The sequence below is a fragment of the Spiroplasma endosymbiont of Phycita roborella genome, from assembly GCF_964031195.1.
Lineage (GTDB): Bacteria > Bacillota_I > Bacilli_A > Mycoplasmatales > VBWQ01 > Spiroplasma_E > Spiroplasma_E ixodetis_A.
Genome location: NZ_CAXIQJ010000005.1, coordinates 115,344 through 173,014 on the forward strand (window position 1 = coordinate 115,344; position 57,671 = coordinate 173,014).

72 protein-coding genes (2 of these 72 cut by a window edge) are annotated in these 57,671 nt (G+C 23.7%); 44 read left to right on the forward strand and 28 right to left on the reverse strand.

The window, feature by feature from the left end:
- Both AAHM95_RS06490 and AAHM95_RS06495 read left to right on the forward strand, forming a co-directional pair.
- On the forward strand, positions 1-1,267 hold the 3' portion of the coding sequence (locus AAHM95_RS06490) for a hypothetical protein (protein WP_342273756.1). The gene continues 440 nt to the left of window position 1, outside the view; 1,267 of the gene's 1,707 nt are visible here — the last part of the coding sequence; its start codon lies beyond the left edge, outside the window; the stop codon is at positions 1,265-1,267.
- A 150-nt stretch (positions 1,268-1,417) separates the two neighbouring features.
- The gene (locus tag AAHM95_RS06495; RefSeq protein ID WP_342273979.1) at positions 1,418-1,630 is read left to right on the forward strand and encodes a hypothetical protein; all 213 of its coding nucleotides are present in this window, start codon (positions 1,418-1,420) and stop codon (positions 1,628-1,630) included.
- Positions 1,631-1,718: 88 nt separating this feature from the next.
- Here the strand turns inward: AAHM95_RS06495 and AAHM95_RS06500 are convergent, their stop codons facing one another.
- The 16 genes from AAHM95_RS06500 to AAHM95_RS06575 all read right to left on the reverse strand — a co-directional run bounded on the left by AAHM95_RS06500 (position 1,719) and on the right by AAHM95_RS06575 (position 14,061).
- Entirely contained in the window at positions 1,719-3,737 is a 2,019-nt protein-coding gene (locus tag AAHM95_RS06500; protein WP_342273754.1) for a hypothetical protein, read from the reverse strand.
- Entirely contained in the window at positions 3,688-4,929 is a 1,242-nt protein-coding gene (locus tag AAHM95_RS06505) for a hypothetical protein (protein WP_342273753.1), read from the reverse strand. Before AAHM95_RS06505 ends, AAHM95_RS06500 begins: the two co-directional genes overlap by 50 nt.
- Positions 4,930-5,072: 143 nt before the next feature.
- Positions 5,073-7,355, reverse strand: coding sequence for a hypothetical protein (locus AAHM95_RS06510; RefSeq protein WP_342273752.1), 2,283 nt, complete (start codon positions 7,353-7,355; stop codon positions 5,073-5,075).
- 3 nt (positions 7,356-7,358) lie between these two features.
- Positions 7,359-9,056, reverse strand: coding sequence for a hypothetical protein (locus AAHM95_RS06515; protein ID WP_342274439.1), 1,698 nt, complete (start codon positions 9,054-9,056; stop codon positions 7,359-7,361).
- 14 nt (positions 9,057-9,070) lie between these two features.
- Complete coding sequence (locus AAHM95_RS06520) at positions 9,071-10,252, reverse strand: hypothetical protein (protein ID WP_342274440.1); 1,182 nt, start codon at positions 10,250-10,252, stop codon at positions 9,071-9,073.
- 18 nt (positions 10,253-10,270) lie between these two features.
- Entirely contained in the window at positions 10,271-10,645 is a 375-nt protein-coding gene (locus tag AAHM95_RS06525) for a hypothetical protein (RefSeq protein ID WP_338961095.1), read from the reverse strand.
- A gap of 17 nt (positions 10,646-10,662) precedes the next feature.
- On the reverse strand, positions 10,663-10,848 hold the full coding sequence (locus tag AAHM95_RS06530) for a hypothetical protein (protein WP_281748210.1): 186 nt from the start codon (positions 10,846-10,848) through the stop codon (positions 10,663-10,665).
- A 1-nt stretch (position 10,849) separates the two neighbouring features.
- Entirely contained in the window at positions 10,850-11,038 is a 189-nt protein-coding gene (locus tag AAHM95_RS06535) for a hypothetical protein (RefSeq protein WP_174481134.1), read from the reverse strand.
- 34 nt (positions 11,039-11,072) lie between these two features.
- The gene (locus AAHM95_RS06540) at positions 11,073-11,231 is read right to left on the reverse strand and encodes a hypothetical protein (RefSeq protein ID WP_281747961.1); all 159 of its coding nucleotides are present in this window, start codon (positions 11,229-11,231) and stop codon (positions 11,073-11,075) included.
- A gap of 16 nt (positions 11,232-11,247) precedes the next feature.
- On the reverse strand, positions 11,248-12,075 hold the full coding sequence (locus tag AAHM95_RS06545) for a hypothetical protein (protein WP_342273794.1): 828 nt from the start codon (positions 12,073-12,075) through the stop codon (positions 11,248-11,250).
- An 11-nt stretch (positions 12,076-12,086) separates the two neighbouring features.
- Positions 12,087-12,323, reverse strand: a complete 237-nt coding sequence (locus tag AAHM95_RS06550; RefSeq protein ID WP_339041654.1) for a hypothetical protein — start codon at positions 12,321-12,323, stop codon at positions 12,087-12,089.
- Positions 12,324-12,326: 3 nt separating this feature from the next.
- Positions 12,327-12,485, reverse strand: a complete 159-nt coding sequence (locus tag AAHM95_RS06555) for a hypothetical protein (protein ID WP_342273785.1) — start codon at positions 12,483-12,485, stop codon at positions 12,327-12,329.
- A 4-nt stretch (positions 12,486-12,489) separates the two neighbouring features.
- Complete coding sequence (locus AAHM95_RS06560; protein WP_342273784.1) at positions 12,490-12,783, reverse strand: hypothetical protein; 294 nt, start codon at positions 12,781-12,783, stop codon at positions 12,490-12,492.
- 2 nt (positions 12,784-12,785) lie between these two features.
- Positions 12,786-13,250 (reverse strand): hypothetical protein, encoded by a 465-nt coding sequence (locus tag AAHM95_RS06565; RefSeq protein ID WP_342273783.1) that lies wholly within the window; start codon positions 13,248-13,250, stop codon positions 12,786-12,788.
- Between the two features lie 2 nt (positions 13,251-13,252).
- Entirely contained in the window at positions 13,253-13,408 is a 156-nt protein-coding gene (locus AAHM95_RS06570; protein ID WP_342273782.1) for a hypothetical protein, read from the reverse strand.
- A gap of 134 nt (positions 13,409-13,542) precedes the next feature.
- Positions 13,543-14,061 carry a hypothetical protein gene (locus AAHM95_RS06575; RefSeq protein WP_342273781.1) on the reverse strand — a complete coding sequence of 173 codons (519 nt, stop codon included), beginning with the start codon at positions 14,059-14,061 and terminating at the stop codon, positions 13,543-13,545.
- A 736-nt stretch (positions 14,062-14,797) separates the two neighbouring features.
- Here AAHM95_RS06575 and AAHM95_RS06580 point away from each other — a divergent pair.
- The 16 genes from AAHM95_RS06580 (at position 14,798) to AAHM95_RS06655 (ending at position 23,316) form a co-directional block, all read left to right on the forward strand.
- Positions 14,798-15,085 (forward strand): hypothetical protein, encoded by a 288-nt coding sequence (locus tag AAHM95_RS06580; RefSeq protein ID WP_342274441.1) that lies wholly within the window; start codon positions 14,798-14,800, stop codon positions 15,083-15,085.
- Positions 15,086-15,134: 49 nt separating this feature from the next.
- Complete coding sequence (locus AAHM95_RS06585; protein WP_342274335.1) at positions 15,135-15,329, forward strand: hypothetical protein; 195 nt, start codon at positions 15,135-15,137, stop codon at positions 15,327-15,329.
- Positions 15,330-15,433: 104 nt separating this feature from the next.
- Positions 15,434-16,291: a hypothetical protein gene (locus tag AAHM95_RS06590; protein ID WP_342274334.1), complete on the forward strand. Its 858-nt coding sequence runs from the start codon at positions 15,434-15,436 to the stop codon at positions 16,289-16,291.
- Position 16,292: 1 nt separating this feature from the next.
- Positions 16,293-16,712, forward strand: coding sequence for a hypothetical protein (locus AAHM95_RS06595; protein ID WP_342274333.1), 420 nt, complete (start codon positions 16,293-16,295; stop codon positions 16,710-16,712).
- 16 nt (positions 16,713-16,728) lie between these two features.
- Complete coding sequence (locus AAHM95_RS06600; RefSeq protein WP_342274332.1) at positions 16,729-16,857, forward strand: hypothetical protein; 129 nt, start codon at positions 16,729-16,731, stop codon at positions 16,855-16,857.
- Positions 16,857-17,126, forward strand: coding sequence for a hypothetical protein (locus AAHM95_RS06605; protein WP_342274331.1), 270 nt, complete (start codon positions 16,857-16,859; stop codon positions 17,124-17,126). The genes AAHM95_RS06600 and AAHM95_RS06605 overlap by 1 nt, the downstream gene beginning before the upstream one ends.
- The gene (locus AAHM95_RS06610; protein WP_286640898.1) at positions 17,126-17,359 is read left to right on the forward strand and encodes a hypothetical protein; all 234 of its coding nucleotides are present in this window, start codon (positions 17,126-17,128) and stop codon (positions 17,357-17,359) included. The genes AAHM95_RS06605 and AAHM95_RS06610 overlap by 1 nt, the downstream gene beginning before the upstream one ends.
- A 1-nt stretch (position 17,360) precedes the next feature.
- Complete coding sequence (locus tag AAHM95_RS06615; protein WP_342274442.1) at positions 17,361-17,567, forward strand: hypothetical protein; 207 nt, start codon at positions 17,361-17,363, stop codon at positions 17,565-17,567.
- Between the two features lie 22 nt (positions 17,568-17,589).
- Positions 17,590-17,844: a hypothetical protein gene (locus AAHM95_RS06620; protein WP_342274330.1), complete on the forward strand. Its 255-nt coding sequence runs from the start codon at positions 17,590-17,592 to the stop codon at positions 17,842-17,844.
- Between the two features lie 11 nt (positions 17,845-17,855).
- Positions 17,856-18,182, forward strand: coding sequence for a hypothetical protein (locus tag AAHM95_RS06625; RefSeq protein ID WP_338960277.1), 327 nt, complete (start codon positions 17,856-17,858; stop codon positions 18,180-18,182).
- A gap of 403 nt (positions 18,183-18,585) precedes the next feature.
- Complete coding sequence (locus tag AAHM95_RS06630; RefSeq protein ID WP_342274329.1) at positions 18,586-19,644, forward strand: hypothetical protein; 1,059 nt, start codon at positions 18,586-18,588, stop codon at positions 19,642-19,644.
- Positions 19,645-19,655: 11 nt separating this feature from the next.
- Positions 19,656-20,582 carry a hypothetical protein gene (locus AAHM95_RS06635; protein WP_342274443.1) on the forward strand — a complete coding sequence of 309 codons (927 nt, stop codon included), beginning with the start codon at positions 19,656-19,658 and terminating at the stop codon, positions 20,580-20,582.
- Positions 20,583-20,656: 74 nt separating this feature from the next.
- Complete coding sequence (locus AAHM95_RS06640; RefSeq protein ID WP_342274444.1) at positions 20,657-20,962, forward strand: hypothetical protein; 306 nt, start codon at positions 20,657-20,659, stop codon at positions 20,960-20,962.
- A 253-nt stretch (positions 20,963-21,215) separates the two neighbouring features.
- On the forward strand, positions 21,216-22,085 hold the full coding sequence (thyA, locus tag AAHM95_RS06645; protein WP_342274445.1) for a thymidylate synthase: 870 nt from the start codon (positions 21,216-21,218) through the stop codon (positions 22,083-22,085).
- Positions 22,085-22,576: a dihydrofolate reductase gene (locus tag AAHM95_RS06650; RefSeq protein WP_338975326.1), complete on the forward strand. Its 492-nt coding sequence runs from the start codon at positions 22,085-22,087 to the stop codon at positions 22,574-22,576. Before thyA ends, AAHM95_RS06650 begins: the two co-directional genes overlap by 1 nt.
- Before the next feature lie 2 nt (positions 22,577-22,578).
- Positions 22,579-23,316, forward strand: a complete 738-nt coding sequence (locus AAHM95_RS06655) for a lysophospholipid acyltransferase family protein (protein WP_338975327.1) — start codon at positions 22,579-22,581, stop codon at positions 23,314-23,316.
- A gap of 44 nt (positions 23,317-23,360) precedes the next feature.
- On the opposite strand, the gene AAHM95_RS06660 is transcribed toward AAHM95_RS06655, so the two are convergent.
- A complete protein-coding gene (locus AAHM95_RS06660) occupies positions 23,361-24,437 on the reverse strand; it encodes a TSUP family transporter (RefSeq protein WP_339042603.1) in 1,077 nt (358 codons plus the stop codon).
- A gap of 112 nt (positions 24,438-24,549) precedes the next feature.
- The gene (locus AAHM95_RS09675) at positions 24,550-24,987 is read right to left on the reverse strand and encodes an ankyrin repeat domain-containing protein (protein ID WP_425289633.1); all 438 of its coding nucleotides are present in this window, start codon (positions 24,985-24,987) and stop codon (positions 24,550-24,552) included.
- 304 nt (positions 24,988-25,291) lie between these two features.
- Between AAHM95_RS09675 and AAHM95_RS06665 the strand changes: the two genes are divergently transcribed.
- Both AAHM95_RS06665 and AAHM95_RS06670 read left to right on the forward strand, forming a co-directional pair.
- Positions 25,292-26,409 (forward strand): IS3 family transposase gene (locus AAHM95_RS06665; RefSeq protein WP_342274446.1). Its coding sequence is split into 2 segments (ribosomal slippage): positions 25,292-25,562 and positions 25,562-26,409, totalling 1,119 coding nucleotides; the frame shifts between segments, so codons are not numbered across the junction.
- 17 nt (positions 26,410-26,426) lie between these two features.
- Entirely contained in the window at positions 26,427-27,644 is a 1,218-nt protein-coding gene (locus AAHM95_RS06670) for an IS256 family transposase (protein WP_342274558.1), read from the forward strand.
- Here AAHM95_RS06670 and AAHM95_RS06675 read toward each other — a convergent pair.
- Genes AAHM95_RS06675 through AAHM95_RS06685 form a run of 3 tightly spaced genes read right to left on the reverse strand, consistent with a single transcriptional unit; the run spans position 27,641 to position 28,555 of the window.
- Positions 27,641-27,877 (reverse strand): hypothetical protein, encoded by a 237-nt coding sequence (locus AAHM95_RS06675; protein ID WP_342274447.1) that lies wholly within the window; start codon positions 27,875-27,877, stop codon positions 27,641-27,643. The genes AAHM95_RS06670 and AAHM95_RS06675 overlap by 4 nt on opposite strands.
- Positions 27,867-28,343, reverse strand: a complete 477-nt coding sequence (locus tag AAHM95_RS06680; RefSeq protein WP_342274448.1) for a hypothetical protein — start codon at positions 28,341-28,343, stop codon at positions 27,867-27,869. Before AAHM95_RS06680 ends, AAHM95_RS06675 begins: the two co-directional genes overlap by 11 nt.
- An 8-nt stretch (positions 28,344-28,351) precedes the next feature.
- Positions 28,352-28,555: a hypothetical protein gene (locus tag AAHM95_RS06685; RefSeq protein ID WP_281748672.1), complete on the reverse strand. Its 204-nt coding sequence runs from the start codon at positions 28,553-28,555 to the stop codon at positions 28,352-28,354.
- Between the two features lie 1,035 nt (positions 28,556-29,590).
- Here AAHM95_RS06685 and AAHM95_RS06690 point away from each other — a divergent pair.
- The 3 genes from AAHM95_RS06690 (at position 29,591) to AAHM95_RS06700 (ending at position 33,136) form a co-directional block, all read left to right on the forward strand.
- Complete coding sequence (locus AAHM95_RS06690; protein WP_342274449.1) at positions 29,591-30,589, forward strand: SGNH/GDSL hydrolase family protein; 999 nt, start codon at positions 29,591-29,593, stop codon at positions 30,587-30,589.
- 215 nt (positions 30,590-30,804) lie between these two features.
- On the forward strand, positions 30,805-31,716 hold the full coding sequence (gene holA / locus AAHM95_RS06695) for a DNA polymerase III subunit delta (protein WP_338975289.1): 912 nt from the start codon (positions 30,805-30,807) through the stop codon (positions 31,714-31,716).
- Positions 31,717-31,759: 43 nt separating this feature from the next.
- Positions 31,760-33,136, forward strand: a complete 1,377-nt coding sequence (locus AAHM95_RS06700) for a hypothetical protein (RefSeq protein ID WP_342274450.1) — start codon at positions 31,760-31,762, stop codon at positions 33,134-33,136.
- Positions 33,137-33,195: 59 nt separating this feature from the next.
- Here AAHM95_RS06700 and AAHM95_RS06705 read toward each other — a convergent pair whose 3' ends face one another.
- On the reverse strand, positions 33,196-33,780 hold the full coding sequence (locus tag AAHM95_RS06705; RefSeq protein WP_342274451.1) for an ABC transporter permease: 585 nt from the start codon (positions 33,778-33,780) through the stop codon (positions 33,196-33,198).
- On the opposite strand from AAHM95_RS06705, the gene AAHM95_RS06710 reads away from it, so the two are divergent.
- The 3 genes from AAHM95_RS06710 to ilvA all read left to right on the forward strand — a co-directional run bounded on the left by AAHM95_RS06710 (position 33,761) and on the right by ilvA (position 36,922).
- Positions 33,761-33,925 carry a hypothetical protein gene (locus AAHM95_RS06710; protein ID WP_342274452.1) on the forward strand — a complete coding sequence of 55 codons (165 nt, stop codon included), beginning with the start codon at positions 33,761-33,763 and terminating at the stop codon, positions 33,923-33,925. The two genes, AAHM95_RS06705 and AAHM95_RS06710, sit on opposite strands and share 20 nt — an antisense overlap.
- Positions 33,926-34,260: 335 nt before the next feature.
- Complete coding sequence (locus tag AAHM95_RS06715) at positions 34,261-35,538, forward strand: IS3 family transposase (protein WP_342274453.1); 1,278 nt, start codon at positions 34,261-34,263, stop codon at positions 35,536-35,538.
- A gap of 133 nt (positions 35,539-35,671) precedes the next feature.
- Positions 35,672-36,922 carry a threonine ammonia-lyase gene (ilvA, locus tag AAHM95_RS06720; RefSeq protein ID WP_342274454.1) on the forward strand — a complete coding sequence of 417 codons (1,251 nt, stop codon included), beginning with the start codon at positions 35,672-35,674 and terminating at the stop codon, positions 36,920-36,922.
- A 106-nt stretch (positions 36,923-37,028) separates the two neighbouring features.
- Here the strand turns inward: ilvA and rpsT are convergent, their stop codons facing one another.
- Positions 37,029-37,289 carry a 30S ribosomal protein S20 gene (gene rpsT, locus AAHM95_RS06725; RefSeq protein ID WP_342274455.1) on the reverse strand — a complete coding sequence of 87 codons (261 nt, stop codon included), beginning with the start codon at positions 37,287-37,289 and terminating at the stop codon, positions 37,029-37,031.
- A 212-nt stretch (positions 37,290-37,501) separates the two neighbouring features.
- Here rpsT and AAHM95_RS06730 point away from each other — a divergent pair, with 212 nt between their 5' ends.
- The 7 genes from AAHM95_RS06730 (at position 37,502) to AAHM95_RS06760 (ending at position 43,592) form a co-directional block, all read left to right on the forward strand.
- Entirely contained in the window at positions 37,502-37,783 is a 282-nt protein-coding gene (locus tag AAHM95_RS06730) for a hypothetical protein (RefSeq protein WP_174480491.1), read from the forward strand.
- 22 nt (positions 37,784-37,805) lie between these two features.
- Positions 37,806-38,414: a hypothetical protein gene (locus AAHM95_RS06735; protein WP_281747823.1), complete on the forward strand. Its 609-nt coding sequence runs from the start codon at positions 37,806-37,808 to the stop codon at positions 38,412-38,414.
- A 36-nt stretch (positions 38,415-38,450) separates the two neighbouring features.
- On the forward strand, positions 38,451-40,205 hold the full coding sequence (locus AAHM95_RS06740; protein WP_342274456.1) for a DUF2779 domain-containing protein: 1,755 nt from the start codon (positions 38,451-38,453) through the stop codon (positions 40,203-40,205).
- Positions 40,192-41,139, forward strand: coding sequence for a methionyl-tRNA formyltransferase (fmt, locus tag AAHM95_RS06745; RefSeq protein WP_338977334.1), 948 nt, complete (start codon positions 40,192-40,194; stop codon positions 41,137-41,139). The genes AAHM95_RS06740 and fmt overlap by 14 nt, the downstream gene beginning before the upstream one ends.
- Before the next feature lie 45 nt (positions 41,140-41,184).
- Positions 41,185-41,766 (forward strand): ECF transporter S component family protein, encoded by a 582-nt coding sequence (locus tag AAHM95_RS06750; RefSeq protein WP_338960836.1) that lies wholly within the window; start codon positions 41,185-41,187, stop codon positions 41,764-41,766.
- Positions 41,767-41,900: 134 nt separating this feature from the next.
- Positions 41,901-42,209 carry a hypothetical protein gene (locus AAHM95_RS06755; RefSeq protein ID WP_342274457.1) on the forward strand — a complete coding sequence of 103 codons (309 nt, stop codon included), beginning with the start codon at positions 41,901-41,903 and terminating at the stop codon, positions 42,207-42,209.
- A 265-nt stretch (positions 42,210-42,474) separates the two neighbouring features.
- Positions 42,475-43,592, forward strand: a protein-coding gene (locus AAHM95_RS06760) for an IS3 family transposase (RefSeq protein WP_342274458.1) whose coding sequence is annotated in 2 segments (ribosomal slippage) — positions 42,475-42,745 and positions 42,745-43,592 — 1,119 coding nt in all. Because the reading frame shifts where the segments join, the coding sequence is not laid out codon by codon here.
- Here AAHM95_RS06760 and AAHM95_RS06765 read toward each other — a convergent pair.
- On the reverse strand, positions 43,548-43,718 hold the full coding sequence (locus tag AAHM95_RS06765; RefSeq protein WP_342274459.1) for a hypothetical protein: 171 nt from the start codon (positions 43,716-43,718) through the stop codon (positions 43,548-43,550). The two genes, AAHM95_RS06760 and AAHM95_RS06765, sit on opposite strands and share 45 nt — an antisense overlap.
- Before the next feature lie 95 nt (positions 43,719-43,813).
- Positions 43,814-44,431, reverse strand: a complete 618-nt coding sequence (locus AAHM95_RS06770; protein ID WP_338975368.1) for a BspA family leucine-rich repeat surface protein — start codon at positions 44,429-44,431, stop codon at positions 43,814-43,816.
- Between the two features lie 224 nt (positions 44,432-44,655).
- Between AAHM95_RS06770 and lepA the strand changes: the two genes are divergently transcribed.
- Positions 44,656-46,464 carry a translation elongation factor 4 gene (gene lepA / locus AAHM95_RS06775; protein ID WP_425289634.1) on the forward strand — a complete coding sequence of 603 codons (1,809 nt, stop codon included), beginning with the start codon at positions 44,656-44,658 and terminating at the stop codon, positions 46,462-46,464.
- Positions 46,465-46,618: 154 nt separating this feature from the next.
- Here lepA and AAHM95_RS06780 read toward each other — a convergent pair whose 3' ends face one another.
- A complete protein-coding gene (locus AAHM95_RS06780) occupies positions 46,619-46,810 on the reverse strand; it encodes a hypothetical protein (RefSeq protein WP_338973909.1) in 192 nt (63 codons plus the stop codon).
- 250 nt (positions 46,811-47,060) lie between these two features.
- Here AAHM95_RS06780 and AAHM95_RS06785 point away from each other — a divergent pair, with 250 nt between their 5' ends.
- A complete protein-coding gene (locus AAHM95_RS06785; RefSeq protein WP_338973908.1) occupies positions 47,061-47,414 on the forward strand; it encodes a hypothetical protein in 354 nt (117 codons plus the stop codon).
- A 75-nt stretch (positions 47,415-47,489) separates the two neighbouring features.
- Positions 47,490-48,002, forward strand: a complete 513-nt coding sequence (locus tag AAHM95_RS06790) for a hypothetical protein (RefSeq protein ID WP_342274461.1) — start codon at positions 47,490-47,492, stop codon at positions 48,000-48,002.
- Between the two features lie 195 nt (positions 48,003-48,197).
- Here the strand turns inward: AAHM95_RS06790 and AAHM95_RS06795 are convergent, their stop codons facing one another.
- A complete protein-coding gene (locus AAHM95_RS06795) occupies positions 48,198-49,166 on the reverse strand; it encodes a ligand-binding sensor domain-containing protein (RefSeq protein ID WP_342274462.1) in 969 nt (322 codons plus the stop codon).
- Between the two features lie 277 nt (positions 49,167-49,443).
- Between AAHM95_RS06795 and AAHM95_RS06800 the strand changes: the two genes are divergently transcribed.
- The 5 genes from AAHM95_RS06800 (at position 49,444) to AAHM95_RS06820 (ending at position 53,153) form a co-directional block, all read left to right on the forward strand.
- Entirely contained in the window at positions 49,444-50,625 is a 1,182-nt protein-coding gene (locus AAHM95_RS06800) for a prolipoprotein diacylglyceryl transferase family protein (RefSeq protein WP_342274463.1), read from the forward strand.
- Between the two features lie 123 nt (positions 50,626-50,748).
- Positions 50,749-51,057, forward strand: a complete 309-nt coding sequence (locus AAHM95_RS06805) for a hypothetical protein (RefSeq protein ID WP_174480536.1) — start codon at positions 50,749-50,751, stop codon at positions 51,055-51,057.
- A 19-nt stretch (positions 51,058-51,076) separates the two neighbouring features.
- A complete protein-coding gene (locus AAHM95_RS06810) occupies positions 51,077-52,135 on the forward strand; it encodes an MSC_0882 family membrane protein (RefSeq protein WP_338978943.1) in 1,059 nt (352 codons plus the stop codon).
- 56 nt (positions 52,136-52,191) lie between these two features.
- Positions 52,192-52,614, forward strand: a complete 423-nt coding sequence (locus tag AAHM95_RS06815; RefSeq protein ID WP_342274464.1) for a hypothetical protein — start codon at positions 52,192-52,194, stop codon at positions 52,612-52,614.
- A gap of 14 nt (positions 52,615-52,628) precedes the next feature.
- Positions 52,629-53,153 carry a hypothetical protein gene (locus AAHM95_RS06820; RefSeq protein ID WP_342274465.1) on the forward strand — a complete coding sequence of 175 codons (525 nt, stop codon included), beginning with the start codon at positions 52,629-52,631 and terminating at the stop codon, positions 53,151-53,153.
- A gap of 168 nt (positions 53,154-53,321) precedes the next feature.
- Here the strand turns inward: AAHM95_RS06820 and AAHM95_RS06825 are convergent, their stop codons facing one another.
- Complete coding sequence (locus AAHM95_RS06825; protein WP_342274466.1) at positions 53,322-53,693, reverse strand: hypothetical protein; 372 nt, start codon at positions 53,691-53,693, stop codon at positions 53,322-53,324.
- A gap of 336 nt (positions 53,694-54,029) precedes the next feature.
- Between AAHM95_RS06825 and topA the strand changes: the two genes are divergently transcribed.
- The 3 genes in view from topA to ribF are tightly spaced (at most 9 nt apart) and all read left to right on the forward strand, a layout consistent with a single transcriptional unit that may run on beyond the window.
- Entirely contained in the window at positions 54,030-55,991 is a 1,962-nt protein-coding gene (gene topA, locus AAHM95_RS06830) for a type I DNA topoisomerase (protein WP_338978939.1), read from the forward strand.
- Positions 55,992-56,000: 9 nt separating this feature from the next.
- Positions 56,001-56,924 carry a tRNA pseudouridine(55) synthase TruB gene (gene truB, locus AAHM95_RS06835; RefSeq protein ID WP_252320746.1) on the forward strand — a complete coding sequence of 308 codons (924 nt, stop codon included), beginning with the start codon at positions 56,001-56,003 and terminating at the stop codon, positions 56,922-56,924.
- On the forward strand, positions 56,869-57,671 hold the 5' portion of the coding sequence (gene ribF / locus AAHM95_RS06840; RefSeq protein WP_342274467.1) for a riboflavin biosynthesis protein RibF. It continues 130 nt past the right edge of the window; 803 of the gene's 933 nt are visible here — the first part of the coding sequence; it begins with the start codon at positions 56,869-56,871; the stop codon falls past the right edge of the window. The genes truB and ribF overlap by 56 nt, the downstream gene beginning before the upstream one ends.

The following is a 57,671-nucleotide window of genomic DNA, read 5'->3' on the forward strand; positions in this document are numbered from 1 at the left end:
TAATAAAATTTTTGGAAAAGAAGCAGGTGGTTCAAGTTTTTTAGGTTCAAGAACAGATGAAATTATTATGGCAGAAGAAAAAGAAACATTAACTGAAAAGCAATTAACATATCGATATGAACGTTTACAAAACTCTATGTTTAGAAGTAATCGTATTAAAGTATCAAATGAACCTATTAAAGAGTGAAGTTGAACATTTATTGATAAAAATATATATAGTTCTACCTTTGGACAAAAGATTACTCGTTATTTTTATAAAAGTTTTTTCATTACTTTTACATGTAATCCATACGATAAATACCATCCATTTTATTTAAAGTATTGCACGCCATTTTTACCATTAAATGATAAAATTATGGAAAATCTTAAAAAAGTTGGTAAAGTTTATTATGAAAATAAAGAAATTTTTAGTGGTTTAGGTTTATTTATATTAAGATTTACTATTCAACCATTTTGAAATAAATTACCAGACATTCAAAAAAGAACATTATTAGAAATGAAAAAAAGTAATCCCGATGAATTTAATACTGTTTTTTATGGTTTTGAATTTTTAGATAGTGATGCAACAATTTTTCCATTTCAAAAAACAGTAAAATATTGACAACCATATGATTTAAAACAATTTTATAATGAAGAAAAAGATATGTATAAATTTGATTTTTATTCAGTTGGTGTTGATTGAGCAACTGGACATAAAGACCATACTGTATTTATGATAGTTGGTTTTAAACAATATAATAATACTGGATATTATGATGCTTATATTATTTGTGAATTAGTAGTTACACCTAATGATTTTATTAATGAAAATGAAAAAATTAATGCTTATGTAAATGAAATTTTAGGATTAATGGATAATTTTGAAAATTTTGACCAAGCAATTTATTTTTATGATGATAAAGCAAGAACAGCAATTGATTGATTAAATCAAAAATTAATAGATGAGCATAATACTATTCTAATAACACAAACTGCTATTAAACATGCTTCAAATTTAAATCAAGAAGCAGGATTAACTAATAGAGTAGTTTGAATGAGAAATATTATGAGTTATGGAAACTTTTATGCAAATCAAGATGATTTACCAAAAACTACTCAATGTTTAGAAGAATTACGTTATGATGAAACAAAAACTAACATTCCTGATAAAAATATGTACCAAGACCCTTACGATGCTTTATTTTATTCACTATATCCATATAAAAATGTAATTAGGGGTAAAAATAATGCTAGTGTCAAAAAAAGCATCTTCACATTTGCTATATAATAAACAAGTTGAATATCATTAATAGTATAGGTATCACAAAATAAACGCCTTTTATTTAGGCATTATTTTCCATTTAAAAGCATACTTGTAAAAATAATCAAAAATAGTACAATTTATAAGTAAAATCAAGGAAAAAAGGAGAAATTTATTATGAAAACATGAATAAAAACAAATTTAAGTAAAATAACATTAGCATTAGCACTAACTGGTGCAGTAAGTGGAGTAACTGGTTTAATAATTGGTTCAATAGCACATAATAAAGTAAATGATTTAAAATATTACTTAGATTATGATGGTAATGTTCACTGGGGGGGTCTTGTACAACAATATGAGAAAGAAAAACAGATGATATTCATAAAATAACTTTATATTTATCTATTAATCCAACTTATCCTAATGTTGATATAAAGTGAGATGGAATTTATCCAGTTGGATATTTCAATAAAAAAATCTAAATTTCTAAATTTATATAAGAAATATTTTCGTTATATTTATCAAATAAATTAATATTAGTTAAATTTATTTCTTGTTTATCAGTTATTAAAATTAAATCATAATTTCCAGAGCCAAATATACCACTAAGTTCAATCCGATTTAAGTTATTAATCGGATTTTCGATTTGTAATTTAAATTCACTATTATTATCAATTTGTGCAATTTCTTTATAAAATTCTAATTTAGAAAATAATTGAGATTTATTTGAACCATATAAATTTAAAGCATTTTCAATTTTATTTTTATCAATAATTGCTCTTGTAAAATACTTACCATATTCACCATTACCTAGTGTTCAATCAGCAGGAATTAATGATGGAATATTATTACTTTCTAATTCATTTGTAATAGATAGTCAGTTAAATTGGTTATCATCTAGTTTAAATAATTCATTTTGACTAATATCATTATTTTTTAATTTAATATTATTAATATCTGTAAAATCAAAATATTCAGATTTTAATATTACTTTTACATCTTTAAATTCTCAAACATCAGTTGGATTTGTATGAATTGGATTTGATTTTAATTCAAAATAATAAGGTAATAAAAGTTTATAATCATCATTCAAACCCTTATTAATTGAACTAGTAGAATAAATATATTTAGAAAGCATATTTATTATTTTTTTTAAAATTTGTATTTGTTGTAATTTTACATAATTTGGATAATCTAATTCCCATTGTTTAAATAAATTTGTAATAACTTCTTCTGGTTTTTGTCCTTCAAATTTAGCACGTAATTCTGCTATTTTTGAATTTAAAGTATCTGGTTTAAAACCATCAAAATTCCTATTATAATTATATGTATAACTTAGCATGCCTAATAATACTTTTTGTAAACTATCATTAGTTGGTGCGTCTTTTATTTCAATTTCAATATCATCAAATTTATCATTTGTAGCAACATAACTATAAAATTGACTTTCACCAGCAAAATTTCAAACTTCTTTATCTTTTAATTCTTTTTGTTTTTTTAATGGTCACTTACCATCTCAAACAGTACCCATTTCATATCCTAATCAAGCATGTGTCACTCTTGCATTTTTAATAACTTCTCTTCTTGTTTCAGTTCCAGTACTAATTTTAATTAAATCTAAAACTGATTTTTCTTGTCCTATAAATTGTTTTGCTAAGTTTCAAGGTAATATTTGTTCACTAAATCATTGTTGTAATATTCTAACTTTTGGTTGAGTTTCAATAGGCATTGATAATAGCGGAAATGCTATCTTATCTTTAACAAATAACTTTGGGTATACTTCCATATTGTCAACTTCACCAAGTACCTTTATATTGCCAAAAATCATGCTTCTAGGGGCTTTAATTTTTAAACCAGTAACTTTTGTATCTTTATCTAATGGTTTTTGTAATTTAATAATGATTGGATAACCATCTCTTGTTTTAAAATCTTTAATTTTAATAATAGTTATACTTTTAGTACTTCTAGTTTTTGGATTTTGATAAGGTTGTGAATAATTATTAATTATATATAAATTATCAATATTATTTTCAGTTAAAGGTTCATTTATATTAACTGCATATAACTTAAATTGATTTAATAAATTTATTTCTTGAAATATTAAATTTTTAATATCAGTCATACTATATTCAATTGTATTATCATTAATATTAGTACTTGCTCTTTGATTTAATTGCATAGTAAAATCAGATGTTTCAACAGCAGTAGTTTTTAATACTTTATCAATATCAATAAAACCTATTTTAATAGTATTTGCTGAAAATTTTAAACTATTATTTTCATTATTTTTAAATAAACGTTCAATTTCATAAATATAAATTGTTCTTTTTTTAAATTCATCATATGCTCTATTAATATCTGGGTCACTAGTAGCACCCATCATATTTGTAAAATCATAAGGAATATTATCAATTAAATAATCATTTTCTACTTCTGCTTGATTAAGTTTAGTTTGTTTCTGTGGAAACTTCGTTTGTGGTTTGTTGTTGTTTTCCATTGTTCTCTCCTATTAATTGGTTATTTTCGGGATTAAATAATTTTAATTTAACAGTTAAATTATTAATTTCTTGTTCATCATTAATATTAAATGTTTTACTATTTAATAAATCTTTATCTAAACGTACTAATATTTGAATAAATTTAAGAATATCAATATTAAATTGCCATAATTTTTGTTCAATATAATTAATAGTAGAAATATTTACAGCTGTACTTTCGGGTACTGATTGTTGTGCAGATTTCTTTTGACTTGGTATATGAATACCACAACGTTTAAATATTTCATTAACATTTCAATCATATATATCAGTTAAATTTTTACCTTTAAAATTACTATTTGTCATATTGATATTTTCGTTTTGTTCATTATTATCTCCACCACTTTTAAATATGTAGTTTTTAGTAACTAATGTTCTTACTGCTTCTTCTAATGCTGATTGAACATTACCATAAGTTTGACTAAATATAAATTTAGGTGAATTTAAAATGGTATCTAAAACAATTTGTTCATAAATGACATCTAATGCTTTAATTTTATCCATTACTTTATTACAATCTGCTAATTCATTTGCTTTATTTCGCATAATTGCTATTGGTATATAATTAATATTTAGTGTTTGTTCTTGTTCTAAATTAGGATTATTACTATATTCTTTAAAAGATAATGGAAATTGTTTTTTATTATCATTAATACTATAAATTGCACGATTAATAGTTACTTGTTCATTATTTAGTGTATAAATTTCAAATAATCTTACAGTTTGTGCATTTTGTTGATAACTATCATAAAAAATAGTACATTGAATTAATTTACCAGTAATATCATAAACTCTTTGTTGTATATCCACTACTTGAAAATATAAGTCATCATTAGCAATATAAATTAAATAACCACTAATTCCTAATTTACTTAACTTAAAAATAGAATTTCAATTTTTTCTATAAAATTCTTGTTGAATTAAATATTGTTTAATAGTTTCATTATTAATATCTAATGGAGCATTATATAAATTAGCATTATTTTCTGCTACAAAATCAGTAAAATAAGTTTCATGATTAAAATCATTAAAACCAAAATAATTTAAAATAGAAGCATGTGTACTTTTATTTTTATTAGTTAAAAATTTTACTTTTTCATTTTGATTATCACTAGTATTTGTTTTATCTTTTCTTTTAAATAAACTTAACATAATATTCACCACCTTTCTAAAATATTTGATTAATTTTTAATATTATTTTTACAATGATAAATATAATTAAACCCGCTGTTGCTGATGACAGAATTACTCCAATTAAACCTAAAATAATTTTTATAATTTTAAAAAACATAATATTATTCTTGTAATTCTTCTAATTTTCATACATTACCTTTTAAATTACCTTTTCCACTATAAATAGTAATAAATTTAGCATGTTGAACTGATAAAATTACTATATTAGCACTATCATTAAAGGTTTGTATTGGTACACCAGCAATTTTTTTATCAGTTATAATAAATTCTTGAATAGTATAAACTGGATTATATATACTTCAAGAATAATAAACTCTATAATGTTTATTCTCTTGAAAATAATAAGTAATTTGTCAATTATCTCATTTATTTTTCTCTCTTGTTCCTACTTCTTTTCAATTTGAACCACTTGGACTTGGTGTTGGATTATTTTTTAATTCAATATCTCAAATATTTTCTTCTATTTCATTTGTAGTTAAACTACCAGACCTTATTTGTAATTTTGATTTAATATCAACTTTAATAGTATCTTGTAATTCTTCTAATGAAAATATATTCCCATATTGTTTATTTCCACCAATAATAATTAATTGACTTTTATTACCATCAACAGTTCCTAGTTTAATAATTAATGAAGCATCTTCATTATCAATTTTACCTTTAACAAGCATATAATCTCCACCTATATATGCAGAACTCTTAAACTCTATTTTTAGTTTTACACTTGTTTGATTAAAAGGTGGTTTATCTCATGTTATAAATACTCTATAATATTTATTAAAACTAAGAGCAAAATCTTCTCATGTACGATTATCAAGACTTTTACCTATTATTTTTCAATTTTCTTTATCTTGTTTTTTATCAATATTACTTTTATTTTCATTAATAGCACCAACAACTGTTTTATTAGTAGTTTCTAAATTAGGAATTTCTTGACCAATAGCATTCATAGAAAAAGCAATTGGAAATAATGCTTTTGTATCTTCTAATTTTTTATCTATTTCTTCTTTTTTATAATAATCAGTTAAATCAGTAGAACCACCAATAGCACTAATTTTATTATTTTCATCAATAGTTATATTAGTACCAGCAATTAATTTATTTTGTTTTTTATCTAATAAATTATTAGTTTCTAGTTTTGTATAATAATCACGTTCAGTATTTTCTTCTGCTATAAATTCAGTTGGTGTACCTATTCCTTGATATTGATATATATTATGAATTATTGGTTTATACTTTTTTGTGTTATTAGTAGCAATAAACTTTATTAAATCAACATCATATAATAATGTTACTTTATCAATATTAACATCAATATTTTCAATTATTATTTGCTTTTGTTCTATTTGACTATTAGTAATTCTTATATTAGATTTAGTTAATTTATTATTACTTATAATAAGTTGTTTACTATCGATAAAATAATATGTTCAATCAATAATATATCATATATCTGTTTTAATATTTTCATTTTTAACTTTCTTTCATAAAGGACTAGTTTCAATATTAAATCAATTATTTTTAACATCATTAATATTTTCATTTGCTTTAATTAATTCAGTATTTAATTTGGTAATTTCATTTTCATTAGTAGTAATTCGTTTTTGTTGTTTAGCAGAAAAATCACAAGTTGGTGCATGAGTAAAATCACCAATTTGCGGATTATTTTGTAATGCTTCTGGTGGTAATGTTCCAATTTCATCTGGTCAATCTAAAATCATTGTTTCAGTTTCTTTATCATAATCTGTTGCAACATAACCTTTATTAATAAATTTACTAACAGGACCTCTATATATTTCATTTTCATTATCATCAACTAAATCATCATATAATTTAATTTGTTTTGATAATGTAAATTCTTTTTGTTGTTCAATTAATTCATCAACTTGATTTCTAGTATAAAATGCTTTTAAGTCAATTTTTTCAACATCTATTTCATCATCATTATAACTTGAAAATATTTGTTTTAATTCTGTTAATCTTGCTCATATTTTCATTCTACTAGGTGCTAAATCTCAAACATTAATTGTAGGAGTACTATTTGCACTAAATTGAGTACCATTATTAAATTGAATAGTAGCATCAACATTAAATTCAATTGGTGTACGATTAAATACTCAATGTTCAACCATAACATAAACCATATCTCTTAATGTTTCTTTAATTAATTCATCTTTAAAACTATCGAAAGGAAATTTAGATAAAATAAAATCAAGATAAGCATTAATATCATTTTGAGCACGAATAGCAAAAGTTTTAAATCAATCATTAACATTAGATCATGTTTGTATATATTGCTGTGGGGTTTCTGTAATTTTTCCAGTTAATGGATATCAGTTATTATAATTTTCAAGACTGACATCAGTTCAAAGTTTATTAATCATAATTTATCATTCCTTAAAAAATGCTTTTTTATAATGCTTAGTTTTTGTTTTAGTTTTTCTATGTGAAATATGGATAATTTCTTTTTGCAACTTTTTCTTACCCTTTTCTACAACTTGACTATATGCAAATTTTTCTAAATGATGTAATAATCCAGTACCAAATAAAGTGTTTACTGAAAATTTTAAACCAACATTTTTAAATGATTTGTTAATATTTTCAATAGGATTATTAATAACATTTACTACTTTATGATAAGTTCTAATAGTTCTAAATATTTCTCTATATACTTTAAAACTATCTCTAATTACTTGTTGAACAACTGGTGGAGCAAATGCTATTGCTTTTAATCATTTATTACGATTAACACCATAACCAATGTATCAACCACTATATCAACGATATCAATGAAATGGATGTATTTGAGTAACAAAAGTTTTTGCTTTAAGAATACTATCAACAACTGTAATTGGTTTATATTTAGGATTACGATGATAAATAGTAATTGCACATTTATCTAATGACAAAGGTTGAATTTTACAACCCATAAATACTGGTGAATTTAATGGAATTAATTGTGCGTGTTTAATTGCTCTTTTTTCTGCACTAGTAAATAAATCAGTTGCTTTTTCTTTTAATTTATTAATTTTTTCAAATGCTTGTTTTTCTAACTTTTCAAATTTTTCTTGTAATTTATATATACTTTCTCTTATTTTTTCAAAATATGGTGTATCTTTTCAAAATTTATTTAAACCTTTTTTTAAATAAAATCTAATATCAAAATATTTAAAAGTTTGATTTGCTTTTAAAACAAGTTGATGAATAATATTATTTTTAAAATTAAATTTAATAGCATTAGCACGAATTTTTTGTAAATCTAAAATTAAAGTTTTTCCATATCTATTTTCTGTATGTATTGTATGAACTAAATTTAATCAATCATGTTGATTCATTTTTAATACTTCTTTTAAATCAGTATTAAATTTTTTTAAAAAGTTATTTGCTTTTTCAATATCTTTAATTTTAAATTTAGGAGTTAATTGTGGACTTAGTTTTATTAATGTATTTTGTAATAATAAGTGTTCCATTAATTTTTCTGTTTCTAGTTTTTGAAAATTATTTTTATATTGTCTTTCAGCAACATAACCTAAATCTCGTAATACTGTTTCACGATTAGGAGTAAAACTATAATTCATTAAATAACGTTTATTACCAATAATTTTATCTGTTAAAATTTCTTTTCCACTTACTTGACTAATAATTTCTTGTAAATTTTTTGCTTCTTTAATTCCCACTTGTTCTAATGTTTTAGTTTTTTGTGCTAGTTTAATAAATTTACTTGTACGATAACCACGACTAATTTTATTAAGTCCAGCAAATGCTGGTAATATATTAAAAAAAGTATTTAATGGTGTTACATTTCCTTTTAAATAATCATAAACTTGATTAATAGTAAAATCAGTTAAAAATTCTACACCAACAGCACTAATACTAGCAATTAAATCACTTGCACCTAATCCAAGGGCTACACTTTCACTTAATCCACCAGTAAAAGGAGCAAGTGCTACTGCTATAACTTGTACACCAATCATTTCTAAAATTTCTCATCAAAAACTTTTGTTTTCTTGTTGGTTACTTGTTCTAGTATGTTTTGGTTTATTTATGTTTAAAAGTATTGCTGTACTAGTTGTACCGATTGGCATAATATTAATTTCCTTTATTTAAGAGTTATTTTAATTGGATTTGTTGTTCCTTTATAATTTAAGTCATTAACATTAGCAGTAATAGTTATATATAAGTCACCTGCTTTTTGTTTTTGATTACTTACATTAGTTTTTCCTTGTGCATCACTAAAATATTTAATAGTTGGATTTGTTAAATTTGGATTTAATGATTTAAGTTCATTAGTACTTTTTATTTGTGTATTTAATTCACTATTATTGTTATTAACATTTGCAGTAATATCAGTTGTTAAACTTGTAATTTTAGTTTTTAAATCAGTTTTTTCTGTTTTAATAACTCCACATAACATTCAACGTGATGTTGTTTCTTCATCTGTTATATAGGGTATTGATTCACCAGTTACTTCTCCACCAACTAAATATCTTCTTCCAACTTTACCATCAGCAATATCTTGAACATATACAACTGTATTTTGTAACATATATCTTTTCATTGCTCTTGGTGTTGCTAAAACAAAAGACATAATTTTAGTTTCATTATTATCAGTAAATGTCATATAATCATCCATTACAATTTGACATAGTACACCTTTGATGTATAAATTATTTCCATTTAATCTTAATTGTTGAGCAATTTGATTATCAGTAATTAGACCTTTATTATTGGCTAAATAAACAATAGTATCATAAAGATTATTAGTAATAAAAAAACGACAATTATTACTATTTCTTAGTTGAAATAAAGTATTTCAAGCATCTAACATTGATTTTAAATATCCTAATGGTGTTTTATCAGTAATGTCTATTTTAGTTGCATATTTTGCAATTACATTTGTATCATTATTTGCTAAATAATCTGCTAAGTCATTAGCAACTTCATATTGCATTGTATTTAATAAATTTTGTCCATTTTCAGCATTTAAATCAACATTAGCAATTATTTCACCCGCAACCGCTTCTTCTTTAATTTCTTTTAAAATTTTAACAGTTTCAGCATAACTAACATCTAATCCTTTGCTTTTATCATTTCATTTTAATACTTTAATTTCTGAATTTTTTGGTTTTTTAACTATAAATTCAATTTTTGTTGAATTAACCATTTCGATAGGAAAAAAACTTGATCATGGTGAATTTGATTGTTTATAAAATTCTATAAACTCTGGTGCTTCTACTAATTTTTCGGTATTATCTAAATTTTTATTGAATTGTATTGCCATTTTTTGATTTCCTTTCTGTTATAAATTATTATTTTTTTTATAATCCAATAATGTACTTTTTATTGAATTTTGTTGATTTGTTATTATTGTTTGTTGTTTACCACCTGTATTAATTATTTCTTTAAATACTGGTTGTTCTTTAATAATTTTTTTAATAGTTTCTTCAATTTTTGAATTTTCTAAATTATTAGTTTTAAATTTTAAAAAATCATAAAATTCAGTTTTAACTTGATATTTTTTAAATATATTAATTATTTCTTTTTCTTTAATTTCTTGATTAAGTTTATTTAACTTATTTTCTGCTTCATTAACTTTATTTTCTATTTCTTGTTGAGCATTATTTTCAGTTAAAGGTTCAGTTGTTTGTTGAACATTATCTTCATTTTCTAACATTTAACATTCTCCTAATCTTATCCCAATAATCAATCTTTAACTAATTGTGGCATTTCACTTATTAATTTTTTATAATCATTAACTGCATTTTCTAATGTATCAATATCAGAAAATTTAAAACAATTATCAATATGTAAATCAAAATCTCTATCAATACTAATATCTTGTTTTCTATATTTTTCATTAAATTCAATTTTTGTCATATTATTTTTCTCCTTTATTAATCTTTTCATTTAATTTTGCTAATTTTTTTTGATGTTTTATAATTTTGTTATTTGCTCTAACATGTTTTGGAGTTGTGATAAATCTTTTTAATAAAACAATAATTTCTCTGCAAATTAATGTTCCAACACTTGTTCCAATAATTATTAATTCATGTAAAAATTCTTTCATTTCAATATTTTCCTTTCAATTATTTATTTTTTAATTATTCATCAAATTGACCACCATTAATTCTTTCAATCATCGATTTTGAATTACTTATAATGCTTACTAATAAGGCAATTTCTTTATTTAATTGTTCCATTCTCTCTTTATATGTCTGAATTTCATTATTATAATATTCAAGTAATTTTTCTTTATTCATAAATTATTCACCTCCTTTATAAACTCATGTGATTATAATCTCAATTTAGTGAAGCATTATCATGATTTAATGGTACTTCGCTCATATTATCACTACCATATTGACTAGTTGTTTCACTATTAATAGTAAATCTATTATCATTTACTAATCTTGATGTTTCATCATTAAATGGTGTTTCTTGCATTTCTTCAATATGATTTGTAGTTTCCATAGGTAGTAAATTATGGATAATTTCATTTGCACCAGCAACTATTGTAGGTATAGCATAAGCATTATTAAAATCATTATTTATACCCATTGCAACACCACTTGATATTAAACATCCACCAGTAGCCATATTACAAATCTTTCTTATTGTTTCAAATTTATTAGGTATTAACTCAGTTAATCCACTAATAAGATTTGATATACCATAAGCATTTAAACTAATATATGTATCTCAATCCATTAATGACTGATTTTCTTGTTTATTTAATAGTAATCATGGAGGACCCTCAGTTGTAGTTGTAGTAATTATTGGCATTGGTGTTGGTGGAATAATTGGAGTAATATTATTCTTTGTTCATTTACTATAATTTGCTAATCCAATTGTTCCTAAACCTAATAATATTTTTTTAGAACTATTAATTAATTTAGTTTTAGTATTTGGTCTTTGATTTAAATTTCAAATATCTAAACCTAATTTTTTACCAAATAATAAACTATTAATTGAACCTAATACTGGATTTACAATCACTTGACCATAATAAGCACTTGTACCAATCATTGCACAAATTGGACTTATACCAGTTCTAATTAATTTAGTTAAAGTATAATTTGATTGTGTATTTTCTATACTTGGCATTTTAATCTCCTTTAATTTTCTAATTTTTTAATTGTTACTTTAATTCAACCTTGATAAACATCATTATCACCAACTATTAATGCAACATTACTTTCTGGTTCAGAAACAATTATGTGTTTTGATTTAACATTTGGATATTGTCTTAAAATAATTGCTCTAATATCATTACTTGTATGAATTGCTTTTGGAAATGGTGATAATATTTCAATTTCATCTTTATTTTCAAACAAAGTAGGTAATATTATCATTAATTATTTCTCCTTATTTTTAATTTGATTAGCAATTTCATTTAATATTTTTAATACTTTATATTCATTTTTTAATTCTTTAATAATAAATATTAAAAATATTATTAGTGTTATGCTTGTTATTAATATTGGTACTATTAATAAAATTTTTCATAATATCATTTTTTTACTCTTTTCATTTTTTAAATCATTTAACATTAATTGAACAAAATGCACGATTTTTAGGAATGTTTAAAGTATTAAAGATTTGACCAGTTACTATAATTTCATCATTTTTGTTTAATAAAATACAGCGTCTATAAAATTTTGGGTTGTTAAAAATTAAAGTAACATAGTTTAATCCATTTCACTGACCTCGAACACTATAATATAATTCTTTATTACCTTTTTCATAATATTTTGCTTCAATAGTGTTACTTAGTTTTACTGTTAATTTGACATAATTTACTTTCTCTTTCATCTTTATAATTTCCTTAAATAATTATCAAAAATTAATATTTTTTTATGATTTTTTAAATAATATTGAATATGCTTATAAGCATCTTGTTCATGTTTTGTTAATTTTATATTTCCTTTATATTCTGTTATTTTATTTTTATTTTTTGGGTGATTTTCGAAATAATCTCAGTTGAAAACATCTTGTACTAATACCATTAATGCACCAATAATTTTAGGAGTTGCTAATGGATTAGTTAATAATTGTTTTGAACTTAAAAAGAAATTTTCTACAATAACTAATATTTTTTTATTAATAAATTTTTCTTTAATTAATTGAAATTTTTCTTTATACATATTTTTAGTTCATAAAACAGTTAATGTATTAAACGTTTCATTAAAAATAATATTATTAGTTTCATTTGAATAAATAACAATTCCATTGTTGCCAATTCCAGCGGGGTCAATTCCAATAATTAAGTCATATTGCATAATTAATCAAATTCACCATTTTTAATTTTTTCTTGTAATTTCATTATTAATTTAAGTTTTCAATTACTAATATTAATTTTAATTTCACTACTAATATCATCTTTAAGTAATTCCATAAATTCATTTTCAAGATAATTAATTATTTTTTCTTTATTCATATTTATACCTCCTACTTAACCTAATATTTAAAATACAGTCATAACAAATTGCTTTATTATTTTTATCTCTTAAAAATATTTTCTTGTTTTTTATATCCTTAGTATTAAAGAATAAATAATCTAATTTATTTTGTTTACATGTTCAACAAAAATACTTTTTCATTATGAGTTGATTTTTCTTTATAGGAAGTAACTATATAATTAATTGGTAAATCATCATGTTTATATGGATTATTTATTTTAAAATCTTTTCTGTTCTCTTCTCACGTAATGTTATATTTAAAACAAGGATTAGTAATTTTAGTTTTGTTATCTGTTATTTCACCAATAAATCAACTATTATGCTGTTCATAAAATGTTAATGGTTCAAGTTTGATATCATTAAGATAATATTCTTTTGGAGTAATTGGTTGATTAACAGTTATTTTTTGGTCTTTAATATAGGGTTCTAATAATTTTATTAATTCATTACCACTTAATTCTCTTTTAATATTTTCTAAATTAAAAACTCAATATGTATATTTATCATCAGCAATAAAACTATTATTTTTAACCATTCATTTTGGACATTGTAATTTATATTCACCATAATCAATAAGAATAGATTGTGGTTTATCTTTTACAATTTGTTCTTTTTTAAATTCTATTTGCATAATAATCCTTTCCTAATATGTTCTGTTGCTTCTAGCATAAAGAACATATATTTTGATTTTTTAATTATTAATAATCACACTATTCGTTTTTTTCATTCCATGAAAACTGGGCTCAAAAATAAATTATGAAATTTTAAAAATAAATCGAGGCATTCGATTCAATATTTATTTAATTTATGTTTAATAAATTAATATTTTAATTGAACCGGCACCGCTCAATTTTTTTTACAAGTTTGAAATTTATTTTCTCGCCCAAAAAAATTTTTCAAAAAAAATAAAAAATAAAACCAACACTTGCTCACTGGGGAGTGGCAAGGTTGGTTAAATAAAGAATAGAATTAATACAATAGGTCCCTACAACAGGTCTATATATACTAGTTTCCAATTCGCTCCCACCCCAAGAATTACCATTAATGGTTAGTATATTTTATTAGGTATCACTCCACTTTTTATTTATTCATGCAAGTCCACATGCTAGCTACTATTTTTAACAACTGTGTTGTAGTTCACTTTTTTAGTTCCCTAACACGTGTTGATAATAGCGTTAAAGAGGTTTATTAAAAATTTTAAAATTTTACAATTACAAAAAAAAGACAAGATTTTTATTCTCATCTTTTGTCATTTATTTTTAATTTAAGGATTTAAAAAAGAAAGGAGCTATTTTTAAAACTTTTTAGTTATCGACATCTTCGACACGCTCCCATTATTAATAATAAATTGAACTGGAGAGGTTAATATGTATTTTTTATGTCAATTGACAAAAATTAGAAGCAATGAAGTAATTAAAGATGAAAAAAGTGGTAAGTCCAAAAATTATGATGTACTTACTTTTTCGCTGTTTTATGTTACTGATAAAGGTATTAAAATATCAACTGGTGAAAAATCTAAGGATAAATGAGTTTTACATGATAGTGAATTATTTACTAAACTTTCTAAAATGAATTTAAGTCTTGGTTCTTATTATGATGTTGAAATAACATGAGAAGCAAAAATTATTGACATACATAATTTAAAAACTAAATAGTTATTTATTATAGGGTAATTGTTAAATTATTATTTAAAGGATTTAAGTTATGTCAAAAATTAATAATTGTGCTTGTGAACAAAATTTTCATTTAGCAATGTATTTATGCAAACTTTGTGACCAAGTTATTTGTCCTAAAAAAGTTTTACAAAACTTATATAATAAAAAATATTACTGTCCAAATTGCATATTAGATATTGCTTTGGTTAAACAAAAAGAACCATTACAACAAAAAGAAAATTAAAAATTAAATAGGGAGCATATATATACTTTTTTGTGTACTTTGCTCCCATGTTATACAAATTAGTATAAATATGCTCCTTATTAAATAAGTAAGGAGTTTTATTTATGCCTAATGTGTTAGAACAAACTAGTAATTATACTTTAACTAAAATTTTAAGAACTGGATTAAGTCCATTAAGTGCTATGGTAGGAGTTAGTGCTTATTATGGTCAATATTTAAAAGACCCAATTTTAGGAAGTATTAATTCTTTGTTATTTAGTAAAAAGTTAGGAATTGATATATGGAATATTAATCAAAGACTAACTACTAAAAATAAAGTGATTAATAGTTATAAAAAGATATTTTTAGGTTTAGGAACAATTGGTTTAATTAATTATGCTAAGTTTGTTCAGTATGTAAATAAGTCAGTTTCTTTATTAAGAAATGAACCTTGTTTTTGACCACCATGCCCTACTGAACCACCAATTCCTATTCCAATACCAACTCCTAATCCAGTAATTGATAAGCCTTTTGTAGATTGAGATACTTATATATCTTTAAATAGTTTTGGTATAGCAAATGTTATTAGTGGTTTAACTGAGTTAATCCCTAATAGATTTCAAAATATAAGAAAGATAGCAAATATGGGTACTGGTGGATGTTTGATTAGTAGTGGGGTTGCTATGGGTATAAACAATAATTTTAATAATTATTTTGCTATTCCTACAATTATTGCCGGAGCAAGTGAGATTATTAATACTTTATTATTACCGTTAGGAAATACACATAATAATACAGAGTTACAAGAAGTATTTACAGATGAAAGAGCAAGATTAATTAATGGCAGTGTTAATGATTATCAAAGTACAGATGACGGTATGGTTGATGTTGATTTAAATGATGATAGTATGTCGGAGATTAATTTAGATAGAGCAAGTTTAAATTGGGATTATTCTTATGCTTATACATTAGGTGGTGTTTAAAGTGAAAATATATATGTGATGAATTTTAAAATTTATGGCATTAACTGGATGTATTACATTTAGTATATTTTTAGGATTAATTCCTAGCATTATAGTTTTAGGAATTGTTGCAATTAAACCAGTATCTATTTTAATTGGTATTGTTGTAGGTTATATTGGTATTCCATGAAATAATATTAAAACTAAAATAACAAATTGAGTTTTTAAGAGAAAAGAAAATAAATTTAGTAAAAAGAATGATTTAAAAGTTGAAAGAAAAAGATATGAAAAACAAAAATTAGAAAGAAAATTTGAAAATTTAAATAATCAAATAAAAGATTTAAAACAAACATTAGAATTTCAAAATAAATTATTAGAAATTAATAATGAAAATTCAAAGATTAATGAACAAAATAAAACAATAAAAACGTTTATTTTATAAGGAGTGAATTAATTTTATGAAAAAAGATAAATGAAAAAATATGCCAAGACAAAAGTTGCATAAGAAAAAGGCAAAAAGAAATTTTGACCAAAGATTAAGTGAAAATTTGAATTATGATGATTTTTTATTAGGGGGTAAAAAATAATGGAAAATAAAGAAGTTATAAAACATAAAAAAAATTCTAAATTTGATTGAGTTAATATTATTCTTATTAGTGTTTTTACTAGTTGTGGTTTATGGTTATTTGTTGGTGGTATTCAGCAAATTATTGATAATGATATGAGTTTTATTCGTTGATTTTGGTTTTTTATTGGTGGTATTTCATTTTTTATGGGTATTTTATTTTCAATTTTAGATTTGATTAAATCAATTAAAAATAAGAAAAAGAATATTGAGAAAGGAAGTGATAAATAATGGATTTTAAAGAAATTATAAAATATGCGTTATATATTGGTGGGTTTTGTTTAATTCTTTGGTTTTGTAGAAATTGAATACGTGAAGGTATACAAAGATTTAAACATAAAAAACATATAAAAGATAATGATAGTGAACCCGATTGTATATTTTGTCGTAAAGATTTTGAAAAAAAGAAACGTAAATTAGAAATGGAAAAACAACAAAAAGAATTAGAGAAAGGAGGTGATTAATATGCCTGCTGGATTATCAGCATTATTAAATATGATTGGTGGTGTTGGCCAACAATTATTAAATGCTTTTACTTATATTTTTGGTTGAATATTTACTACTGGCGATGGTGGAACACTTACAAATTGACCAGTGTTAATTTCAATTGTATTTATGGTATTAGTGTTTATCAAACAATTTGTGGGACATATTATTCATGGAACACATTAGTAATTAGAAAGGAAGTAAGCAAATGGTAAAGTTATTTTTTAGTTTGGTTTTTGTTTTACCTTTATTAGGTAGACTTTTACCAGTTGTTAATACTTTGGTACAAACTATTTATATGCAGTATTTAAGTTCTTTTACTGGATTACATACTGTAACACTTTTTATTAAGTCGTTTTTTTATGATAGTTTATACACTTTACCTTTGCCTATTCTTGCTTTAATAAATGTTAGTTTTGTATTTTATTTAATTTTGGGATTATTTAGATTTACAAGACATTAGGATGTGAAATTATGTTTATACCTTTTATTACAACAGTTATGCAATTATTTGCTTCAATTTTTATGAAGTTTTTTAGTTTTCCACTTGGTGATTTAGGTTTTAATTTGGGTACGTTAATGATATTTTTAATTTTGCTTAGATTTGCATTTAGGGTTATTTTACCCGAATTAATGTTACCAGCATTAGATTTAGGACAGAATGTTAAAACTATGGGTCGTGCTTCTGTTAAATTTTATAAAGGTTCATCATGAGTTGGTAAACAACTTGCTGAAAGAAAACGTTTAGATAATAAGGCTAAGGGTATTGAGAATAAAAAAGGGAAGTTTGTAGGTAAATAGTTATGTCTAATTTTGTTCTTAGTATATTGCATTTTATTTTTATATTTTCTAGTAATGATATTGGTATATTTTTAAATCAAACTAATATTACTGATGAAGTTTATATTTTGTTTAATTTAACTTTTTGATTAGTATTAGGTGTATTTTTTAATTTTATTTATCGTAGTATTAAATTTATTTTTAGGTCATTATTTGGGTAGGTGTTAGTTATGAGTGTTTTAGAAATTTACAATAAAATACATCAATGTATTGTTGATTATTGAACTATGTTTATAGGTAATCCAGTTGACGATTTTACTACTATTTTATGAAATTTAGTAGTTTATGGAACACAGTTTTTTATTGGATTTGTTTTGTTTTATGGTTCATGGTGAATTTTAAAATGTTTATTTGGTAAATAATTATGTGATTTAAGTTTGCTAAATTATTTTTTGTTGTAAATACTTTTGTTCAAGCACCTACTTCTTTAATTGCTTCAAATGACGCTAATGTTGTTAATTATGATATTACAAAAGAAATGGTTAAACATGTTAAATATCATGATTTTGATGATTGAGCAACAATTCCATGAAATTCTGCTTATTTTGATGTTGACCAACCGGATTTAAAATTAGTAAGTGGTGAATTTATAGGAAATAATGAAGGTTTATATACATGTTATTATTATAGTGATACAGTTGGTGTTCCATCACAAATGATAGATATGGGAACTGGTGTTTATACTTTTAATAGAAAACAATTAGATGAATTTTCACGTATTATGTTTAATCATAATTATGTTGCAAAGAATAATACTAATAATTTAAACTTTGTTAATACTGGTAAAAGAATTATAAATTTTCAAACACAGTTAAATTTTGAAATTGATAAACCTTTAAGTTTTTATATTCAAGGTTTTATGTTTTATTTTGAATATGAATATTTTAAAACTTTTACTGCTAATTTTGTTTTTAGTTTTTTAGATAATGTTGGTGATACTAAGTATGTTTTTAAAGGTAAAGTTGATAATGATGTTTATCAGCAAGATTTATATAATTTTGTTACTATGCCTATTCGTGTTCCAAATTTAAGACATTTAACAGTATTTTTTGATGTTCATGGTGAATCAACTAAACCAACTTTTTCACCACAGTTAAATTTTGGTCAAATTAATATTTTTTCAAGTGAAAAAGTAACACCAGTACCGCCAAATAGTCCTTTTAACCCTGAGTATGAGCGTGTTAGTTGATATGATGTTTTTGGTCATTTACGTAATGCTTTTAGGTGAGTACTTTATGGTGTTGTTGGTAAGGTTTTACCCGTGGAACCATTAAGAGAATTTTTTACTAAACTTGATGGATTATTGAGACGTATTTTTGATGATACTATTAGTTCTGTTTTAAATGTTGATTTTACTAGTGGTTTAGAACAAGTTTTAACATTATGAGTATTTTTAAAAGCAGTTGGATTTTTAGTTGGTTAGGAGTTGAAATAATGTCTTGATATGGTTATTTACTTTTAGGAGTTTTATTATTAATAATAGTTTATCCGTTTTTAATAACTAGAAAAAATATAAAGATATTACAACGTGTAGGTAGTTATATTATTTCAGCACCACCACGTACTGGTAAATCTGCTCTTGCTTGTTGTTTAGCACAAAAACATAAGGGTAGGGTAGTAAGTCCTATTCCTATTAAAGTTCGTAATGAATATAGTTATCGCTGTTCTTATGATGATGTTTTTAAATTTAATCAATTAAATAGTAATTATGCTTTTAAAGAGTGTGATATGGTTGTTTTAGATGAGTTAGGTTTGAAAATTAATAGTAATGATTTGTCACCCGAATTTAAAGAAACACAAGAAAGTTTAGGAATGTTTTGTAAATTAATAGGTCATAATTTTAATGGAATTATGTATATGATTGAACAACACCCCGATAGAATACCAAAACAAGCACCTGAAAAAGTAGAATATATTGTTCAAGTTAAAAGAATGCGTATTTTGTTATTTTTAGTTAAATTTAAACTAAATATTTATACTAATGTTGATGATTATAATAAAATTGTATTATCTAAAAGACAAACTAAAAAAATAATTAAACGTGGTGGATTACCACCTAGTTATAGTGGTGAAACTATGACTTTTAGTTTATGATTTCCTAAGTCCTATTTACAAAAATATAATAGTCGTGCTTTGAATTATATTCATTCGTTGAAAAGTGAATTAAGTAGTGTTAAAGACTATGAACAGTCACAAGCATTAGATTTTACTGTTGATGATATTAGAGCAGTAGAATTAGATAAGTTGGATAATATATTACAAACTGAAAAGAAAGAAACTGAAAATACTGTATGTCGTGTTTGTTATTATAGAAATAAACATTCTAAGAAAAATAAAAAAGATGTTAAAATAAATTCATAAACTAAATATAAGTTTTAACTTATTTGCTTTATATAAAGTAAATTAGTTTTTTTATTTTGAAAGGAAAATTAGACATGAGATGAAATTTAAAAGCAGAATATCCAAAATCAATATTTAAAAGAAAAAAATATAAATTTTATAATTTAAAACCATTACTTGAAAAAGAAACATATGATTTTTTGTTATCTGATTTTAAAAATCATAAAATTAATTTTGATTTTATAATTAGTGAAATAAATGAAATTAAGCAACATAATTACGATATTGATTTATTTTGTTATGAAAAAATGCCTTCTTCACCTGAGTTAGAAAAATTAAGTTTTAATTCTTATAATCAAACTTTAATAACTACACATAAACAAAGTTTATTAAAAATTTAAATTTATATTATTGGTCGGAGCCAACCAGAACCTTGGTTGGTTGGCCGCGGGGTTTAGCCCCGCTGGGGTGAGTTGCGAAGCAACGAGGGGCAAAGCCCCTATTACTTGAATTTCATAAAAATCCAAATTATTTCTTGTCTAAAAAATAATAAGACTGTATAAATTTAATTTATTCCGGATTTTTGACAATCTCCCAAATATTTTTTGTTAAAATATAATTGATTTAATTTGATTTATGAAAGAGGTAATGATTATGAAACAATATTTAGATTTATGTCAATATGTTTTAGAAAAAGGATATAAAAAAGCTGATAGAACAGGCACTGGTACTGTTTCTACTTTTGGTTATCAAATGCGTTTTGATTTACAAAAAGGTTTTCCCATATTAACTACAAAAAAAGTTCATTTTGCTTCTATTGTTCATGAGTTATTATGATTTATTGCTGGTGATACTAATATTGAATATTTAGTTAAAAATAATATTAGAATTTGAAATGAGTGACCTTATAAGAAATTTATGGAAAGTAAAAAATATCAAAATGAAACTTTAGAAGAATTTGTTGAAAAAATTAAAACTGATCATCAATTCGCTCTTGAATTTGGTGATTTAGGACCTGTTTATGGTAGACAATGACGTAATTTTAATGGTGTTGATCAGTTGCAGGAGTTAATAGAAAATTTAAAAAACAATCCTTTTTCACGAAGACACATTTTATCAGCATGAAATCCTGCAGAAATTAAAAATATGGCACTACCACCATGTCATACTTTAATTCAATTTTACGTTTCTGATGATAAAAAATTATCTTGTCAATTATATCAACGTAGTGCAGATATTTTTTTAGGAGTTCCTTTTAATATTGCTTCTTATGCATTATTAACAATAATGTTAGCACAAATATGTGGCTATCAGTTAGGAGAATTTATTCACACTTTAGGTGATGCTCATATTTATAGTAATCATTTTTCACAAATTAATGAACAATTAAGTAGAAAACCAAAATCATTACCAATTTTAGTTATTAATAAAAATATTACTAATTTATTTAATTTTAAATTTGAAGATTTTAAATTAGAACAATATGATCCATATCCGTTGATTAGAGGTCAGGTTGCAGTATAATGGTAATTTTAGTTTGAGCAATGACCAAAGAAAAGGTAATTGGTTTTAATAATAAATTGCCCTGAAAAATTAAAGAAGAAATGCAATATTTTCAGAGCATTACTTTAAATAAAAATGTATTAATGGGTTCAAAAACTTTTGAAAGTATTGGCAAACCATTAAAAAATCGTTACAATATAGTTGTTACTAATCATCAAGAACGTTATCAACAATTTCTAAATGATAATAATATTACTTTCACAAATGATATTATTTCATATTTAAAACAATATCAAGGTAATAAAAAAACAGATATTTGTATTATTGGTGGTGCTGAAATTTATAAGCAGGCATGAGATTATGCTGATTATTTATATGTTTCAGTCATTAAAAATTTATATAATGGTGATCTTTTATTTCCTATTAGTAATTTTTCTGATTTTAAATTAATCAAAACAACAGAATTTGCAGAATTTGTGGCGAATGTGTATCAAAGAAAGGAAAAAAAATAATAATGAACATTTGAAAAGCAATTTTAACATGACCTTATTTATTACAAACTTATAGTAAATCAGGTTCAATGACAAGAAAGGTATTAAAAGACCCAAGTTTAGTTTCTGAAGCAAAACGATATATTTGATTGAAAAAACGTGTGCGTTATATTAAATGATTATATAATATTAAATTAACCGTTCATAACATTGAGAATTGACCAAAAAGAAAAGGTTGTGTAATGGTTGCCAATCATCAATCAAATTTTGATCCATTATTAGTATTATCGGTAAATGATTATAGTTTATATGCACCTTTAGGTTTTATTGCAAAAGAAGAATTAAAAAAAAGCCATTTGGCACGAAGATTTATTTTTTTAATTGATGTTTTATTTATTGATCGTAATAATCCACGAACAGCCGTTACGGCTTTTCAAGAAGCAAAGGAATTAATTAGAATTCCGCGTACAATGATGATTTTTCCAGAAGGAACAAGAAGTCATCAACAAGAAATGCAAGAATTTAAAGCAGGTGCTTTTAATATGGCATATCAATCTTATGTACCAATTATTCCTGTTACTATTATTAATTCTTATCAAATTTTTGATCGAAAATATAAAGGCAAAAAAGATATTCATCTTATTTTTCATAAGCTAATTGAGCCAAGTGAATTTATTAAATTATCTACTGATGTATTATCAAAGCAAGTATTTAATATTATTAAAAAAGGAATTGATGATTTTAGCAATAATAAAATTTAAGTAGTAATAATAAAAGGTTGTTAATTAACAACCTTTTATGATATTTAAGAGTCAATAATTAATTTCTGATGTGATTTTTGTTTTTTATAATTACGTAAATTTTTTACTGATGTAATTATTAGTGAAGAAGATGTATATCAAATTATTACGATAATTAATCATAGTAGGATATTAATAAATTGTTCTTTATTTAAGCCAAGACCATTTTGTAATAATAAGAATACACTTAAGTAAGCACAAATAACACCAATTGATCCACATAGTGTGAAAGCAATTGCTGGTTTAATTTCATAGTTTTTATCTTTAATAAAACGTGTGCCAGCAACTGGCATTAAAAAAGCTGCAGATCCCATCATAATTGGAAAAGCACATTCAGCGTTAAGACCTAATAAATAAGTAGTTGCCATTGCTGGAGCATAAATACCAATGCCTAATGCCATGAAAGCACCAAGGATAAAGAATATACTAATACCAACCAAATATTTTCATCAAATATCAAGACTATTATTATTACCCGCTGTTGGCATAATTCCAATTTGTTTTTGACCTAAAAGCATGATAATTGAAACAATAAATAATAGAATACCAATAAATAGTTGTGATCAACTAAGTTTAATTTTATTTGCGATAATGGCGCCTAAATAGGCACCTAATGTTGCAGCAGAAATTAATGAAACTAGTGTTGGTCATGCTACTTGAATTAAAGCAATAAAAATAATTGCTTCTAAGCAAGTAGGAATACTATGACCAACATTCATAATTCCTAAAATTTTTTTATCATTACGTACTTGTTTTGTTAATTTTAATAAAATAATACTTACTGCAAATGAACCAATACCAATTGTGTCACAAAAATCAGCAATAAAACCAATTATTCCTAGTTTTCAAAATCGTTGTTTAAAATTATCTTCAAAATTATGGATATGTTCTTCATCAAATTGTGAATAACTATTTTTTATAAGATATCATGTAAAAATTGCTACTATTATTAACAAAATAGTAATAAAAATAATAGCAACAATTGAGGGTTTTCAAATATTTGTTAAAAATAAAGTAAGTAATAATACAAATAAAGAAATAGGAATTATTAATAAACTATAGTATATTGTTTTTTTATTCATAGTTATGTCCTTTTTTCTTTTAGATTTACTTTATGTTATTTAAGATTTTATCATGAAAAAATCCAAAAAAATATTATTATCTTTTAATTTTTTTTATTTCTTTTTTTAAAAATTATATTTTTAAAGAATTTGATTTATCACATTTGTTCTGTAAATTATGATTTTGTAAATCTATAGAATTTATTTGTTCTTTTCAATAATTTGATTCATTAATTATATTTTGTATTTCTAAATGTCCATTTCTAGTAGCTCATGTTAAAGCACTATCACCATTAGCATCTAAATGAGTAATATCTATATCATTTTTTATTAAAGTGTTAACTACATCTAGGTGTCCTTCTTTGGCAGCTCATATTAGAGCATTATTACCATATTTTGTTTTATGATTAATAATATCACTATTTTTTGTTAATAAAGCGTTAATTACTTCTGTGTGTCCGTTTCTGGCAGCTCATATTAAGGCATTTTCACCAACATTATTTTCGCGATTAATATTAATATCATTCTTTATTAAAATTTTTGGGAGCGTGTCGAAGATGTCGATAACTAAAAAGTTTTAAAAATAGCTCCTTTCTTTTTTAAATCCTTAAATTAAAAATAAATGACAAAAGACGAGAATAAAATTCTTGTCTTTTTTTTGTAATTGTAAAATTTTAAAATTTTTATTATTAACATCCTTTAAATATCTACTACACGCAGTGACCAAGTAGGAGAAAGTTAATAATTAATAATCTTCTTTAACGCTATTATCAACACGTGTTAGGGAACTAAAAAAGTGTGGATGGGTTACACTTTATTGGACACTAATTACATAGACAAGTGAGCAAATTAGTTAAAAGAAAGGAATTATAATTATGGTCACTATTAACTCATATTCAGATGAATTTAAAAAACAAATAGTAGCTTTATATCAAAGTGGCAAATCAGTATCTTGCCTTGTTAAAGAATACAATGTTACAAGAGCAGCTACTTACAATTGAATTAAGCAATTTACTAATTCAGGTAGTTTTAAAACTAAAAATAATCTTTCAGATTTAGAAAAACAATTAATTCAAGCAAATAAAGAATTAAAACAGTTACGAATGGAAATTGATATTTTAAAGCAAGCAGCACTAATAATAGGCAGAAAGTAGAGATTATTGCAAATAATAAATCTAAATATAAAATTCGCACAATGTGTCATTTTTTAAAACTCTCTAAATCAACATATTATTTTAATTTAAAGAAAAAAAATAAAATTCAAAATAATATTTATGAACAAGCTGTTATTAGTGCTTTTAAAGAAAATAAAGAAGTTTATGGTACTAGAAGATTAAAAGTCATACTAGCAAACCAAGAAATTTATTTATCACGCAGAAAAATTAAAGAAATTATGAATAAGCATAATTTAATATCAAAATACACTAAATTATCATTCAAAAATTATCATAATAAAGTCAATGATAGTCAAATAACCAATCTTGTTAATAGAAACTTTAATAATAGAATTAAAAATGAAGTTATTGTTAGTGATTTAACTTATGTTCAAGTTAATGGTAAATGAAACTATATTTGCCTATTAATCGACCTATTTAACCGCGAAATTATTGGACATAGTGTTGGAGTTAAAAAAGATGCATCATTAGTATATCAAGCATTTATGCAATCAAATCACTGTTTAAAAGATATTGAAATATTTCATACTGATCGCGGTAATGAATTCAATAATAAAACTATTGATAAACTTTTATTAGCTTTCAACATAACTCGATCTTTAAGCAAAAAAGGATGTCCTTATGACAATGCTGTTGCTGAAGCAACCTTTAAAACTTTCAAAATTGAATTTATTAATGATAAAAATTTTACATCATTAATCCAATTAAAATTAGAATTATTTGATTACATCAATTGATATAACAACATAAGAATTCACAGTACTCTAAACTACCTAACTCCAATTAGTTATCAAAAACAAATGTCTACCAAAAAATAGTCCTAAAAAGGGTTGCCATTCCAAATGATCCAATATCAAAAGCAGTAGATTTATTACTAGAAAATACTGAAGATTTAACAACAGTTTTTAAACCTGGCGGTTTATATAAAGAATTAACAAAAAGATTAGTTGAAAAAATGTTGAATTCTGAAATGCAAAATTATTTAGGATATGAAAAAAATCAACATAGTACTACTGAAAATGCTCGTAATGGTACAAGTTCAAAAAAATTAATAACTCAACAAGGTAAAATTGAAATTGATGTACCAAGAGATCGCAATAGTAATTTTACTCCTGTAATAGTTCCTAAAAGGCAAAGAAGATTTGATGGTTTTGATCAACAAGTTCTTTCCTTGTATGCAAAAGGAATGACATTATCTGACATTAGAATGCAGTTGCAAGAGTTATATCATGGTGCTGATATTAGTGAAAGTGTTATTAGTCAAATTACTGATGATGTTATTGATGATGTTAAAGCATGACAAAATCGACCATTAGAAAGTATTTATCCTATTGTTTATTTTGATTGTATAGTAGTTAAAGTACGACAAGATAAACGGATTATTAACAAATCAGTTTATATAGCATTAGGAGTTGATTTAGAAGGCAAAAAAGATGTTTTAGGATTATGAATTAGTGAAAATGAAGGTTCTAAGTTTTGATTATCTAATTTCACAGAAATGAAAAATCGTGGCTTAAATGATATTCTTATTGCTTGTAGTGATAATTTAACAGGCATGTCAGAAGCAATACAATCAGTTTATCCTAAAACAGAACATCAATTATGCATTGTTCATCAAATTAGAAATAGTTTAAAATATGTTTCATACAAACATCGAAAAGGTCTAGTTGCAGATTTAAAACCAATTTATAGTGCATGTAGTGAAGAACAAGCAATGCAAGCTTTAGAATCGTTTGAAAGTAAATGAAATAAACAATATCCTCAAATTACTAAATCTTGATATAAAAATTGAGATAATTTAATGGTTTTTATTAGTTATCCAGTAGAAATCAAAAGAGTGATTTATACTACAAATGCTATTGAATCTGTTAATAGTCAATTACGAAAAATCATCAGAAATAAAAAAGTTTTTCCTAATGATATGGCAGTTTTCAAAATATTTTACTTGGCAATTGAAAATATAACAAAAAAATGAACATTGCCTATTCAAAATTGAAATACAGCAATTGCTCATTTTATGATAAAATTTGAAGACAGAATTAATCTAAATTAGTAACTTTGTAAAACAAAGATACACAGATTATTAAAAAGCCTCTCATTTTTGTTTAATAAAATACAGCGTCTATAAAGTTTTGGGTTATTAAAAATTAAAGTAACATAATTTAATCCATTTCATTGACCACGAACACTATAATATAATTCCTTATTACCTTTTTCGTAATATTTTGCTTCAATAGTGTTACTCAGTTTTACTTTTAATTTGACATAATTTTCTTTATCTTTCATTTTTAGAATTCCTTAAATAATTATCAAAAATCAATATTTTCTTATGATTTTTTAAATAATATTGAATATGCTTATAAGCATCTTGTTCATGTTTTGTTAATTTTATATTTCCTTTATAATTTGTTATTTTATTTTTATTTTTTGGGTGGTTTTCTAGATAATCTCAGTTAAAAACATCTTGAACTAATACCATTAATGCACCAATAATTTTAGGTGTTGCTAATGGATTAGTTAATAATTGTTTTGAACTTAAAAAGAAATTTTCTACAATAACTAATATTTTTTTATCAATAAATTTTTCTTTAATTAATTGCAATTTTTCTTTATACATATTTTTAGTTCATAAAACAGTTAATGTATTAAATGTTTCATTAAAAACAATATTATTAGTTTCACTTGAATATATAACCATTCCATTATTACCAATTCCAGCAGGGTCAATTCCAATAATTAAGTCATATTGCATTAATTAAGTTAACCTCTAATAACCGTTTTAATAATTTCTAAATCACAATTACATCAACAATATTTACATTCTTCAATAAATTCTTTATGACCACAAACTAAATTATCTTTTTTTAAATCATCAATCAGTTTAATTAGCCCTATTTTAAATTCAATATCATCACTGTCTGGTATGCAAATCGTTCCTCTTTTAGTTAAATATTCTTTATCCATATTTATACCTCCTACTTAACTTAATATTTAAAATACAGTCATAACAAATTGCTTTACTATTTTTATCTCTTAAAAAATATTTTCTTGTTTTTATATCATTAGTATTAAAGAATAAATAATCTAATTTATTTTCTTTACATGTTCAACAAAAATACTTTTTCATTATGATTTGAAATTCCTTTCCTAATATGTTCTGTTGCTTCTAGCATAAAGAACATATATTTTGATTTTTAGATTATTAATACTACTACTATTCGTTTTATTCATTCCAGTAATTCTGGGCTCAAAAATAAATTATGAAATTTTAAAAAACATTGAGGCATTCGATTCAATATTTATTTAATTTATGTTTAATAAATTAATATTTTAATTGAACCGGCACCGCTCAATTTTTTTTACAAGTTTGAAATTTATTTTCTCGCCCAAAAAAATTTTTCAAAAAAAATAAAAAATAAAACCAACACTTGCTCACTAGGGAGTGGCAAGGTTGGTTAAATAAAGAATAGAATTAATACAATAGGTCCCTACAACAGGTCTATATATACTAGTTTCCAATTCGCTCCCACCCCAAGAATTACCATTAAATGGTTAGTATATTTTATTAGGTATCACTCCACTTTTTATTTATCTATGCAAGTCCACATGTTCTAGCTACTATTTTTAACAACTGTGTTGTAGTTCACTTTTTTAGTTCCCTAACACGTGTTGATAATAGCGTTAAAGAGGGTTATTAATTATTAACTTTCTCCTACTTGGTCACTGCGTGTAGTAGATATTTAAAGGATGTTAATAATAAAAATTTTAAAATTTTACAATTACACAAAAAAAGACAAGATTATTTCTTGTCTTTTTCCTTTGAGAATAATTTTTTTAAATGTATATTTTTTAAAATACGTCGAATATAAATTTAAGGGTAAAAGAGAATTTAATTTGTCTATCATCATTTTTAAATGGTAATTTTGGAAATAAGTTACTAATATAATAATTAATTATTTCGTAAATTTGACAACCGCCCAAATTTTGTTGTTACCTTCAATGTTAATAACTACTATTACATCCAATAGCAAGGCAGAAAAAACAGTTACTGATTATCATCAATTATACGTTCTTGGTGATAGTCTTTCTGATACTGGTAGTTTTGTTGGAGCTGGGAGTGACTTTGTCCAAAAATCACCATTAGCACCTTTATGAGTCGCTCAAGTAGAATTAGGAGATCCATATTATTTAAATCGCTCTTTCAGCAATGGTAAGGTTGCAGCTGAAATTTTAGCTAATAAATTACATTTAAACTTACAAGCAGGATGAAAATATACGATTTTAAATGATGCAGCAACTTATGAACAATTTGGTAATAACTATGCGGTTGGAGGCGCTGTTGCAGCTGAAAATGATTCATGAACAGGAGAATTTTATTCAAATCGTTTTAGCCTTCAACATCAAATGGCTGCTTTATTATCTCAACATCAAAATTTACAAAGTGATGATTTAGTCTTTCTTGAATCAGGAAATAATGATATGTTGGCTGCTATTGATAGTGGTAACTATTATAAAGAACTTGATATTATTTATAATGCAATTATAAAAGAAGGAGATATAATTCAAGAATTAATTAATAAAGGCATTCAACATATTGTTGCTACTGATGTTCCAGATTTTAGTCTTGTCCCAAAATATTATGGAACTAAATCGCAAGTTTTAGCAAAACAATTATCTGATGCTTATAAAACACTTTGAAATCATGAGATATCTTTATATACAACTAATTATCCTAATTTTATTAGAAGATTTAGTTTAAGAGAAGAATTAAGTAAATATGCGTTGATATTTCAACAAGAAGGAAAAAATATTACTCAAAATGCAATTGAATCTGATTATGCTCATATGGCATTAGATGGTGCTGTTACAGCAACATATGTTAATGGTTCAACAAAAGAAACATTAAATAATTATTTCTTCTTTGATGAAGTTCATCCAACAACATTAGTGCATCAAGCAGTTGCTGAAGATCTTTATAATTTAGTTGAAAAGTGATAATGTTTTAAAACATTAGATATAACAATTAGTATATAAGATAAAAGTTCAAATTTGGAATATTATCAAAAACGAAAGTGTTTTCCGAATATTGAAACACTGAATAATCTTAAAAAAGTTTATTATTGAGGAAAAAATAAAAGTATGATTATATATGAAACATTATGATATTATAACATTAACATAAAATATATTAATAATTTTGTGAGGTTGGAAACATGGTTTATATTGTTCATGGTCAAGATGAGTATTTAGTAAGAAAAAATATTGAACAATTAATTAAAAAAAATCATAAAAAAGAAAATTATGATTATAATCTATATGAATTACAAGAGGATACAATTGTTAATATTATTAATGAAATTCAAATTATGAGTATATTTGAAGAAAATAAAGTAATCGTAATTAATGATAGCAGTAATTTATGGCAAAAATATATTAAAGAAAAAAAATTTGTTAATGCTTTGCTTAATCATAATCAAAAAACAATGATAATTATTAAAAGTTTAAATGTTGATTTTAAAATTAGTAGAGAATTTCAACAATTTAATATTATCAAAATTAAAAATTATACAAAATCACAATTATTATTATTAATTAATAAAGTTTGCAATAGTTTTAAAGTTAACATTACTCAAGAAGCAACTAATTTTCTTTTAGAATACTTGCCAAATGATGTCAGTATTATTTTAAATGAGTTATCAAAATTAAGGTTAATTGGAAAAAAAATAACTTCAGATATTATTATTGAGGTGGTTCCTAAATATTTTGAAACAAATATTTTTAAAACTGTTGAATATATATTAAAAAAAGATTATAACAATTTTTGAACACAATATAACTATTATAATGTTATTAATTATGATAAAATTAAATTGATTAATATTCTTGTATATCAATTAGAATTAATTAGAGATATCAAAATTTTAGTTAAACAAAAAAAAAGTAATGAAGATATTTCCAATATATTAAATATTTCCAAGTTTCAAGTAAAAATATTAGAACAATATTTAAATATTAATTTAAATATTAATAATATTTTGTTAAAATTATATGAATTAGATTACAATATCAAAAAAGGAAAATTTAATAAAAATATTGCAATTGATTTATTTTTTTTGAATATTTAGTATATAATTATAGATGTTTTAAACTCAAGAGGTGATACATATAATGAAAAGTAATAAAAATACTGATGTTACAGAAAAAAAGTTAGTAGAAGAAAATAGTGACATTACATTGGTTAAACCAAAAGTAAAAAGAGTTACAAAGAAAAAAACCGAAAAAGTGTACTCAGAAGAAGATTTAAATGTTGCATTATACTATGAAATATCAAGTACTATATATAACAGTTTAAATAATTTAATTGTTAGAAAATCTATTTTTGCTAATGAAGAACTTTTAAAAATTTTAGAATTACAAATTTCTAATTTATTTTTTCTTGAAAAAGAACTAAAAGAATTAAAAGATAAAAAGTATGCAATAGAATTTTTGCAGTTAATTTCTAATTTGGTAAATCGTAGTTTGAGTATTACTAAAAGTTCTCCTAAAAATCGTATTGAAATTCTTGAAGAGCGTAACTTATTAATAGTTACAATTACTAATATTTGTAAGACTGTGGAAAAAGAAAGTCTTGAACGAATAAGACAGTTTGATAATAATACTTTTAATGAATTAAATGATCAAATTACTGCATTAAATAATTTTAGTGATGATGCTACTGAGGTTAAGCCAAGTGTTACTCCAAATAATCAGAATGTTGATAATAATAGTTTAGCAAATTTAGCGAAGTTAGGTGTATTACCGCAACATCCCGCCACAAATCCTAAATTTTACCCTTATATGAATAAACCAAAATATATTCCACTTTTAAAGAAAATATTATCAGCTTTTTTCTTATTAACAACAGTGCTAGCAATAGCTACTTATATACTAACTTATTTTATAGCAGGTACTTTTCAAATTAAAGATAATAGTACATCACCCGTTTATTATAATTTTGCACAACAATCAAAAACTATAGTTTTCACTATTGTTACAACAATAGTTTTAAATGGAGGCTTTTTATATTCAATTTTAAAACCACCAAAATTAGGTCGTGATTTATATCGAACATCATATTTTTTAATAGTTATTTTAATTTTTTGAATAATTTATACAATTTCAAATTTATTTTATATGACAACAGATGATTCATTATTAAGAACATTTACTTCTTTTTTAGATAAAGGTGACAAAATTAATCCTAATGCTTTACCCTGATTAAAAGGATTAGCAACTTTTAAAGTTTTTCAAATATTAACATATATTACATCAGCATCAGCAATTTTACCAATTGCTATTATACTAGTTATTGCTATTCTTAATCCAAAAATTGATCGTAATAAAATTATGAGAGCCAATTCGGAATATCAAAATGCTATTAATAATGTTTTAAGTGGTAAACCCTATGAAATCGATCCATCACTTTTTGATGATAGTTTAGATAATGATAATAAAAAAGATACAAAAGATCATAAATTTTGACGTAATAGTGATTTATTTAAATAATAAAATTAAAAAGGACTTTTAGTCCTTTTTAATTTTATTATTTTTAATTATTAGTTTTATTATGCTTGTCAACGTAATTTTGAACTTGCAACTATTGTGTAAATACCAATCAATCCAAGTGCAACTCCTAGATATATTCCATAAGTTGTTGTAAAAGTAAAACTTGTTCCACTTCAAGCTTGAATAAATGGATCCATAGCGTATTTGAATGGATTAAAGTAAGTTGCGTATTTTAAAACAGGACTACTATTAATTAACTCAGCCGGGAAAAATACCCCACTTAAAAGTGCAACTGGAAAATAAATTATATTTGATGCTGCAACTAAAGCAGTTACTGATTTGAAAATTGAGGCTAATAACATTCCTAAACCCATTGATGAAAAGAAAATTAAGATAATAAATGGGATAGATTCTCCAATAAAATTTGCTGTTACTATATTACTTCACCCATAAGTACCACCAAACATAATTCCAGCTCATAATAAAGATCATAAGAATGTTGCTATCATAAAGAAAAATCCAATTATCATAACTGAAAGAACAAAGAAAATTGGTTTAATATTTGTTGCTCCAATTCGCTTCATTAAAACACTATTTTTAAATTCAACAATTGTTTGTGGAATAATGAAAATTCCTACTGCCATTGGTTGTAACATTGAAATTGAACCAACTAAAGTATGTAAACTTTTTACAGTATCACCTTACATTTGTTTAAAAGCAAAACCTTCTAAGAACAACATTAGAATTGGAAATAAAACTAGAAAGAAGGGTACAAAAAATCCTCGATAATAATATTTAAACATTAAGTTTATTAATGGTCGACTTTTTTCGGGCATTTTGGCTTTATGAATTCATTTATTTTTTTTCTTATTTTTTTTGATTTCAGCATTTTCTTTTTTTATTTCTTCATATTGTTTTTTTTAAATCAACTTTTTTATTTTTATCAAACATTTTTCATGTAAAGTTATGAACTGAGCCATATTTTTTAACAATATCTTTAACATTTCCTGCTTCTTTTATAACTCCATTATGAATGTAAATATACTTTTCACAAAATTCTTCAAGAAAGGGTCACCCCTAAGTTGCAAAAAACAATGTTTTAACTTAGTAAGGAGACCTTTTTTATGACAAGATATAATAAGGAATTAAAATTAAAAATCATAGAACAATATTTTGCTGGTAAATCTGCTACAACATTAAGTAAAGAAAATAAAATTAGCAGAAAGATAATTTATATTTGAATACAAAAATGATACTTACAAGGTGAAAAAGGTTTAGTTTCGATAAGAAGTAAAATTAAAAAACAAGAGGTAAATGCTGTGAGTAGAGATTTTAAGAAAAGACCAAAGGAATCATTAAAAAAATATGAAAAACGTGTTGAAAAAGAATTATTATTACTACAAACTAAAATTGAAATATTGGAAAAGTCTTATCTCTACCGCAGTCAAAATTGAAAAAACCACAAGCAAAACCAAAACAACCTAAAAAATAAACCATTTCATTTTAAACCTTATCTTTATGAATGTTATAAAATTGTTAAAATTTCTTCTGAAAAAGGACTTAAAAAATCTTTTCTATTAAATTTATTACAAATTTCTAATGAAGGATATCGCAAGTGAAAGATCCGTGGATGTCCAGAATGAAAACCAAAGTTTGATGATAGTTACGACCAAGCAATAAATTTAATCTTTTATGATGATGATAAAGATTATGGTTGTCAACAAGAATATGGTCATAAACGAATGGCTGCCATTTTAAAAATTGGTAGAAAAAAAGCACTTTCAGCAATGAAAAGGTTAGGTTTAAAAACAATTCATAAACAAGGAACTTATGGAAAAAAATCAAAATTAAAAGCCGAACATAAATTTATAGCACCTAATTTATTAAAACAAGCTAATAATACCATTAGTTTTAACGTTAATAAACCATTAGAAAAAATTGCTTTAAACATTAGTGAATTTAAAATTAATAATCAAAAACTATACTTGTGAGCATTTGTTGATTTTTATTCACGAAAAATATTACATCACCACTGATCTAAAAATCAAGAAAAATCACATCTTATAAAATCTTTAAAAGACATGTCTTTTAAATATAATTTGCATAATACGATTATTCATACTGATCGCGGAATACAGTTTCGAACTCATGATTATTGAAATTATGCTAAAAAAAATAATATTCAATTAAGCATGACAGATGGCTATGCTTCATATCAAAATGCAATTGTTGAAACTGTATTTAAAACTTTAAAAGTTGTTTATTTTAAAAGACAAAAATTCAAAAATAAAAATACCTTTTTATTACATATGAATCATGCTATTTGAAAATACAATAATACAAGATTTCATACAATAATTAAAAATACTCCAGAAAGAGTATTTCAATTACTTTTTCACTAGAGTATAATTATTGCAACTTAGGGGTGACCCTTTCACTATTAATGATTACTTTTGTTGTTTTATAAATAAAAGTTATTATATTGTATAATTAATTATATTTGAGAAATTAGATAGAAACTCAGGAGGAACCATTGTGGAAAATTTAGTAAGTGAAGAAATAATTGAAGAAACGTATTCAAAAATTAAAGATAAAATTAGTAAGACAAGTTTGATAAAAGCAGATAAACTTTCTTCATTTTCTGGTAATAATATATTTTTAAAGTTAGAAAATTTACAAAAAACAGGTAGTTTTAAAATTAGAGGCGCTTTAAATAAAATTCTTAATTTATCAAAGGAACAGCAAGCAAAGGGTTTAATTGCTGCTAGTGCTGGTAATCATGCACAAGGAGTCGCTTTAGCAGCTTCAAGTTTAAATTTAGTATCAAAGATAGTTATGCCTGTAACAGCACCACTAGCCAAAATTGCTGCTACTAAAGAATTTGGTGGTGCTAAATGTACTGTTAAACTTTGTGGTAATATGTTTGATGATGCAATGTCTGAAGCATTAAGACTTGAAAAAGAAGAAGGGTTAATGTTAGTTCATCCATATGATGATAATTTTGTTATTGCTGGTCAAGGTACAATTGGTTTGGAAATATATGAACAAATGAATGCAATGGGTAAAGAAATTGATTATTGTTTAGTTCCAATTGGTGGAGGAGGACTTTTAAGTGGTATTTCAATTTATTTAAAAAGTAAAAATCCAAATATTAAATTTATTGGTATTGAAGCACAAAATGTTGATTCTTATAATCAAGCTTTAAAACAAGGAAAACCATTTAAAATTAAAGGTAAAAGTTCAATTGCTGATGGAATTGCTGTTAAACAAACAGGGGAATTAACATTTAATATTTTAAAGAAAAATGTTGATAAAGTTATTACTGTTAGCGAAGAAGAAATTGCACAAGCAATGTTATTTTTATTAGAAAAATGTAAAATTGTAACTGAAGGTAGTGGTGCTGTTAGTGTTGCTGCTATTCTTTCTGGTAAATTAGATAAAATCATTGGTAAAGATAAAAATGTTGTTTGTGTAATTAGTGGTGGCAATGTTGATATTACTACATTAGGAACAATTATTAATAGTGCCTTAATTAGTTCACATCGACGAGTTCCTTTTTCAGTTAACGGTAAAATTAATAATAGTACTATTAGCGAAATTATTAATATTATTACTAAAAATGGTGCTTCTATTTATAAAATTCACAGTACATTTGATCGTAATAAATTAGATATTAGTAATTTTAGTATTTTTATAGTTATGGATACATCAGATGAATTTCAAAAAAATAAAATTTTTGCTGAGATTAGAGCATCAAGTTCTAACTTTACATTATTAGCTAAATAATTTTTGAATTTGGTATTTTATTAAAACAAAAATTTAGTTTAAAAATATCAATTATATTTTAAAAAGAGACACTATTAATAGTGTCTCTTTTTAAAATAAATTATAGTTATTTTGCTTTTGCTAATTTAGTCATAATTTTAGATTTTTGATGAGCAGCTTTATTAATGTGATAAATGCCTTTAACAACAGCTTTATCAATTAAACTACATACTTCATTAACAAGTACTGTAGCATTTTCTGCTTTGTTTTTTATTGATATTTCAGCTTTTTTTAAAGCAGTTTTAACTTTAGATTTATAACTTTTATTAATTTCATTTCTTTTTTGGTTTGTTTTAATTCTTTTAATTTGTGATGCAATGTTAGCCATTTTTTCTCCTTTTTTGTTTTGAACATGTTTTATAGATTAATTACAACAAAAATAATTATAACAAAAATCATAAATGTTGTATAATATTTTTTATTTTTTCAGTATAATTAATGTGTTAGCTTTTTGTTAATAATATATTTTAATTTTTTTACACTTTTAATGTAAATTATTTGTTTAAAAACTTTAATGATAAATGTAGGTGTGGTAAATAAATGAGTTACTATTTTCGTAACCCTTATCAATTTTCTTACCATAGTATTGGTAGGATTAGAACAAGATTAAAATTGCAAGACTTAAATGATATCCAATTACGTGAATATTGTTTAAAATTGATTAATGAGTCTTATGATATTGAAGAGACAAAAAGTTTTAAATATATTAGAGTAAATAAAACACATCTTTATTTTGTAATTAAAAAAGATGTTAATTTAATTTTAACAATTTCACCGATGAGTCCAACTAAACTATTAGCAGTAATCGAGGAAAATTTATAAATCAAAAAAAGAGGAATAAAAAATGGGAAATTTATCTAGTCAATGATGAATGTTAGCGCTTATAGGAGTAGTTTTAATAATTTTTATTTTTACAACCATTTCAGCAAAAAAGAAGAAAAAAGAAGAGAAAAAACAACGTCAAAAAGAAGTAAAAAATATTATTAAATCCTTTATGCGTGATGAATTAAAATTGCAACATAAAACAGTAGAATTTGAACAAGTAGTTTCACGTAGTAGTAAAGAATATCGCTATCGTGATGTTTTTGATGTAATTGTAAAATTATATGATTCTAAGAAAAATGATTTATTTGCAACTAAAGCATTTGAGGTAGAAGGATTTACTAAGCAATTATCAAAGAAAGAATTTGAAACAATTTGAAAAGTAAATTGTGAATTGGATTTAGAAGAAACACTTAAGAAAATTGAAATGTCAAAAAAACGTAGTGGTAAAATTAAAATAAAAAGAAAGACAGCAGAAGAAAAAACAGCAATTAAAAAAGAAAATGAAGCCGTTAAACTTGCAATTGAAGAAGAACGTTTACAAAATAAAGAAAATAAAAAACGTGCTAAAAATTTAGAAAAACCTAAAATTGCAATTCATGATAAATTTTCTGGATGAAAAGATAAATAAATCTTTATTTTTAAGTAGGCAATTGGGTGATATGTAATGAAAATTTATAAAGATGATTATAAGCATTTCCGTATTTGTCGAAAACTTTCATGATTTTTAAATGCAAAAAATTATGCTTTAGCTAAGCATTTAATTGAAGAGAAAAAGATAATAAATTTTGTTGAACTAACGCATACTAAAACAAGTAGTAAATTTAAATCTAATTTAATTACTATTTCTGATTTAGATGATGATACATTTGAAAATAATTATAATGAAGAAGATGATTCTGAATTTTATCTTGGTGAAACAATTGCAGATGGTATTGAAACTGGGCACTATGCTCAAGAATATTTTAAAGTAAAATATTCTTATTTTAATTTTGAGTCTGAACCGGGTAATAATGTCATAGAAATTATTAATAATAAAGAGTATGATGTTTTATTTGAACCAAGATTTGAATATCAGGGCTGTGTTACTAAGTGTGATATTTTAAAACGAAATAATGATGGTTGGGATTTAATTGAAGTAAAAGCAGTAACTTGAGTTAAAGAAGAACATATGTGAGATTTACTTTATCAGTATGATATTTTAACCAAATTTGGAATTAAAGTAGTTAATACTTATATTATGTATTTAAATAATAATTATGTTAAGAAAGAAAAAATAGATTTAAATGAATTATTTATTGTTAATGGATCAACTTGGCAAAAAAGTCCTAATACTAAAAAAAGTTTTAGTCTTTTTGAATCAATTCAAGATGAAATTTTAAATAATAATTTGAAATTACAATATGAAAATATTAAGAATATTATTAAAATTAGTGATATTGATGAAATAGTTAAATTATTAACTTTACCTTATTGTCATGAAAATAGTAATCAATTTTGTCCTCATATTTTTAAATATTTTTCTATTCATAATACTATTTTTGAATTATATCGTTTAAGAAAAACTAAGAAAGCATTGTGATATTATGAAGAAGATTTGTTAGAAATTAATGATGAAAGATTATTACCATTTTTAACAAAGTCTAATTTACATTTAAGACAATATGATGTAATTAAAAATGGTGAAAAATTAATTGATGGCAATAAATTTGTTGATTTAAAAATTGAATACAAAAAGTACCAATATCCAATTTATATGTATGATTTTGAGACTATGAAATCTGCAATACCTAAGTTTAAAAATAGTAAACCATATCAACAAATTCCTTTTCAATATTCTGTCCATGTATTATTGGCACCAGATTTTGATTTTAAAACTTATAAATCAATTAAACATTATGAATTTTTAGCAGATGGAAATGATGATCCAAGAGAAATGTTAACAAAAAAATTATGTCATGATTTAATTAATATTCATGGTAAGGGTACGTATGTTGCTTATAATCAATCATTTGAGAAATCTGTTCTTAAAAAATTAGCTTATTATTATCCTCAATATAAAAATAAATTATCATTAATCCATGATGGTACTATTGATTTACAAGATTTTTTTAAAGAATTTAAAATTTATAAAGAACCGTTTTATGGTTCTCTTTCAATTAAAAAAACTTTACCAGCATTTGAACCTTCCTTTTCTTATGAAGGATTAGTTATTAAAAAAGGAGATATGGCATCAGAAGTTTTTCGTAGAAGAGTTGAAAATAACATTAGTTTAACTAATTGAATTCATAATTTTCGTGAAAATATGTTAAAATATTGTGCTCAAGATACTTTAGGTATGGTAGTATTATTCTGACATGTAAAAAATATTATTGAAATGTACAAAGCAAAAATTGAGGGCGAAAATTATGAAAAAATTTAAAATTTTATTTATGGGTTCTTCTTTTTTTTCTGAAAATATTTTAAAAACATTGTTAATAACAATGAAAAATGAAGTTGAAATAGTTGGTGTTGTTTGTCAGCCAGATCGTAAAATTGGTCGTAAACAAGAAGTTGTTCCTTTAGCAATTAAACAATTGGCAGAAGAATATCAAATCCCTGTTTTCCAACCAGAAAATATTATTGAAAGTTTAAAAAGTTTACAATTATTAAATATTGATGTTATTCTTACTTGTGCTTATGGTCAATTTTTACCAAAAGCAATTTTAAATTTACCAAAATATAAATGTTTAAATATTCATGCTTCATTATTACCATCATTGCGTGGTGGTGCCCCTATTCAATGAGCAATTATTAATGGATTACAAACTACTGGTATTACATTAATGAAAATGGTAAGTAAAATGGATGCAGGAGCAATTTATGTTCAAGAACAAGTTTCAATTGGTATTGAGGATACATATACTTCTTTAGTTAATAAGTTGATAACTTTAGCACAAAATATGTTAATAAAATATTTATTAAAAATCATTAATAATGAAATACAAGAGCAAGAACAAGATGAAAATAAAGTAACTTTTGGTTTAAATATTAAAAGAAGTGATGAAAAAATTAATTGAAATCTTTCAGCACAATTAATTTCATGTCATGTTCGTGGATTGTATAATACACCAATCGCTTATACTACATTGAATGATAATATATACAAAATTCATCAAGTAACAGTAACTAATGAATTATCAAATGCTCTGCCAGGAACAATTGTTGCAATAAATAAATTAGGTATTATTGTTGCCACTAAAACTAATAACATAGTAATTAAGGTTATTCAACCAGCAGGTAAAAAAGAAATTATAGCAGCTTGTTACTATGGTTCTAAAATTAATCCAATTGCAATTGGTTTTATCTTTAAATAGTAATAAAAAAATAACTAATATTTTTTGGTAATCTAGGAGGAAAAGATGTATCGTTTTCGCTCAATTAAATATCTAGCAATGACTGGTATTATTACTGGTTTATTAGTAACAATTGGTTATTGTTCAACTTTTCTTTTTGGTTGAGCAATTACTAGTTTATTTGGTGGAAATTCTACTTTGCAATTATTTGATGCTGTTTTTATTCCGTTTTGTGCTTTTTTTGAAGGGCCAATGCTGTTATTTGCAGGACCAATTGCGGGTGGCATTTTTGATTTAATTAGTGGTGTTAAAATTGTGGTTATTCCTATTACAATTTTTATTAGAATTTTAATGTTTTTTGTTATTAAGTTATTAATTAATAAATCTTGATGAAGTACTATTTATACTTTCTTTTTTGCTGGTATTTTATTACTTATTTACCCATTGTCTTATTTAGTAATTTATCAAGATTATGCTATTACAGTTAATGAATTAATTACTGATAGTATTCAAGCTATCTTTGCTTATTTTGTTGCTATTCCACTTTATTATGCTCTTAGTAAAAATAAGATTAGATCAAATTATAGTTTTTGAAATGATCAAGAATTTGATTATTTAAAAAATAAAAAAATAACTGTTTTAGAATAGTTTACTTATTATCAATTATTGATATCTAATATAGACAATATGGTATAATTTTATAAACTTAATATAAGTTTATACCCATTTACTTAAGTTTTAAGGTAAAGGGTTTTTAATTAAAATAAGGAGAAAAAGGTTTTATGAATAAAAAAATTAAAAAAAGTTTTAAAAAAATATCTAAGTTAAAAAAAGTAATTAAAAATCATATAATCGATCCAACACCATCTGAAACAGTTATTGCAACTACTGTTCTTTCTGCTGCTATTAGTGGTATTATAATTGGAGCTGGTGGTGCACCCGTTATTGCTCCTGTGCTTGCTGGTAGTATTATTGCGGTGGGAACGGTTTCTGCTATGACATATATAGTAGAAAAAATAAATGAATCAGAAAATAATAGTGTTATTGAAGGTAGTAAATCTCAAACAAAGAGATTAACATCAGTAATATAGATAAATTAATATCATGAAATGTTACTTTTAATATTTAATTAATAATAAAAAAATGAATAATTATTATATTCATTTTTTATTTTAAATAATAGTTAGCGTATATTCATTATTAAATTGAATTTCACCAATTGAAAATTTTACTTTAATAACATCACCTTTTGAAAAATAAGTTCCATCATTTACGGATTTTGGATGGGTTACACTTTATTGGACACTAATTACATAGACAAGTGAACAAATTAGTTAAAAGAAAGGAATTATAATTATGGTCACTATTAACTCATATTCAGATGAATTTAAAAAACAAATAGTAGCTTTATATCAAAGTGGCAAATCAGTATCTTGCCTTGTTAAAGAATACAATGTTACAAGAGCAGCTACTTACAATTGAATTAAGCAATTTACTAATTCAGGTAGTTTTAAAACTAAAGATAATCTTTCAGATTTAGAAAAACAATTAATTCAAGCAAATAAAGAATTAAAACAGTTACGAATGGAAATTGATATTTTAAAGCAAGCAGCACTAATAATAGGCAGAAAGTAGAGATTATTGCAAATAATAAATCTAAATATAAAATTCGCACAATGTGTCATTTTTTAAAACTCTCTAAATCAACATATTATTTTAATTTAAAGAAAAAAAATAAAATTCAAAATAATATTTATGAACAAGCTGTTATTAGTGCTTTTAAAGAAAATAAAGAAGTTTATGGTACTAGAAGATTAAAAGTCATACTAGCAAACCAAGAAATTTATTTATCACGCAGAAAAATTAAAGAAATTATGAATAAGCATAATTTAATATCAAAATACACTAAATTATCATTCAAAAATTATCATAATAAAGTCAATGATAGTCAAATAACCAATCTTGTTAATAGAAACTTTAATAATAGAATTAAAAATGAAGTTATTGTTAGTGATTTAACTTATGTTCAAGTTAATGGTAAATGAAACTATATTTGCCTATTAATCGACCTATTTAACCGCGAAATTATTGGACATAGTATTGGAGTTAAAAAAGATGCATCATTAGTATATCAAGCATTTATGCAATCAAATCACTGTTTAAAAGATATTGAAATATTTCATACTGATCGCGGTAATGAATTCAATAATAAAACTATTGATAAACTTTTATTAGCTTTCAACATAACTCGATCTTTAAGCAAAAAAGGATGTCCTTATGACAATGCTGTTGCTGAAGCAACTTTTAAAACTTTCAAAATTGAATTTATTAATGATAAAAATTTTACATCATTAATCCAATTAAAATTAGAATTATTTGATTACATCAATTGATATAACAACATAAGAATTCACAGTACTCTAAACTACCTAACTCCAATTAGTTATCAAAAACAAATGTCTACCAAAAAATAGTCCTAAAAAGGGTTGCCATTCCACTTTTTTATGTACAGGATATACTGTTCCTCCACAAGCAACTAAACTAATACTTGTTGGTGTTGCAACCATTAAAGATAATATAAATCTTAGCAGTTTTCTCATAATTATTTACCACCTTATTTTTTTCTTATTATTTTTTTTATTGTTTAAATTTTGGTAATTTATTGGGATTATCAATTTTTGAGCCAGTAGCAAAATTACTGTGTTCTATTATTTTTTTTTACATTTCATTTTGAAAGGTTTTGATTGAATGATCTTGCATTAAAAAACATTTTATTCATATTTGTTACATTAGAAGTATTTCAATTTGAAATATTTTGATTAAATGTTAAAGCATCAGCAAACATTGAATTCATATTTATTACATTTGATGTATTTCAATCTGCAAGACTTTGATTAAATGCAATAGCATTTTGAAAGATAAGACTTAAATCTGTTACTTTTGAAATGTCTCACTTTGAAATATCTTGATTGAAGACAATAGCATCTCAAAACATGTGTTTTAAAGAAGTTATTTCTGGTGGTAATTGATCTGGCACTTTTTGAATTGTTTTTGGCATTTTAACCACTTGAATTTGATTAATGATGTTTTTATAAAATCCAATTTGAACAATTTCTTTGCTATTTATATTTGATAAATCTGTTTCATTAGTTGTTATTTGTTCTCCATCTTTGTCAATGTAAATTGTGTCTTGTTGAGTTTTATTAATTATATGTGCATTTTGTTGCGAACTACTATTTAAATTAACATTATTTACATTTCCAACAGTAATTGTAATTGCTAAAATACTTAATGTTGTTAATATTTTTTTCATATTACTAACACCCTCCCTCCTTTATTTTTTGTTATTATAATTTTACATGATTTTAAAAACTAGTTATTTATGTATATATCTTTTCATATATTGTTAAGTGATAGTTTAATTATATTTATAAGATTATCTGCAACTTTCGATTTAATTTTATTTAAACTTTGATATACTAAAACATAGTAAATAGTTTATAAGCAAAAGATAGGTGAATAAATAATATTATGAGTATCGATAAAAAATACATTAGAAATTTTTCAATTATTGCCCATATTGATCATGGTAAATCAACTTTGGCTGATCGTATTTTAGAATTAACTAATGCCGTTTCAAAAAGGGAAATGAAAAATCAATTGTTAGATTCACTGGATTTAGAACGTGAACGTGGCATTACAATTAAACTAAATAGTGTACAGCTTAAATATCAATCATTAGATGGTCATACTTATTTGCTTCACTTAATTGATACTCCAGGTCATGTTGACTTTACTTATGAAGTATCGCGTAGTTTAGCAGCATGTGAGGGTGCCATTTTAGTAGTTGATGCTGCTCAGGGTATTGAAGCACAAACTTTAGCAAATGTATATTTAGCATTAGATAATGACTTAGAAATTATTTCTGTTATTAATAAAATAGATTTACCAAGTGCTGAACCAGAAAAAGTTAAAGAAGAAATTGAAAAAGTATTGGGTTTACCTGCTGATTATGCACCTTTAATTTCTGCAAAAACAGGTATTAATATTCGCGATGTTTTAGAAGCAGTTATTAAATATATTCCTTATCCAATTGATGCTGACGATAATGAACCATTACGTGCTTTAATTTTTGATTCATTATATGATAAATATCGTGGAGTGATGGCATTTATTAGAATCAAAACTGGTGTAATTAAAGTTGGTGATAAAGTAAGAATGATGTCAACTGGTGCTGAATATGAAATTACTGAATTAGGAGTACGCACACCAAAAGAAGAAAAGAGAGAAATGTTAACAGCTGGTGAAGTTGGTTGAATTAGTGGTGCAATTAAAATAATTAGTGATATTCATGTTGGTGATACGATTACTAGTGTTATTAATCCTGCTGATGCACCATTACCAGGTTATAAAACTTTAAAACCAATGGTTTATTGTGGTTTATATCCAATTGATACTAATAAATATCAAGAATTAAAGGATGCATTATATAAAATTCAATTATCGGATGCCTCATTAATTTTTACTGCTGAAACATCACAAGCATTAGGTTTTGGTTTTCGTTGTGGTTTTTTAGGGTTATTACATATGGATGTTATTCAAGAGCGTTTAGAGCGTGAATATAATTTAGTTTTAATTTCAACAGCTCCTTCTGTAATTTATGAAGTAAATTTAACTAGTGGTGAAAAGTTAATAATTGATAATCCAGCAAAATGACCAACTGTGCAAACAATTAAAAGTGTAGAAGAACCATTTGTACAAGTAACAATAATGACACCAGAACAATATGTTGGTGCATTGATGCAATTATGTCAGGATAAACGCGGAACTTATTTAGATCTAAAATATGCTGATAATTTACGAAGAACTCTTATTTATAATATGCCACTGAATGAAATTGTCATTGATTTTTTTGATAAATTAAAATCAATATCAAAAGGTTATGCTTCATTAGATTATGAGTTAATTGGTTATCAGGAAAGTAAATTAGTGAAAATGGATATTTTATTAGCAGGTAATATTGTTGATTCATTATCTGTTATTGTTCATAAGGATTTTGCTTATGATCGTGGGCGTGTTTTATGTGAAAAATTAAAAAAATTAATTCCGAAACAAAATTTTGAAGTTGCTATTCAGGCTGCTATTAATAATAAAATTATTGCTCGTCAAACTGTGCAAGCAGTTAGAAAAGATGTTATTGCTAAATGTTATGGTGGTGATATTACAAGAAAAAGAAAACTTTTAGAAAAACAAAAAGAAGGAAAGAAAAAAATGAAATCGATTGGTAATGTTGAATTACCACCAGAAGCATTTCGTGCTGTTTTAAAAATAGATGAAGAAAATTAAAAAAAATGTATATATATATATATATATTTGATTTGTATTTTTCTAAATTGAATTATTTGAAAATAAAAAAATAATTGACTTAAATAGAACAATTATTTTTTTATTTTTATAAATCATATTTTTAGATTAAAATCAGATTTCTCACAATTTTATGTTAAATATATAGTATTTTTTTTAATTCTGCAATTATTTCCATTTTAATTTTGATGTAATTTTTTTGCATTTCAATATTAATTAAATTTTCTTGAGTTTTTGACTGATTATTTTCTAAATTATTTTTAATTATTGCGTGACACTCAATTTCTCTAGAGTAATTTTTAATCATATTTTTTATGTTATTAATCATTTTATATTCCCCATTTCAAAGTTTTATAAATAATTTATTTATATTTTTGATTATATCATTTTATTTATAAAAATTATAAATAAAATGATATAATTTTCTATAATAAATCTAGTATTCATAGAAAAATAAATTAAAAGCAAGTTTAAATAAAATGATATAATAAAAAAACAATTCCCTAAGAAATTGATAAAATTTTAATTTATAATAAGTATATTAATAATAATTACTTAAATGGGGAGTAGGGGGTTATGTGAAAATTTTATTAAAAATAATTGATTGTTTGAACCCAATTTCTATTTTTAAAAGTATTAAAAAGTATATAGAAAATAGAGCTAAGATTGAAGCAAAATTAATTGATAAAGAAAAGCAAAGACAACATGAAAAAGATTTACAAGATTCTAGATTTAAACATGAATCACTTGAAAATGAAAAAGACAGAAAATTACAAAAAGAATTAGCTGAAGAAAAAACTAAAAGATTAGGGTTAATATTAGAAAATAAATTAATTATAAATAGACAAAATTATTATTTAAAACATGATAATAATCCTAAATTAGAATTAGAACTTAAAAGAAAACGAATTAAAGGTAAAAAAATAAAGTAATATTGTATTTACAAAAATATGAGGTTAAAATTGATATAATCACTCTATTGAAGGTGATTTTAAGGAGTTTTGATAATGGATTTAAATATCAATAAAAATTTAAAAACAAAAGTTTTAAATAATTTTTTAAATTTATTAGCAATTAATTTAGCAGATACTTATTTAGAAACCTTAAAAAAATATAAATCAAAAGATGTAGATGAATTAGTATTAAATTTTTTAGATCAAGTAGTTTATTTAGTGGATGAAGAAATTGATATAACAAACGTTAAAAATAGTTCTAAAATATCCAAAATGAATACTAAACAAAAAGAAAAATTTAATAATGCTTTAAGAAAAGATAATAAATATCGAAAAATGTGTTCAGTTCTTAATTTTATGTATCGAGTAATAAAAGAAGAAGAAACACAAGAGCAAGTATTCAATAATATATATCATTTTTATGAAAAATCTGATGCTGAAACTTTAGAAATATTTTCTAATGATTATAAAGAAAAAGAAAAATTTGATTTTTTTAATGAAATAAAATTAAAGTTAAAAAATAGTAATAGTTTTTTATATAAATCAAATTTACAAGCAAATATATAAGTTTTAATATATGTAAAAATATAATAAATTAAAGTATTTTTAAAAACATCTCTAATAAAATATTAGAGATGTTTTATGAATAAACAAAATTATAAAAAATTAAAATGATTTATAATTTTACTATTAAATTTTTCAATAAGTATTACAATTTTTTTTAAAAAAGAACTAACTTAAAATTAGTTATTTTAAATTAGATTATTTATTTTTATATATTCCATCAGTAGTTGTTGCATAAATAGTAAAATTATTAGAATTATAAATCAATTCGTTAATTGAATTTAGTTTATTTTCATTCATTAAATTAAAGTTGTTTTCTTTATAACTTTTTCATATATTACCATCTTTATCACCAACTAAAACTCCTGTTCCAAAAGTTATTACTGTTGTATTTATTGTTTCTAAAGTTTGCTTATATGGTAAAAAATTAGCAATAGTAACACGTTTATAATAAACTTTTTTACTGTTGTTAGTAACAAAGACTGTTTCTTTATTATCAACAGCAATGCTTGTAATACCACCATCTTCTAGTTGCTCAACTAAATTAAAAGGATTACCCCCAATACTTTTAAAAATCATTCCTTCTGTATTACCGGCATAAATTAAGCCATTTTTAGTTGTTTTTAAAACTGTAATGTTACCTGTTGCCCCATCTATTTTTTCTAATTCAGTTGTTGGACTTGAATTAGTATATACCCCTTCATTTGTTCCTATATAAATATTATTTTCTTTGTCAAAAGTCATTGCTAATAATTGGTGTGAACTTAAAGTATATTTTTCAGCAAGTTGATCATTTTTAAGAATATAAACTTTTAATTCATTATTTTTTTCATTATAAGTTCCAACGTAAATTGTTCCATTAGGTGTTGTAATTAGTGATTTTATTTTATAATCATAATTAAGTAAATTTATTTCTTCAAAAGATTGACCATTGTCACTTTTATAAACAATACCTTTATTATTAACAGCATAAGTTTGCTCACCGTTAAAAGTTAAACTATTAATTTCACCAGTAGTGCCTGTCATTTTGTTAAAACTAATTTTAGAAACATTGTTTTTATTTAAAAAAGTAGTATTTTGATTGCTATTAATTATTTTATTATTTGATAATATCATCCCTAAACTTGTAACACTGGTAATTAATAATAACAATTGTTTAAATTTCATTTTCATTCCCCCTTTTTTTAAAAAATAAATTAAGATTTATCAAAAATACATTATTTTTTGTATTTGTTTTTTGGTAAATCTTAATTTAAGTTTATATTTGCAAAAAATAATATACAATAAAAAATCTAAAAAAATGTGAATTACAATTACACTTTATCAAAATTATATATGCAATATGTATTGTTTGTCTTTATTTATATTGTGATTCTTAGTTAGTTATGGTATTCTATTATGGTATTCTATATTAAAAGATGGTCTTGTAAGTGAGGTGTTTGTTATGTTAAATTTAGATTTTGTTGGACCTCACGGCATTACTGATACTTATGGTGGATGATTTCATGTTTATGCATTTGCTATTATGTCAGGTATTTTTGCTTCAATTATTGCTTCTTGAGTAAAATTTAAATGTTATCGTGTTCCTACTGATTCTTTAGCATGATCAATAATATTTATTATTCCTGCTTCATTATTTGGTGCTAGTTTTCTTGGTAAGGATGATCCTGATAAGTCAATTAGTTTTTTTGAAAAATTTGCATTTTGAAAACCAGGGATGTCTATTCATGGTGGTGTTTTATTTGGCATTATTGCTGGTGCAATTATTTTTTATTTTGTTGGTCGTAAGTATAAAATATCATTATGAATATATGGCGATTTAATTATTCCTAATATTTTATTAGGGCAGATATTAGGACGTTGAGGTAATTTCTTTAATCATGAATTACTTGGTAACGTTGTAAGTTATGATTCATTATCATGATTACCTGCTTTTATTCGTGATAATTGTTTTAAATTAATTGGTAGACCAAGTGGTAATCCCGAAACGATTAATGGTGAAATTGTTTATCGTGCACCAATATTTCTTTATGAATCAATTGCTAATTTAGGTTTATGATTAGCGATTACATTTATTGTTCCAAATCTTGGTAAATGATTTGGTAAAAAGCCATGAAAAGTGGAACCAGATAAGTTTCAATTTGATTTTAAAGATAATTTTAAATACTGAGGAAAAATAACTTTTAATCCAAAATATTGAAATAAAGTAAATCGTGACCCAAAGCATTTGACTTGAACTAAAATGTGAAATGAAGTTTACTATTATAATCAAGTACCAAAAAATGTAGTAAATAAAGCATTAGCAGAAGTCAAACTTTCTGGTAAGAAAATTAATGATTATATAAATAAAAGCAAAAAACTTTATGAAATAAATAATCCACATCATTATCGAATGATGCATGCAGGTGTTCAAATGGGACTTTACTTTTTTGGATGAAATTTAATTAGATTTATTTTAGAGTTACAGCGCCCACCAGAAGATTTATTTTTAATTAATCGTCCAATCCTTGATTATACAATTTTATTATTGATTACTTTCTTTGGTCTGTTTCTAGCAATATTTGCACAATTTGTTGCAGCAAAATATTTACGTAGCGAAGGATGAACATATGAAAAAGAATATTAATAATATTCTTTTTTATTATTAAAATAATTATTATAACAGAAAATAAGCTATTAAATAGATAATATTAATTAGATTTGGTGTTTTTGTTATAATATTTATATACTAATGTATGAGGTGAAATTAGTGTTAGCAGTAGTAAGTGATGATAGTAGTACTAATACCATTAAGTTTTTAGGTTTTGAGATTCCAATTACTACTTTTTTATATTCAATGGGTGGGTTAGCACTTTTGATTTTTCTGTTATTATTATCAATTTTATTAATAATGTATTTACGCAAAAGGATTTCTATTAAAGGATACTTAAGTTTAGAAGAAAAAGATTATCAATTTGAAGATAAAATTTTGGAAATTGAACATGAAATTGCCAAATTACAAAGAAAATTTTATTCAAGTAAACATATTTCTAAAAAGACAAAAAAATATTTTAACTAATTAAATGTAGGTGATGTATATGTCTAAAATAAAATTTAAATTATTTGATAAATTTTTTTCACAAAAAAATAGGTTATCAGATAAAGAAGATTATCAAAAATCAACTAATAATAACACTTATTTTAGCAATGTTGTACCACCAATTAATAAAAATAAAGAAAATATTCATAATTCTGATTTTAATGAAAACGATTATAATGAAAAAAAATATGATGGTAAAAATATACAAGTTACTAGTTCTTATATAATACCTTTACAAGAAAAAAAGACAGTGCCGATCAATGAAAACTTTACTAAAGAAAAAGATATGTATTATGATCAACCACAAACATTTAATACTATGGAAATAGTTAGTTATAAAAATAGTTTTAAAATTCCAAAACCAATTAGCAGAGAAATTAAATCAGAGAAGCTAAAACAATTGATTTTATTATTTATTGGTGTTATGACATTAATTATTGCTTCAACTTTTATTAGTTTATATTTTGGTATGATTAACATAAAAATTATTCCTCATCCTGTAATTACTATTCCATTAGCAATTATTGCTCTTACTATTATTTTGATTAATATTATTGAATTTGTGACATTAAGAAGAGAAGTGGATTTATATATTGAAAGAACACTAAAAGGATCGCTATTACCTCCTAATTTTATAATTAGAAATTATCGTAAAATTCATGCTAACTTGATAATTATTAATTGAATAAGTATTAGTAGTTATATTGTTCTTGGTATTATTATTGGCATTATGTTTTTGATTAGTGGTCAGAAATTAACTTTTATTATTCAAAAATGAACAGTTAATGTTCCTGATATTATTAAAGATGCAATAACATTAACAATTATTTTAGGTGTTATTTTCTTTATTCATATGATTAATATTGTTATTTTTAAATTTCGTAAACGTAATATTATAAGTTATTATGGCTATGAAATTATTAATCCACAAGAGTTAAATCAGTACAAAAAAAAGATAAATAGAATATGTATGATTATTACTATTGGTTTTACTGCTTTAATATTTTTTGCAATTGTTATTCCAATATTTGTATTAAAAAGAAGAAAGAAAAAGTAGTTATTATTTATAATATATATATATATAGTAATAATCATTTTTATAAGGTGTTAATTATGTCAAAAAATTTAAATAAATGAGGAAGAGAAACAATTACTTTCAATGAATTTCAAAATAAAAAATGTCAATTTAAAAGTTGTGAAGAAAATATTTTTAGTCATAGTTTAGATTTAAATTATTTTAAAAAAATGATTTCTGAACATTTAACAAATTTAAATAAATTAGAACAAGAACAAGAGTTATTTAAATTTAGTAACTCTATATATGCAGATGATTTTTGTAAAAATCATTTAATTAAGATATACTTATCTTATCTAAAAGAAATTGATTTTATTAATTTTTTAGTTCCCCATTCTAATGAATCAATAGAATCATGATTTTTCAATTTTTTAATACATAATAAAACTAATGATGAATGATTAAGATACTATCATGATAATAAAGGACCCGATATTTTAAGACCTAGTTTAAAAAAATAATTCCTAATACATTTTTGAAACAACCAATTACCGAAAAATTTTCAAAAGTGCATAATATTGATAGTGAAATTAGATGATTTAATGAATCTACACATTATTTATCTATTCCTATAATTATAAGAAAGAATTATATTTTAAAAGAATATATAGGTACTACAAAAGAACAAGGTAGATTAAATGGCCCAGATTTTATTTTAGAAAATATAAATAATAAAAAAACATTAGGACTTGAAATTGTTGAATTAAATCTTGTGTTGTTTGTTTTTCCTAATGGAGTAAGAGATTTTGAAAAAGTTGGTAAAAAGTTAGATAAACAAATTAATGAACAAAAAGGTGGAAATTTTTATAGAAATTGAATTAATTTAATTAAAATAGTTGAAGATAAAATTAATAAGTGAAAAAAATTTCAAAAAACTGATGAAAAGGCAATTGGAATAATATTAAATAATTCAGTTCCCGATATTTGATATTATATTTTTGAAATATCTTTAAAATTTTCCAAATTTAATAATGAAATTGATTATTTTTTTATTCTTTAAAACAAAATTATTTTTTTTATTTTGAAATGATTATTTTAGTAAATTTATTTTTTATGAAAGCAATAAAAGAATTTTAGAAAACAATTATTAGTAGATGAAATTAATGATTATAGATTGACATATTATAATAAAAGTTACCTAATGGTAACTTTTATTATAATTAAATTTTTAAATATGATTACTTCCATAAGAAGGTAAATCAATTATTGCTCATTCATCTTCATCATTTATTGCTTCTTTTGCATCATCTAACATATCATATTCTTCTTCAACATTTTTGCTATTGTTATTATCTAAAATTATTTGATTAATTTTAGTTGCATTATCTAATGTCATACTACATTCATATTTACTTATATTACTTGCTTCATTATTTACTAGATTGTTTGAGTCTAATGTAGTTTTTTCTTTATATTCATCTAAATATTTTTTTTCATTTTCATTTTTTTCTATTACTTTTATATTTAATTCTTGTTTTTTATTTTTGTAAAAATTTCATGAATAGTAACCAATTCCACCAGCAAGACACACTAATCCCACTGTAAGAGGATTATTTGGAAGTATTGATTTTAATAAATTAGAAAGTATTTCAGAATTAATTTCGCTCTCATTTGTGTTTAAAAATTTTATTTTTATGTTCCTTTCAAATCAAAATAAAAACCTATTTATTTACAAAAATAAATAGGATAAAAACTTATATTAAATTTTTACTAAATAAATATAGCATAATTTATATATTAATTGTTAATAAGTTATTTAAAATTTTTATAAAAAAGCATATATCCAAAAAAATATTGACTTTCGCGTTAAAGTTATATATATTACAAAATAGTATTTGAATAAAGTTAATAAATTATATATAGAGGAAGATATAAGATGCCATCAAAATTAGTAATCATGGAATCTCCAGTTAAAAGTAAAGCAGTACAATCATATTTAGGTAATGATTATTTAGTGTTATCTTCGGATGGACACATTCGTAATTTAGCAATTAAAGGTCAATATGGTTTGGGAATTGATTTAGAAACTTTTGAACCAATTTACAAAATTGATCGCAAAAAAATGCCAAAGGTAAAAGAATTAAAAAGTAAATTAAAAAGTATTACTCATGTTTATCTAGCAACCGATCATGATCGCGAAGGAGAAGCAATTGCTTATCATTTAGATCAAGTATTAGCAACAAGTAATATATCATCACGAATAACTTTTAATGAAATTACTAAAGATGCAATTTTAACAGCATTTAAATCTCCACATAGTATTGATTTACCATTAGTTCGTAGTCAAGAAGCAAGAAGAATGGTTGATCGTATCATTGGTTTTCGCTTAAGTAATCTATTACAAAAAAAGATCGGTTCACGTAGTGCAGGGAGAGTACAATCAGTAGCATTAAAATTAATAGCAACAAGAGAACGTGAAATTACTAATTTTATTAGTAAAGAATTTTGAACAATTAATAGTACTTATCAAAAAAAAATAATATTAAATTGTGAAAAATATAAAGAAGAACTGTTAGTTATTAATAATGAACAAGAAGCAGTTGCTATTAAAAATGCATTAAGTGATAGTTATCAAGTAATTTCTGTTACTGAACAAAATCGTAAGCGTAATTCATTAAATCCATTTACTACTAGTAGTTTATTACAAGCAGCATCAACGCAATTAAATTTTAGTACTGCTAAAACAACGCTTATTGCTCAGCAATTGTATGAAGGAATTGATGTTAATGGAACACTTACCGGATTTATTAGTTATCCTCGTACTGATTCAATACGTTTAAATGATAAATTTATTGAAAATGCCAAAACATTAATTGTTAATGAATATGGTGACCAATATCTTGGGCAGAAGAAAGAACAGACTAATAAAAAAAATGTGCAAGATGCTCATGAAGCAATCAGACCAACTGATTTAACAATGAATAATAAACGTGCTATTGATTTTTTAAATAAAGATCAATTAAAACTTTATAATTTAATTTATTTTCGTGCCCTTAGTTCATTAATGGCACCAGCACAATTAATTAGTACTACTGTTTTATTTAAAAATAATGATTATCAATTTCGTTTAACAGGACAACAAATCAAGTTTAAAGGATTTTTAACGCTTGATATAGAAAGTCTTGAAAATGAAGAACTTTTAGTTTTACCAAAATTTGAAAAAAATCAAATTATTAAAGTTGAGTCAGTAAATTTACAGCAACACTTTACTAAACCAAAACCAAGATACACAGAAGCTAAATTAATTAAAACATTAGAAGAACTAGGAATTGGTCGACCATCAACTTATAATCCAATTATGAACACTATTAAAGAACGCGGTTATGTTATTATTGAAAATAAGTCTTTTAAAGCTACTGAGAAAGGTCTTTTAACTAATGATAAACTTCAAGAGTTTTTTTATGATATTATTAATGAGACATATACTTCACAAGTTGAAACTCAATTAGATCAAATTGCTCATGGTAATTTTGATATGCATCAAGTGGTAAAAGACTTTTGAGTTAAGTTTGAACCAAGGATTGATGATGCTTTTGATAAAATGACTGAGTTTAAAATTAAACCAGTTTTATTAGATCAAGATTGTCCACTTTGTGGTGCCCCACTTGTGCAAAGAACAGGAAGATATGGTAAATTTAACGGTTGTTCAGCATTTCCAAAATGTCGATATATTCAAAAACAATTAGAAAAAATTAAACCTTGTTTAGTATGTACAGATGGTTGAATGGTTGTTAAATCTTCAAAACAAAATCGAAAATTTTTAGGCTGTACTAATTATCCAAATTGTAAACATGTTGAAAAGTATCAAGAAATAGCTTCTGATAAAGAAGTAAAGTAGGTGAAACGCATGTTAAAAGATTATATATTATTAATAGATAAACCTTCATTTATGACATCACAAGATTGTCTTGTTGTTATTAAAAAACGTTTGAAATTAAATAAAATTGGTCATACAGGTACGTTAGATCCTTTAGCAACAGGACTAATGGTAGTACTTGTGAATGAAGCAACCAAAATTAGTGATTTTATTTTAAAAAGTGATAAAGTTTACATTGCAAAAATGCAACTATTTTTAAAAACCGACACCGGCGATATTACTGGTAAAATTATTGAATCAAAACCACATCTTGATTTAAAAGAATCAGAAATTGTTAAAGCACTTGAATTTTATAATAATCGTCAATATGAGCAAATAATTCCTGCTTATGCAGCAGTTAAAATTAATGGTAAAAAACTTTATGAATATGCTCGCGAGAATATTCCTGTTGAATTACCAAAACGTAAGGTTTATATTAAATCTTTAAAATTAATTAGTTTTAATAATGATTTAGTTACTTTTGAAGTAGTATGTTCAAAAGGAACTTATGTTCGAGCTTTGGTTACTGACATTGCTAGAATTTTACATACATCAGCAACTTTAACTTATTTGAGAAGAATTCATCAATCGGGTTTTGATTTAAGTAATGCCTTAAATTTAGATGTTATCAATGAAGAAACAGTTAGTAAAAATCATATTAGTATTTATGATGGTGTTAAAAATATTATGCCAGCGATTGTTGTTGATAATAGTAAAAGTGTTATTGATGGTAAACCTTTAGTTATTGATAGTACTAATGAGCCATATGTTTTAGTTGTTAATTCTGAACATTTGCCATTAGCTATTTATCGTAATCAAAAAAATAATTTATACGTAAGCCAACGAGGTTTTAAATGTAATGAAGATATTAAAATTGAAAAATCTAAATATTCAAAATCAAAAATTGATGTCTAAACCAATTATTGCTTGTTGAGGATTTTTTGATGGTATTCATCAAGGTCATCAAGCCTTATTTAAACAATTATTAGTTAATTCAACAATAAATAATTATCAAACATGTATTATTAGTTTTGATAGAAAACCACAAAGTGTAATTAGTAATAAAAATAATGAGGTTTTATTAAGTAATGAAGATAAAATTAAAACAATTGCTAAATATAATTTTGATTATTATTGGGAAATTAAGTTTAGTAAAGAAATAGCAACACTTTCACCAGAGCAATTTATTTCGTGATTATTGGCAAATAATGTTAAAGCAGTAGTTGTTAATCCAAATATTAGGTTTGGTTATCAAGGGCAAGGTAATATTAAAACATTACAACAATCTTCATTACAAGTTTATCTTTGTAATGATATTATTATTAATAATAACAAAGTTTCTTCAACTTATATTAAACAACTTTTACAAAATAAAGATATTAGTAGTGCTAATCTTTGTTTACAACAAGAGCCATATACAATTAGTGGTAAAGTAGTTCATGGTATTAAAGAGGCTAGAACGATTAATTTTCCAACTGCTAATTTATCGTTATTAACAAACTATGCACTACCAGGTCTTGCTACTTATATTACGCTTACTGAAGTAGATAATAAATGATATCAAAGTATGACAGTAATTATGTTACGTAATAATAAGCCGTTAGTTGAAACTTACTTATTAAACTTTAATCAAGATTTATATGGAAAAATCATTAAAGTTAG